A 57,671-nucleotide genomic window follows, 5' to 3' on the forward strand; every position below is an offset into this window, starting at 1 on the left:
TCTCGGTCGTGGGTCGCGTCGGGGCGGGACGCGAACAGGTTGAGGCCGAGCTCGGCCGACAGGAACCGCGTCGCGCGGACCCCGCGCACGCTGTTGCCGGCGTCGTCCAGGGGCGCCGAGTACGTGGCCAGCGCGCCCTTGCCTGGTGCGACGGTGACGATGCCGCCGGAGACGCCGCTCTTGCCCGGCATCCCGACGTCGTCGAGCCACTCGCCCGACCGCTCGTAGAGCCCGGACGCCGCGAGCGCGGCGAGCACGTGCCGGCAGACGGAGGCGTCGACGACCCGCTCGTGCGTGACGGGGTTGATGCCGCCGTCGGCGAGGGTCGCGCCCATCACCGCGAGGTCTCGCGCGGACACCCGTAGGGCGCACTGCTGCGTGTAGAGGTCGGTCGTCTCCAGGGGGTCGCGCGCCAGGCGGCCGTAGCTCTCGAGCAGGCGAGCGATCGCGCGGTTGCGCTGGTTGCTGGCCGCCTCCGACTCGTAGACCTCGACGTCGAGCGCCAGTGGGCGCCCCGCGAACGCCGACAGGCCGTCGTGCAGGTACTGCCACCGCGCGGCCGGGCTCGCCCCCGGGACCAGCGCCGTGACGGCGATGGCACCGGCGTTGACCATCGGGTTCATCGGGCTGCCGTCGTTGAGCTCGACCGCCATGACGGAGTTGAACGGCAGGCCCGTCGCGTTGACGCCGACCGCCTCCCGCACGGCGTCGTGCCCGTGCTCCTCGAGGGCGAGCGCGTAGACGAAGGCTTTGGAGATGGACTGCACCGAGAACTCGTGGTCCGCGTCGCCGACGACGTGCACGGACCCGTCCACGTCGACGACGCTGAGCCCGAACAGTGCGCGGTCCGCAGAGGCGAGCGCGGGGATGTAGTCCGCGACGACGCCGCTGTCGTCGTCGCGGTACCGGGCGTGGGCGTCGGCCAGCAGCTCCTCGACCCGCCCGAAACGCGGCAGGCGACCCGTGGAGACGGCCGCCAGGACGTGCTGATCGTCGACGTCCCTGGTCATCGGCGCACCACGCAGATCACCCTTTCACCTGTACCGATGTGGCGACCGACAAGGGCACCATCGAAGGCGACACGCGCAGGGGCGCTCGCCAGCGCCGGGCGAGCGCGGAGCCGCCGCGTCCGACGGGACGGCGAGGGGCAGGCCGGGCAACGGCCGGTCCACCCCTCGTCGCCCGTCGGGCGGAAGCGTCAGGGCGTGACGATCGCGAAGTTCTTGTCACCCGGGTCGAGGACCGCGCCGAGCCGTGCGAGCACCGAGGCGTCCCCGGATACCTCGATCTTCGCGTTGGCGAGCGCGTCCGGCGTGAGGCCGGCCGCGAGCGCCGGGAGGGCGCGACGAGTGCCCGTGAGCGTCACGTCCGCGTCCCCCTGCTGGGGGGCAGAGCTGTAGGTCAGCACCCCGTTCGCCAGCCGCAGCCGGTAGCGCTCGTCCACGTCCGACAAGACCACGTCGATCGACAGGTTCTCGTCCCACGCCTTCGGGCCGTCGATCTGGATGGCGATCGCGTCGAACAGCATCGAGGGGCTGAGCTGCCCGATCACGTCGGGGGCGGTGGTCTCCGTCGGCGTGCCGAACTGGCCGTCGCGCAGCTCCGTGGCGCCGGACAGGTAGAAGTCGCGCCAGGTGCCGTTCTCCGACCCGTACCCGAGCTGCTCGTACGTGTCCGCCAGCAGCTCCCGGGCGGCGGCGTGATTCTCGTCGGCGAACACGACGTGGTTGAGGACCTCCGCCACCCACCGGTAGTCGCCCTCGTCGAACGATGCCCGTGCCTTCTCGACGACGGCGTCGGCGCCGCCCATGAACTCGACGTACCGCGTCGCCTTCTCGACCGGCGTGTGCTCCCAGAGGTGCGCGGGGTTGCCGTCGAACCAGCCGAGGTAGCGCTGGTAGATGGCCTTGACGTTGTGGCTCACCGAACCGTAGTAGCCGTGCGTGTTCCACGCGTTGTGGAGCGCGGGCGGCAGCTGGATCTCCTCCGCGATCTCCGGCCCGGTCAGACCCTTGTTCAGCAGGCGCAGGGTCTGGTCGTGCAGGTACGCGTAGATGTCGCGCTGCTGGGAGATGAGCTCGATGACACGCTCCTTGCCCCACGTCGGCCAGTGGTGAGAGGCGAAGACGACCTCGACATCGCTCCCGAACAGATCGATCGCCTCGGTCAGGTAGTGGGCCCACGCGTGAGGGTCACGGACCACGGCACCGCGCAGGGTGAGGAGGTTGTGCAACGTATGGGTGACGTCCTCGGCGGCGCACAGGGCCTTGTGGTCCGGGAGCCAGATGAGCATCTCGGCCGGCGCCTCGGTGCCAGGTGCCATCTGGAACACCATGCGCACACCGTCGACGACCTCCTCGTGCCCGGTGGTGCTGATCAGGTCCGTCGGAGCGATCAGGGAGACCGTGCCGATGGAGAGCGTCTGGCCCAGGCCGGCACCCACGCCACCCTGCGGGCCGCGCGCGAGGGCAGCCCCGTACATGTATCCCGCGCGCCGGTTCATGGCCGTGCCTGCGTAGACGTTCTCCGACACGGCGTGCTCGATGAACCCCTCGGGCGCGAAGATCCGCACGGCACCCGCGTCGACCTCGTCCTGCGACACGAATCCCTTGACCCCGCCGAAGTGGTCGGCGTGCGAGTGGGTGTAGACCACGGCCTTCACGGGCCGGTCGCCGCGGTGCTCGCGGTACAGCGCCAGGGCGGCGGCGCCGGTCTCGGCAGACAACAGCGTGTCGATGACGACGATGCCCTCGTCCCCTTCGATGAACGACGTGTTCGAGAGGTCGACACCACGAACCTGATAGATGCCGGGAACCACCTCGAAGAGACCTTGCACGGCGTTCAGCCGGGACTGCCGCCACAGGCTCGGGTTGACGGTGTCGGGTGCGTCGCCATCGACGAAGTCGTACGTGTCGTTGTCCCACAGGACGGTGCCGTCGTCGGCGGTGACGGCGTTCGGCTCGCGGCGGGCGACGAGGCCGCGGGTGGCGTCCTCGAAGTCTCGCTCGTCCGAGAAGGGCAGGCTGTCCAGCAGCGCCCGCTGCTGCGCCTTGATGATGTCTGTCGCGGGCTTCGGTGTAGTTGCCATGGGGCCAGCATGACACCACCCAAGTAAGGGCAAAACCCCAGACACACGTCCAGGTCGTGAACGGACGCAGCTACCTGAAACGCGAGGTCAGAGGGCTGGGCCCGTCGCTCCGCGAGCACGCCACTGCTCCGCGCGGGCGTACGCCGTCTCGACCGACTCCATGAGGACCGCGGTCTCCGTGACGACCGAGTCCTCGCCGAGGACCGCGAGGGTTCCCACGCGACGCATCACCGCGAGGAGCTCGTCGGGCACCCCGCACAGGATCAGGCGCACGTTGTGCTCCCGCAGCTTTACGGCAGCCCGCTCGAAGGCCTTGAGGAAGGTGGCGCTCGGGATGCCCGCCGAGCCGCGCAGGGAGAGCACGAGGGCGGCATCGTGGGCGTCGCGCGGGTCCGGCCACTCGTCCTCGAGCCGATTGACCTCCGCGAAGAACGAGCCGCCGGCGTAGTGCAGGACGGTGGTGCGGCCGCTGGGGATGGCCTTCGGGGCGTCCTCGATGCGCCAGCCGCCGGCACCGTCGGGGATGAGCTCGAAGAGCTTGCCCTTGCGCGACGCGGCGACCGCGTACAGCAGGATCGACAAGCCGGCCCCGATGAAGATCGCGTCCTGGAGCGGCAGCTGCGTCGTCGCGAGGAACGTGATGACCATCGCGACCGACGACAGGACCGACGTGCGCAGCACGAGCTTGATGTCGCGCAGACGCCCCGCGATGAGCTCGCCGCCGATGACGAGCAGAAGCCCTCCGATGACCGCCATCGGGATCTCGCCCGCGATCGGACCGACCGCCAGCACCAGCAGCGCGAGCCACACGCCTGCGAAGATCCCGGACCAGCGGGTCTTCGCGCCGGCGCTCGTGCCGACGCCGGTGCGGGACAGCGAGCCGCCCGTCGGCAGGGCGGAGAAGAACCCGCCGGCGATGTTGGCCAGGCCCTGGGCGGTGAAGTCCTTGGACGCGTCGGGCCGCGAGCCGTCCGGGTTGGCGACGGCTGCCCCGATGCCGGCGGCCTGTGCGAGGCCGACGAGCGCGATGGCGATGGCGCCCGACGCGAGCGCCGGGACCGCACCCAGGTCCGGCAGGGAGAACGGCGGCAGCGATCGCGGGATCGCGGCGATGTCCTTGACCAGCTCGACGTCGGGCTTGACGATCGCGCACACGACGCTGACCACGAGCAGCGCGATGAGGGTCGCGTACGACTCGAGCGGCTTGATGAGCTTGAAGACGAACCAGACGCCGACGGTGGCGAGCGCGACGACGACCGTCGGGCCGCGCCAGTCGCCGAGGTGCGCGAAGGCGTCGACGAACTTCGCGATCGTGTTGTGGCGGGTCGGCGTGTACCCGGTCGCGTCCTTGATGACGCCCGCGATGATCTGCAGCGCGATGCCGGCGGTGAAGCCGGTCATGACCGCCGTCGAGACGAAGGACATCACCGAGCCCAGCTTCAGCAGGCCCATGACCAGCATGACGACGCCCACCAGGAGGGTGAGGGTCGCGAGGCCGCCGAGGTCCGTGGGCTTCAGCCCGGCCGCCGCGAGGATGCTCTGCGACGACAGCGCGATGGCGCTGGTCAGCGTCGTGACCATGAGGACGGTACGCGCGAAGACGGACCCGACGATCGTCGGGACGACTCCCGACCACAGCCCCAACGGAGCCGCGAAACCACCGATGCTCGCGTAGGCCATGCCCTCCGGGATGGAGAAGAGGCCCGTCACGAAGCCTGAGGTGACGTCCTGCGTGGTCGGCTTGCCGAACGCGGGCTTGGCGTCCGCTCCCGGCAGCGCCCCGGTCTGGCCGGGCACCGGTTCGGGGGTCGGTTCGGAAGTCGGCTCGGGGGTCGACGACTCGGGCGTGGCGCTCGCAGGCCCGGGCGTCGTCGGAGCGGGCTCGTCGGACGACGGCGCAGGTGGTTCGTGCGAATCGCTCACCCGGTCGAGCATGCCAGGGATCCCCCCGCCACGGGCACCGTTCCGGTTCGAGCACTGGTCGAGCGACCTCCTCCCTGGTCCCCCTCCTCCGTCCCGGTGCACCGCGCTCGTCTCACGGTTCGAACATGTGTACGAGGTTGTGTCAGTGGTCGGTGGGAGGATTTGTCCATGTTCACCGACGGGAGCGACACCGGTTCGCCGGACCAGGGCGCGGGATCTACCGCGTCCCGTCCGGCCGACGGCGACGCTCGCGGGAGTGATGTCGATCTGCTGGGCGGTGATCTGGTCGGGGTCGCCGGGTGGAGCGATGAGGACGTGCTCGCCGCGCTCGGTCAGGCCGAGGCTGCCGCCCGACGAGAGGACGCGTGGCGGGCCCGGTTGGCCGCGGAGGTCGACGACCGATCCGGGCGCGGCCTGGGAACGTCGTCGTTGGCCGCCCGACGCGGGTGCCGCAATGCCCGCGAGCTGATCCGACGCCTCACCGGCGCCGCGGACATCTCCGTGTCCCGATGGTTGCGACTCGGACACGCCACCACCGCACCCACCACCTTGGACGGGCGCCCGCTGCCGGCCCGGTTCGCGCACGTCGCCGCCGCCCTGCACGAAGGCCGCATCAACACCGACGCTGCGACCCGGATCATCGACGAGCTGAACCCCGTCCGCGACGTCGCCGGCGACCAGGCCGTGGCCGCCGCCGAGGACGAGCTCGTCACCGCATGCGCCGCACCCCGTCCTGGTGGGCGGGCCCGCCTGGACGCCGAGTCCGTGCGCATCCAGGCCCGCACCTGGGCCCAGTTCCTCGACCAGGACGGCACCGAACCCGACGAACAGACCACCCTGGCCCGCCGAGCCCTGCGCCTGGGCGCCACCCACCACGGACTGATCAAGATCACCGGCCTGCTCCTGCCCGAGGTCGCCGCCATGCTCGCCGCCTACGCCGACGCCGCCACCAACCCCCGCACCCCCGACGTGGGCCACCCCACCACCAGCAACGAGGACACCAACACCGCAGGGCAGGTCGGGCGCGACCCACGCACCCGGCCCCAGCTCATGCACGACATCCTCGCCTCAGCCCTGTCCGCAGCCGCCCGCGTCGCCGACCAGAGCTCCCTGGCCGGCAACTCCCCCACCGTCCTGGTCGCCGTCCGCCACCCAGACACCCACAGCACCGGCACCGGCAACCACGGCACACCAACCGACGCGGGCACGGGCGGCACCGGCAACCACAACCCGGACAAGGACACCAGCACGCACCAGCGCCGCTACGGCGCCGGGGCCGTGTTCAGCGGCAACCAGTTCGGTGCCCCCCTGCCCCTGTCACCAGGCGCCGTCGACCAGCTCACCTGCCACGGCACCACCCAGCACATCACCTACGACCACCACGGCGCCATCACCGCGATCTGGTCCCCCACCCGCACCTTCACACCCCACCAACGCCGCGCCATCACCCTGCGCGACGGCGGCTGCATCATCCCCGACTGCCACGTCCCCGCCGCCTGGTGCGAAGTCCACCACGTCACCCCCCACGCCCAGAACCCGTCCGGCACCCACACCCACAACGGCGTCCTGCTGTGCTGGCACCACCACCGCACCATCGACACCAACGGATGGCAGATCCGCATGCAAGACGGCACCCCATGGGTCCAACCACCACCCTGGCTCCACCACCCCCACGACCCTCACGACAACTGGCAACCCGCCACCGGATCACCCACCCACTTCCTCGACACCCTCCACCACCGCGGACTCCTCCACACCCGAACGCGCCAATAGAGGAGTGCGGGCGCGCTTGGCGCAGCTGGACGCGAGCCCGTTCGCGCGGACACGCGCGAGCGCCGTTCTGGTCCGCCGCGGACCGCGCGGGCATGGATCAGACGACGGGACCTCGGGTGACCTCGACAGCCGACCGCGGCCTCGTCGTCACCCGTCACTGTGACCAGCACGTGGTAGTTGTCGATCCGACCGCCGAAGATGTCGCCGTAGACCGCCAACGAACCCGAGCGCACTCCGGGGAGGTGCCGTCGGATGTCGGAGTCGCTGGGCCTGCTGGACTGGCTCGACGAGCGGTACGTCACCGCGAACCGCGCGGTGCTGGACCCGCTGTGGCAGTGGCGGCGACGCGTGTACGGCGCGCCGTTCCTCACCTACCTGGTCGTCGCGCTGATCGGGTCGGTGGTCGCGCTGCTGCTCGTCGCGCACGTCCCGGCCACCACCAGCGTGGCCGCCGTCGCGGTGGCGGGAAGGCTCCCACTGCGCCCACCACGCCCGCACCGGCATTTCCGGCTCGGCGCTGTCAGCTGTCGGCGATTGATTCCAGGATGTCCCGAAGCCTCTCGAGGTCAGCCGTGACGAGTGCCTGGTCGTGTGCGAAGTCATCGTCGGTCATCTCGTCACCGCGACGTAGCGTGAACACCACCTCGCTGCACCGGCTCCCCGCAGCCCCGACGATCACCCGCATCGGCACGTGCACGGTCTCGCCGGACGGGGTGAGCACGTCGTGGTCCAGGACGCCCAGATCGTTGATCGGGGCGAAGACGATCTGCGCCCTCCCGCCGGGGGTGTCGAAGAACCACGCATCACCCTCGTGCACCATCGGGCCACCGAGACCGGCCGCCCACTGCGGCAGGTTCGCTGGGTCGGCCACGAAGGCGTAGACGTCCGCCACCGGCCGAGCGATCTGGACGGCGAGGTGGACTGACGGCTGGCTCGGCGGGTGTTGCGACTCGGTCCCCATCCCGCCGATGCTGCCACTCGCCACCGACGCGGCAACCCGGGCAGAGCTCCCATCAGGTCGCGGGTTCGTCGTCGATGCGCGGGTTGCAACGCGCGGTCCGACGAGGAACCCGCGACTCCACGGCGTCTACGCCGGCGTCAGGATCACCAGCTCCCGGGTCGTGCGGGTCATCGCGACGTAGCGGTCGACGGCACCCTCGATCCCCTCGCCCCACGCGTCGGGATCGACGAGCACCACCAGGTCGAACTCCAGCCCCTTGGCGAGGTCGGCGCTGAGCGACAGCACGCGGTCCCGCGCGACGAAGGTCGGGTCGCCGATGACGCAGGCCGTCCCCTCGTCGTGCGTCGACAGCCACGCGTCGACGATCGCGTCCCGCTCGTCGGCCGACGCGGACCGCACGGGGACGCCGCCGGTCCGGATGGACGTGGGCACGTTCGCGTCGGGCAGTGCGGCACGGATCACGGGCTCGGCGACCGCCATGACCTCGCTCGGGGTGCGGTAGTTCACCGTCAGCGACGCGACGTTGATGCGGTCCAGCCCGACGCGCTGCAGCCGCTCGGTCCACGTCTCGGTGAACCCGCGCCGCGCCTGCGCCCGGTCGCCGACGATCGTGAACGACCGCGACGGGCAGCGCGCCAGCAGCATCTGCCACTCCGCGTCCGTCAGCTCCTGGGCCTCGTCGACCACGACGTGCGCGAACGGACCGGCCAGCGGGTCGGCGTCGGCGGTCGGCAGCAGGCCCGGGTCGACGAGGGCCTCCTGCAGGTCCTCGTGGCGCAGCATCTTCATGATCCCGAGCTCGGAGTCGTCCGTCGCGATCAGGTCGTCGACCACGTCCTTGATCCGTGAACGGTCCGCCGCCACCGCCGCGTCGTGCCGCTGCCGGCGCGCGGCTGCATCGGCGTCGCCCAGTCGTCGCCGGGCGGCGTCGAGCAACGGCAGGTCGCCCAGGGTCCAGGCCCGTGGGTCGTCGCGCTGGAGCAGCACGACCTCCTCCGGTGACAACCAGGGCGCGGACAACCGCAGGTAAGCCGGCACCGACCACAGGTCCGCCACCAGCTCGGTCGCCTCGAGCATGGGCCACGCGCGGTTCAGCGCCGCCCGGAGCCCGCGGTGCGCACGCAGCGCCGGCGCGAGCTGGTCGCCGACCACCCCCTCGTCGGACGCCTTGTCCACCAGGATCTCGACGAGCGCGTCGCGCACCTGCTCTCGGGCCTCGTTGTGCGGCGTGCCGGGATCGGGCGCCTCGAAGGCCTCGGCCCAGTCGTCGGCGCTCAGCCACAGGTCGGCCCACTCGGTCTCGACGAGCAGCTCCTCGGCCGGCGGGCGCTCCGAGAAGCGCACCGCGGGCTCGACGGCCGCGACCATCGCGGCCGACGACTTCAGCCGCGCCACCTCGGGATCGGCCTCGGGACCGGCCGATGCCCCCTCGGTGACGAGATCGCGCACCGTGCAGGTCCGCACCCCCTCCTCCCCCAGGCTCGGCAGCACGTCCTCGACGTACGCGAGGTACGGCTCGTGCGGACCGACGAGCAGCACCCCGCCCCGCCGGTGGCCCAGGCGCGGGTCGGAGTACAGCAGGTAGGCGGTGCGGTGCAGCGCGACGACCGTCTTGCCCGTGCCGGGGCCGCCGTCGACGACGAGCGCGCCCACCGAGTCCGCGCGCACGATCGCGTCCTGGTCGGCGGCGATCGTCGACAGCACGTCGCGCATCCGCGGCGAGCGGCTGGCACCCAGGCTCGCGATGAAGGCCGACTGGTCGTCGAGCGCGGCGGTCTGCTCGAGGCCCGCCTCGGTGAACGCCTCGTCCCAGTAGTCGGTGACGCGCCCACCGGTCCAGCGGTAGCGCCGCCGGCTCGCGAGCCCGCAGGGGTCCGCATGGGTCGCGGCGAAGAACGGCTCGGCGGCCGGGGAGCGCCAGTCGACGAGCAGCCGCCGGTCGGCGCCGTCGGTCAGCCCGAGCCGCCCGATGTAGACGGCCTCGCCGCCGTCCGCGGGGACGATCCGCCCCAGACACAGGTCGAGCCCGAACCGCCGCAGCGCCCGCAGCCGGCCGGTCAGGCGGTGGATCTCGGCGTCACGCTCCACGGCCGCCGTCCCGCCCCGGCCCGGGTTCCTGCGCACCTCGTCGAGCCGGGCGGCCAGGTCGGCCGTGGTGGCCTCGAGAGCCGACGCGATGGCAGCGAAGTGCGCCTCGTCGGCGGCGATCAGGGCCGACTCGGCCTTCGCGGCGAGCCGGTCGGGCAGCTGGAACGGGCGGAAAGGGGGGTCGTCAGCGCCGGTCGTCGGCAGGGTCACACGGGGCTCCACGGGAGGCAGGGTTCGATGCGAGCAGCGATTCTGCGCTCCGAGGGGGGCCTTGCGGCAAGACCCCCTGTGCTCTATATCTTGATAGTGGCGGGAGCGTTCCTCCCGCCTTCGTCGTGCCGGGTCCGCCGACCTCATGTCGGGCCGGGCAGGTCAGTGCGCCAGGTCAGTGCGGCAGGTCAGTGGGGTGGGTCCGGCGGGTGGAGAGCCGTCGAGGCCGTGCAGCCCACCTCGCCGGGCTGCAGCTGCACGGGTGCGACGACGACGTCGCGGACCACACCGTCCACCCGGGCCACCAGGACGCAGTCGTCGGGGCCGCCGGTCGCGACGCCGACGTCGGCACCGTCGACCGCCGCCGTGACGGCCGCCAGCGGTGCCGGCCCGTCCGCCGGTGCGAGCTCGGCCGTGACCTGTGCGGCGATCTGCTCCACGGACGGGACTCCGCCAGCGGGCAGATCACGGAGCACGGCGGTCGCCGCCTCGCGGGCGTTCGCGGCGACGACAGGGTCGGTCGACGGCGGCGGTGTCACGGGTGACGGCGTGGGCGGGCAGTCGACCGGCGCCGTGCCGTCCGCCGTGCCCCACTCGCCCACCTTGCCGTGGTGGTCGAACTCGACGTCGAAGCAGTAGGGACCCGGATCGGGTGGGTCGGGGACACCGAGGTCGATCTCACCGTCGTCCACCGGCGCGGGCAGCCGCACCGCGAACGTGAGCGTGCCGAGGTGGTCCTCCGCGGCGTCCGCGGTGATGCCGATCAGCTCGACGTCGGTAGGGCTCCCCGACCGGGTGGCGCCGACCCCGGCGTGGGCCGAGGCCGCGCGGGCGAACCCGTCGAGGTCGCGGGTGTAGGAGCTCATCGCCGGCGTGCGCAGCAGCTCCAGCAGCACCTCCCGCGCCTGGTCGGTGCCGTCCGCATCGTCGTCGCCGGAGCCCGTCGCGCAGGCACCTAGCAGGGCCAGCAGGCACATCGCACCCATCGCCCGGAACGTGCGGTCTGTCGCCTTCATCCCGACCACGCTATCGAACCGGCTGTGGACGCCCACCGTCCCGACCAGCTCGGCAACGACTTACACCGTGCCGTCAGGCGGCGACCGCGTCGCCGATCGGCCGGCTAGCGGCCGGCCCAGCGCATCGCGATGAGGTCGGCCTCCTCCGAGTCGAGGCCCTCCCGGAGCGGCCCGCGGCCCGGCGCGGCCCGCATGCCGTCGAGCAGCATCTGCAGGTAGCGGCGGTGGAGGCCCGGCCGCACGTCGGCGGCGTGCTCGGCCAGGCTCGTCACGAGCCACAACAGCATCAGGACGTCGGGCACGACCACCCCGTCGCGCAGGTCGCCCTCGGCCCGCGCCCGCTCGAAGAGACGTTCCATGACGTCGGCGATGCCCTGCGCGACGTCGGCACCGAACGCCACGCCGGCGCCCCCGAGCGCCACGTCCCGCAGGCCGAGGTTGTCGACGAGCCGGTCGGTGATCTGCTCGAGGAGCAGCTCCACCCCGTCCCAGGCGCGCAGCTCCTCATCGGCCCGCGCCGCGACCTCGAGGACCGCCTGCAACGGGTCGTCGAGCGCCGCCCGCATGAGCTCGGTCTTGTCGGTGAAGCGCCGGTAGACGGTCCCGACTCCCACCCCGGCGTGGTGCGCGACCTCGTTGAGGCCGACGTTGAGGCCTCGCTCGGCGAACAGCTCCCGCGCCGCCACGACGATGCGCGCGCGGTTCGCCTCGGCGTCACGCCGGAGCGCCGTGGGCTGCTGTGCGGGCGTGGCCGTGGTCATGGCACCAGCCTACGCCGAAGCGGATAGGTGCGATCTACTTCACAGCGGGTCACGGTGCACAGTCACCACCCGGCGACGTAGGCTGCCGGAAGCGGATGACCCCGCTCCACTTCTCCCACCGCCGGGCCTCCCGTCCGGCACGCCTGAAAGCGACTCCCCGTGGCTGAACTGCTGTACCGGCTGGGCCGGTTCTCCGCCCGACGCGCCTGGCTCGTCGTCTCCGCCTGGATCGCGATCCTCGTGATCGCGATCGGCGGCTTCGTCGCGTTCGGCGGCTCGCTGTCGTCCACGTTGTCGATCCCCGGCACCCCGACGCAGGAGGTCCAGGACCGCCTCGCCAAGGAGCTGCCCGCCGCGAGCGGAGGGACGGGGACCGTCGTCTTCCACTCGGCCGACGGCTCGCAGCTCACCGACGACCAGCAGCAGGGCCTCTCGTCGGCCCTCAAGGACGTCACGACGATCGACGGCGTCGCCCAGGTCGTCGACCCGTTCGAGACGACCGCGCAGCGCGACGCGCAGGCGGCCAAGGTCGAGGAGGGCAAGAAGCAGGCCGACGACGGCGCCGCGCAGCTCGACGCCGCGCAGAAGAAGATCGACGACGGCCGCGCCCAGCTCGAAGGGGCCGTTGCCCAGAACGGCAAGAGCGCGCAGACCACGGCGGCACTGGCCGAGCTCGACACCCAGCAGAAGGCGCTCGACGACAAGCGCGCCGAGCTCGAGGCATCCCAGCAGCAGCTGAAGACCGCGAGCGCGCTGCTCGCGATGTCGCAGGAGATCCGCACGGTCTCGTCGAACGGCGCCACCGCGATCGGGACGGTCGCCTTCACGCAGGACCTCATGTCCGTCACGCCGGAGACGAAGAAGGACGTCGTCGACACCATCGACGCCGGGCTGCCGGACGGCGTCGAGGCCGTGTACTCGAGCGACCTCACGCAGGAGACGCCGAGCGTCGGCGGTCCCAGCGAGATCATCGGCCTCGCGGTCGCGGCGATCGTGCTGGTCGTCATGCTCGGCACCCTCGTCGGCGCCGGCCTGCCGCTGCTCAACGCGCTGCTCGGCGTCGGCGTCGCGGTCGCGGGGGCTATGGCGCTGTCCGGGACCGTCGAGATGACGTCCGTGACACCGATCCTCGGCGCGATGCTCGGCCTCGCCGTGGGCATCGACTACTCGCTGTTCATCCTCAACCGGCACCGCCGCCAGCTCAAGGCGGGCATGCCCGTGCACGAGTCCATCGGGCTGGCCAACGGGACCTCCGGCAACGCGGTCGTCTTCGCCGGCAGCACCGTGCTGATCGCGCTGGTCGCGCTCAACGTCACCGGCATCCCGTTCCTGGGCCTGATGGGGACGGTCGCGGCCGGTGCGATCCTCGTCGCCGTCCTGGTCGCCACCACCATGACGCCCGCCCTGCTCGGCCTCCTGGGCACGCGCATCCTGCGCAAGAAGGAGCGCGACGCGCACCAGAGCGCGCCCGTCGCGCACGCACCCGCGACCCCGATGAAGACCGGCCGTGCCGTCGTGCGCATCGTCGTCGGCGTCGCCGCGCTCGTCGTGGTCGCGATCCCCGCGTTCTCGATGCGCCTCGGCCTGCCGACCGGCGCCTCCGAGGCGACCGACTCCTCGCAGTACCAGGCGTACACCATCACCGCCCGCGACTTCGGCGAGGGCGCCAACGGCCCGCTCGTCGTCGTCGCCGACCTGCCCGGCGGCGCCACCGGCGACGACCTCACGGCCGCCCAGGCGACCATCGGCGGCGCCATCAAGGACGCCGACGACGTCGTCGCCGTGGCGCCCGTCGGCGCCAACAAGGCCGGCACGGTGCTGGTCTTCCAGGTGGTCCCCCGCGAGGGCCCCGACTCGGAGTCCACCGAGCAGCTCGTCCACACGCTGCGCGACACCACGGTCAAGGTCGGCGACGAGACCGTGCCGCTGGCGGTCGCCGGCAGCGCGAGCGCCAACATCGACATCTCGGAGAAGCTGTCCGACGCGCTGCCGATCTACCTCGCGGTCGTCATCGGGCTGTCGTTCCTCATCCTGGTCCTCGTGTTCCGCTCCCTGCTCGTGCCGCTCGTCGCGACCGGCGGGTTCGTGCTCTCGCTGTTCGCGGCCCTGGGTGGCGTCACGGCGGTCTACCAGTGGGGCTGGCTGCCCTCGGTGTTCGGGGTGCAGAACCCGGGCCCGGTGCTGAGCTTCCTGCCGACCCTGCTCGTCGGCATCCTGTTCGGGCTGGCGATGGACTACCAGCTGTTCCTCACGTCGGGCATGCGCGAGGCGTACGCACACGGAGCGCCCGCGCGCCAGGCCGTCGCCGAGGGTGTGCGGGCCGGCCGCACGGTCGTCACGGCCGCCGCGATCATCATGATCTCCGTGTTCGGCGGGTTCATGTTCTCGGGCGAGTCGACCATCCGGCCGCTCGGGTTCGCGCTGGCCTTCGGTGTGCTGGTCGACGCGTTCCTCATGCGGATGCTCATCATCCCGGCGGTCATCCACCTGGCCGGCGACAAGGCGTGGTGGCTGCCGCGCTGGCTCGACCGGCTGCTGCCCGACGTGGACGTGGAGGGCGCCAAGCTCGAGCGGCACCACCAGGTGGCCGCGGCGGACGGTCCCGAGCCTGAGCCGGCGCGAGCCTGACCAGACACGGTCGATGCCCGCGAGCGCCTGGTGCGCTCGCGGGCATCGTCGTCTCCGGGGGCGTGTCGGTGGCCGGTGCCAGAGTGTTCCGATGAAAACCATCACACGCATGCAGCCGGCCGGGCTCGTCGTGAGCCCGGCGTTCAGCCACGTCGCCGTCGTCCCCCCGGGCGCCGCGACCATCTACGTCGGCGGCCAGAACGGCGTCGACGACACCGGGGCCGTGGTGTCCGACGACGTCGCCGAGCAGTCCCGCCGCGCGGTCGAGAACGTGGGCACGGCGCTCGCGGCCGTCGGGGCTACGTTCGACGACGTGGTCCAGTGGACCGTGCTCATCGACGCGGACGCCGACATCCGCGCGGCGTACGGCGCGATCGCGCCGCTCATCGCGACGTCGGGCCCGCCGCCCCTCGTGACGGCGGCGCGGGTGGTCGGCCTGGCTGTGCCGGGGGCGATCCTCGAGGTCGCGGCCGTGGCAGCGGTCGTGCCGCGCTGAGCTGTCGGGGCGTGGCCGGGATGTCGTGGCCCGGTTCAGGCGGCGTGCGCGTGCGGGCGGTGGCCACCCACCCAGGACCGGACGACCGGGCGGCGCACCCTGCGCCCGACGTGCCGCCCGGCGGAATCGGACCGCGCCTGCGCGACGCGGTGCAGCTCGGCCGCGCGGATCGCCTCGGCCGTACGCTGCTCGTAGAGCACCTCGGCGGCGAATGCCTTGTCGTAACCCATGATCGGCTCCTCGGTCCCGGCCGGACCCCTGCGGTTCGGCCACGACATCGAGCCTCGCGTCCCAGGTGGGGGCGCCACATCGGGCAGGTGCCCAGTCCTGGCGTGCCGCGGCATACCTAGGAGCCCTTCGCTGTCCCTAGGCATGCTCAGGCCTCGCGTCATGGTCAGGCCCCTGGGCGTGCTCAGACCCCGAGGCGCGCCCAGGCCGCAGCGCTCAGGCCGCGAGCCCGTGGGCGCCCGCGCACCGCACCGCGTCCGGCACGCCTCAGCGGATGCGCAGCGCCTGGCCGAGCGACTCGCGACGCCGGGCCGACGACTCGCCCGCGACGACGGCCACGACCGTCGCGACCAGCAGCACGGCGGGCACTGCCAGCCACCACGGCGCCACCACGTGCGGATCCACGGACTGCCCCGTGACCAGCCTCAACGCCAGCGGCGCCACGACCGCACCCGCCACCAGCGCACCGATCAGCGTGCCGCCCAGCGCCGCGACCAGGGTGGCCGGCAGCAGCTCGGCGGCCGCCACCCGCGGCGAGTCCCGTCGGCGCAGGCCCAGCACCCGAGCCGTCGCCAGCGACCGCGCGCGCCCCGGCGCCGTCGCGGCCGCACCCAGGACCACCAGCAGAACGGCCCACCCGGCGGACACGCTCGCGACGAAGATGGCGAGCGACGTCAGGGCACCGGTCAGCGGGTCCGCCCGCCGCTCCGCGAGCCACTGCTCACGGGTGAGCGTCGTCGTCCCCGTGCCGGTCGTGCGCGCCGCGGTCGCAGCGCGGGGACCCACGACCCACACGGTGTTCGGGTCCGCGACGTCCGCACGGTCCGACGACGAACCAGCGGTCCCCGCAGTGGCGTCCGCGTCCCGCGCGGCCGCCGCAGTCACGACCGCGGCGAGCGCCGCCCGGTCCACCACGACGGTGGGTCCCGCAGGCGTGCCGTCGGGCTGCTGCGCCGGTAGCGCCGGGACGCGGCCGACCGGGTCGAGATCGACCGTCACGTTCCCCCACCGCAGGGAGACCCGATGGCCGAGCAGCGCACCGTCGACGAGCGCGGGGAGGGCGGCGGAGCTCGGACGGCCCGCCTCGGTCGACGCGTCGGCCAGCCGGCCGAGGCCCGGTGCCGCCCCGAACGGAGTGCCGGCGAGCAGCCTCGCGTACGCGGTCGGGTCCACGGCCAGCACCCGCACCTCGGGCGATCCGCGCACCCCGAAGACCTGGACCCCTTCCTGGACGCGACCCACGGCCACCGCCGCCACACCGTCCGCGCGAGCCAGCCGCTCCGCGACGTCCAGCAGCGTCGGATCGGGCGACGGCGTCCGCACCAGCGCGTCCGCGCCGACGACGTCCCACGCGCCCTGCGCCTGCCCGGCCCGCGCGGTCGCGACGAGCGTGCCGGCGAGCGCGGCGAGGGCGACCACGACGACGAGCGCGACGAACGGCAGGACCGATCGCCCGGAGCGGGCTCGCGCCGCAGCCAGGAGCGGGCCGGCGCGGCGGGACCGGCGGGCGATCCGCAGCGCGCCACGCAGCAGCGGTGGGACGGCGTGCCAGAGCAGCACCGCGCCCGCGCCGGCGACGAGCACCGGCGCGGCCGCGAGCAGCAGGTCCCCCGCGTCGGAGGCCGACAGGACGCCGCGTCGGCGCAGGACCGCCAGCGCGGCCGCGGCGAGCACGACCAGGGCGACCTCCGCCGACACCCGCCGCACGGCCCGCACACGTCCCGCGAGGCGCCGCTGGTGCAGGTCGGTCGACACGCGGCGGGCCTCGCTGCGCGCGGCCGTGGCCATCGCGAACCCGGGCGGCACGAGAACACCGACGACCACGACGACGGCGACCCACGGCCACGTCACGGGCCCGGGCGCCACGAGCAGGCCGACTGCGACCCCCACCGCCGCACCGAGCCCGACGACGACCGCAGCCTCGACGCCGGACCGCCGGGCGACGTCCCCCAGGCTCGCGCCGCGGGCTCGGACCGTGCGCAGGACCTCGGCCCGGCGCCGCGCGAGGAGCTCGGCCGCGACCAGCAGCACCAGCGCTGCGCCGCTCGCCAGCCCGGTCAGCAGCACGCCGGCCTGCGACCTCGTCGCCGCCACGCGCTCGCGTGCCTGGGTGAGCACGGCGTCGAGCTGGGTCGTGACCCGCGGCGAGGGGGGCGGTGCCTGCAGGGTCGCCGGGTCCGCCTCGAGGGCGGCGAGCCGGCGCACGAGCGCGCCCGAGCCGGCGTAGTCGACCGCGCCGGCGTCGACCGGGAACCGGAACGTCCGCGTGACCCCATCGGGTTCGAGCGCGGCACGGGCGGCGGGCAGCGAGGCCGCCGACAGCAGCCCGGCCACGACTGTGGTCGGCGCGTTCGCCGCGCCGCCCACCTGGGGATGCAGAACCTGAGGGAGCGCCGACCACACGGGGGCACCAGGGTCCGTGGGTTCGAACACCCCGGTGATCAGCACCGGCAGCGCCGAGTGGTCGGGCTTGATCGCCGTGATCGTGTCGCCCGCGCCGACACCGAGCGTCCGGGCCACCGCGTCGGACAGCGCGAGCTGCACGGCGCCGTCCGCCCCGGGTGCCCCCGGGGCGGATCCGGCCGACCAGCGCACGGCGGGCTCGGACCCGGCCCACAGGTAGGTCATCCACAGGACGCCGCCGGCCGGGACCCGGGCGGTGCTGACACCGAGGTCGGTGCTGGTGGCGGCGGCCGTGGGAGGTCCGAACACGGGCTCGAGCGACCTCGGCATCGCCGCGACCGTCGCGCGCGCCGCGTCGTCGACGCTCGAGACGGTGTCCGACGCGTCCGCGGTGGCGTCGGAGTTGCCGGGACCGTAGGTGGAGGTCACGACGAGGTCGGCGGGCGGGTCGGCGTCCGCGACGGCTGACCGCACCGCGCTGTCGGCACCGTCGGCCAGCCGCGTCGGCACGGCGACCGTGATGGCGACCGTGAGCGCGACGACGACCATCGTGACGAGCAGCGGCCACAGGTCGGCGCGGGCGACGCGCCACGCCGCCCTCACGTCGTGCCGTCCATCCGTAGCCGCGAGATCGTCGCCCGACGTACCGCCCGCGCCGCCAGCGGGACGATCACGAGCGAGCAGGCGAGGAGCAGCCCGACGACCGTCGCCAGCTGGGCCGCCCACGGCCACCGGACCACGGCACCGGGGACCGGCGGCAGCCCGTGGGCCGAGACGGCGAGCAGCGGTCCGACGGCCCAGCACGCGAGCGCGCCGACGACGGCGCCGGCCAGGACCGGCAGCCCGGTGAGCACCGCCTGCTCGACCAGGACGGAGGTGCGGACGGACCGCCGCGACGCGCCCAGACCGCGCAGGCGCGCGACGTCGACCTCGCGGGCGTCGAGCGCCGTCGTGGCGTGCAGCGCGGTCCCGGCCGTCGCGAGCACCAGCGCGGCGACGACCAGGAGCCCGATCGCCGCTCGCTGGGCGGCGCGCAGAGGCCCGTCGACGGCCTCGTGCGCCGCCGCGGCGAGTGTCGTCACAGGCCCGACCCCCTGGGCCTCGAGCGTCGCGGCGGCGCGGGCGGGGATCACACCGCCCACCCACCACGCGTCGGTGAGCCCGTCGAGGCTTCCGCGGCTCAGGGCGGCGCGGGACAGCGCGTCCTCGTCGGCCAGGAGCGCCATGGCGCGCGGCTGGGACGGGACGTAGGGCGTGATCGCACGCACCGTCGCGGGCACGAGCGTGACGCCGAGCGAGAGCTGCACCCGGTCCCCCACCCTCAGCCCGAGCGCGTCCGCGAGGCGCGTCGAGACCGCCACCGGCACGCCGTCGACGGGCTGGAAGGCGAGCGCGGTCAGCACCCCCTCGGTCCAGTACAGGCCGGGCAAGGAGGCGGTGCCGGCGAGGGTCAGCCGCGCACCGTCGGGCACGGCCGCGGCGGTGATGCGGTCCAGCGACGCGACGACGTAGTCGGTCGTGGTCGCAAGGGCGGACGACCAGGTCCCGGGCGTGAGGGTCGCGCCGCGCACCGTCACGTCGAGCGAGTACGGCACCTGACGGTCCTGCTCGTAGTCCGCCTCGCCCGTGGCCGTGAGTCGCGCGTCCACGGCCACCACGCGCACCTCGGGCGGCACGGCGACGGCGAGGGCGTGCGGGGCGTCGTCGAGGGGTGCCGTCCCGACGGGGAGCGTGGCGCGCGCGCCGTCGCGGTCCTGCACGACGAGGCTGAGGGCGACGTCGATCGAGACGTGCTCCCCGGCGGACCCGGTCACCACCAGGTCAGCGCCGGGGCCGGCCAGCTGCAGACCCCCGACCGGTCCGGCGGGGGCCAGGCCCGCCGTGGTCCGCGTCCACCCGCCCGCCGGCGGCCGACCCCGCAGGAGCCCGTCGGCGTGCCGCGTGTCGAGCGCGACCAGCCGCACGGCCTGGTCCCCGCGCTGCGCCCGCGAGCCGAGCGTCACGTTCCGGCTGGTGACGGGGCTGACGCGCCCACCGGTCGCCGCGCGCAAGGCGTCTCCCCCGCCGAGCGACTCGACGTGGCTCGGCACGGACAGGTCGGTACCCACCGCTGCCGCCGCCTGGTCACGCTGGGACTGCGTCCACGTCGCGGCGAACCCGACGCCGAACGTCGCGCACGCGGTGGCCAGCACCACCAGGAACGCGGCCGCGGTCCCCTGCGGTCGTCGGGCGACGCCCCACGCGGCGAGCGGCAGCGCCAGCGACCGGGCGGACGCGGCGCGCGCGTCGGCCCTCCGCGCGAGCAGGGGGAGCGGGCGGAGCGCGAGCGCCGCACCGGCGAGCAGGCACAGCACGGGCCCGACGACCAGGACAGGGTCGGCGACCGCGCCCGTCGCGACACCGTGGTCGCGCAGCTGCAGGTAGGCGAGCACCGCGAGCGCGACGAGCACCAGGTCGGCGCCGGAGCGGACCACCACGCCGACGCGGTCGTCGCGAAGACCGCGCAGGGGCCGCGACCGCAACCACGGCACGACGAGCAGGGCGCCCAGGGCCAGCGCCACGGCGGCGACGACGAGGACGAGCGGAACGATCCCGCCGTCGGGGATGCCCACGGGCCCCAGACCGACGGCGTCGCCGAGCGACCGGAACAGCACGAGCGCGAGCACCGTGGCCGGCGGCACGCACAGCACGACGAGCACGACGGCCTCGCCGGCCGCCTGGGCGACCAGGCGCCCGCGGCTCGCCCCGCGTGCCATGAGCAGCGCGGCCTCGGGCGCGCGCCGGGCTGCGACCATCCGCGCCGCCAGCAGCACGGCGGTCGCGGCGAGCGCACCGCCGAGCAGCGCCACCGCGAGGACGCCCGAGCTCGTCACACCCCGCTGCTCCCGCGCGCCGTCGAGCGTCCGGACGAACGGCAGGTCGGGCACGACGTTCTGCGCCCGGGCACCGAGCGCGCTGCCCAGCTCGCCCTCCAGCGCGTCGGCGGCGGTCCCTGCCCGGGCGACGTCGGCCGCGCTCGCGCCCGACAGGTCAGGGTGCACGCCGATCGTCACCCGACGGAACGAGACGTCGCTGCCGGCCAGCGTGCCGCGCGCGACGACGAACGGCCCGTAGGCCGGGATGAAGCCGCGGTAGTTCGGGCTCGTGCCTGCGCCCTGCAGCGGGTCCTCGTCCCACCCGGCACCGGGGCGCGGCACGAAGGTGCCCACCACCGTCCGCTCCCGACCACCGCCGCCGGGCTCGGCCGCGAGCGACGTCGCGCTGCCCACGTCGAGCCGCAGCGCCTTCGCAGCCGTCGCCGGCACCGCGACCTCCCCCGCCGCGTCGGGCCAGCGACCGGAGACGAGCGTCGCCCGGGTGGCCGGGTCGTCGAGGTCGGCGAGGTACCCCAGACGCAGGCCGCCACCGCCGGACGGCAGGTACTCCATGACGGTCGACGACCAGGTCGTGGTCGTCGTCGGGAGAAGGCCGAAGACGCCCGTGAGCAGGGACGTCGCCTGCGCGACCGCCTCGTGCGGGTCCCGGGCGGTCGTCGCGACCAGCTCGTCGACGGTGTCGGCGGGGTCGTCGGGGAAGCCGATCGCCACGCCGACCTGGACGTCGGCGGCGGGCGCGCGGACCACCGCGAGCTGCAGCGCGCGCTGCGGGGAGGCCGTCGTCAGCATCACGCACACCCCGACCAGCGCCGAGCCCGCGACCATCACCGCCAGCACGGCCGCGAGCACCCCGATCTGGGCGAGCCCGCGCCGTCGGACGAGCTCACCCATGCCCGGCGTCCTCCACCAGCCGGCCGTCCACCAGGTGCACAGCGCGGTCCGCGAGCGCGATCATCACCGGGTCGTGCGTCGCCACGAGCGCGGTCATCCCCTCCGCCTCGACCACGCCGCGGATCAGCGCCATGACGGACAGGCCCGTCTCGCTGTCGAGCTGGCCGGTGGGCTCGTCGGCCACCAGCAGGCGTGGCGACGCGGCGAGCGCCCGGGCGATCGCGACCCGCTGCTGCTGGCCGCCCGAGAGCTCGTCGGGGCGCTGCAGCGCGTGCGCGGACAGCCCGACGAGGTCGAGCAGCAGCTCGACGCGGCGCTCCCGGTCGGCCGCGGGGGCCTCGTGCAGGCGCAGCGGCAGCCCCACGTTCTCCGCGGCGGTCAGCACCGGTATCAGGCCGAACGTCTGGAAGACGAACGCGACCCGCTCGCGGCGCAGCTCGTCCTGACCGTCCTCCGTGAGGGTGGCCACCTCGGTGCCGTCCACCAGCACGCTGCCCTCGTCGGGCCGGTCGAGGCCGCCGACGAGGTTGAGCAGCGTGGTCTTCCCCGACCCGGAGCGCCCGACGAGGGCGACGAGCTCCCCGGGCGACACGTCGAGGTCGACGCCGCGCAGCGCGTGCACGGCGGAGCGGCCCTGACCGAACGTGCGGTGCACGCCCCGGACGTGCACCTCCGCACCGGCCGTCAACGCGGGCTCCCGTCGGGCCGGACGCTCACGTGGTCGCCCTCGAGCGCGATCCGCACGCGTCGGGTCAGCTCGAGCGCCTCGCGGTACTCCCGTGGCACCTGCACGCGCCCGGCACGGTCCATCACCGCGTACTCCTCGTGCGTGACGTCGCCGTCGGCGTCCCGGCGCAGCACCTCGCTGCTGGTTCGCCCGTCGCGGATCGCGACCGTGCGCTCCACCTGCGCGCTCACCGACGGGTCGTGCGTGACGACGACGACGGTGGTGCCGGCCTCCCGGTTCGCGGTCCGCAGCGCGTCGAACACCTCCTGGGACGTCGTGGTGTCCAGCTCCCCGGTCGGCTCGTCGGCCAGGAGGAGCTGCGGCTCGTTGGCGAGCGCGGTGGCGATCGCGACGCGCTGCTGCTCGCCGCCCGACATCTCCCGCGGCATCCGGTCGGCCACGTGAGCCACCCCGAGCAGGTCCAGCAGCTCGCCCGCCCGCGCCGACCGGCGCCGCCGGCGCGTGAACGTCATGGGGGTCGTGACGTTCTGCCGGGCGGTCAGGTACGGCAGCAGGTTGCGCGACGTCTGCTGCCAGACGACCCCGACCATCTGCTGGCGGTACGCCACGCGGTCGCGCGAGCTCATCGCCATGAGGTCCCACCGCCCGACGCGCGCCCGCCCGGCCGTGGGTGCGTCCATGGCGGACAGCAGCGCGAGCAGCGTGGACTTGCCGGACCCGCTGGCGCCGACGAGCGCGATCATCTCGCCCGCGTCGACGAGCAGGTCGAGACCCTGCAGAGCCTGCACCTCGACGCTGCCGGTCTGGTAGATCCGCACCAGGTTGTCGCAGACGACGAGCGCGTCGTGGCCGAACGCAGGTGTGGGCGCGCCGCGGCCGCCCAACGCCTCGAGCGTGCTGTCGGACACCACCGGCTCCCTCGTCGGACGGATCTGCACCGGAAGAGTAGGCCCCCACGGCGCCCACGAGCCGCAGGCCGCCGGGTGGGAAGTTGCCGTGCCCGCCGCCGCGGCGCAGGCTGAGGTGGTGATCGACCGCGCCGCCCACCGTCCAGCTCGGTCGTGAGGGCGGCGGACCGGCGCCCGGGTGCCGCGTCGGGCGGGACGCTGCGGGCCGCGGCGGGCGGTCTCGTCGCCCTGACGCTGGCGACGTTCGTCGCGGTCACCACCGAGATGGTGCCGGTCGGCCTGCTGCCGCAGATCAGCTCGGACCTCGACGTCACCGAGTCGGTGGCCGGCCTGCTGGTGACCGTCTACGCGTTCATGGTCGCCGCGCTCGCGGTGCCGCTGACGATCGGCACCCGGCGTCTGCCTCGCAAGGGCCTGCTCATGGGGACGCTGGTCGCCTACACCGTGAGCAACGCCCTCGTCGCCCTCGCGCCGTCCTTCGCCCTGGTCGCCGCGGGCCGCGCGCTGGGCGGCCTCGCGCACGCGCTGTTCTTCTCGCTGAGCATCGCGTACGGGTCCCGCCTGGTCGCGCCGCAGTTCACCGGCAGGGCGCTCGCGCTGGTCACCGCGGGTGCGTCAGCGGGCTTCGTGCTGGGGGTCCCCCTGTCGACGACGCTCGGCAACGCGGTCGGCTGGCGCAACGCCTTCGCGGTGCTGGCCGGCGGCTGCGCGCTCGCGACGGTCCTCGTCGCAACCCTCCTGCCCGGTGTGAGCAGCGACGACGCCCCGCCCGCCGACCACTCGCGGCGCGACCGACGGGCCGCCCTCACGGTCGTGACCGGCACCAACGCGCTGACCTACCTCGCGCAGTACACGATCTACACCTACGTCTCGCTGCTCCTGCTCGGCACCGGGCTGCACGAGGCGGCCGTCGGGCCCGTCCTGCTGGGGCTCGGTGCTCTCGGGATGGTCGGGACGGCCGTCGCCGCGTCCTTCCTGGACCGGGCACCCCGGCGCGGGACACTCGCGGTGCACGCCCTGATGGCGGCCGCGCTTCTGGCGCTCGGGCTCGTCTTCCCGGCGCGGGCCGAGGTGCTGGTCGCCGTCGCCGCGTGGTCCGGGGCGTTCGGCGCCATGGCCTCGGTGTTCCAGACGGCCGCGATCCGCACGCGGGGGGCGTCGCCCGACGTGATCGGCGCGCTGGTCAACGCGACCGCGAACATCGGCATCGGCGGTGGCGCCGCGCTGGGTGCCGCCGTGCTGTCCGGTCCCGGGCTCGGCACGCTGCCGTTCGTCGCCGCCGCGCTGGCGGCCGTGAGCCTCGTCGTCGTGCTCGTGGCGCGGCGCGCGTTCCCGGCACGCCCCGAGCCGGCACAGGTGTCCGACGTGCAGACGTCCGACGTGCAGGAGACCCCGGCCTCCCCGCACGCCGAGCTCTGACGACGGGCGTCGTCAGCGCCGTCAGCGCCGGCAGCGCCGTCAGTGCCGTGAGTGCCCGACGACCTCCGCGAGGAACGCGTCGACCGCCCGCAGGTAGTCCTCGGGCCGGTCGCGGCGCACGCAGTGGCCCGCTCCCGCGACCACGACCGTCTGCACCAGGTCGTTGTGCAGCTCGTCGGCCCGCGGTGCCATGGGAGCGACCTCTGGCAGCACGAGCAGGGTCGGGACCGTGAGCGCGTTGAACAGCTCCTCCCAGGCGGGGTCGCCCAGGTAGAGCCCGCGGCGCAGGTACGCGCGGTCAACGAGCGGCTTGACGGCGGCCCACGCCTCGATCTCGGTGCGCGTCCACGGCGTCTCGCGCAGCGCCTTCTCGATCTCGCCCGCCGGGTCGGCCGTGACGGCCTCGACGAACGCCAGGTTCTGCTCGATGAACACGGGGTCCAGTCGCGTCCCGTCCGGCTTGGCAGGGTCCTCGAGCACGAGCGCGCGCACGAGGTCCGGGCGCGCGAGGGCGGCGCGCAGGCCGAGGATGCCGCCCAGCGAGTGCCCGACGAGCACGACGGGGCGGTCAGGTGCCGCTACCTCGTCGAGCAGTGCCAGCAGATCGGCGAGCAGCACGTCCGGGGCGTCGTCGAGCTGGTCCGGCTCGAACCGCGGCGACTCACCGTGACCGCGCAGGTCCGGTGCGACGACGTCCCACGCGTCGGCCCAGTGCGCCACGAGGTCGGGCCAGTTGGTGCCCGCGTCGGTCAGACCGTGCACCAGCACGACCGTCGGGGCGTCGGGGTTGCCGTACCGGTGGATCGTCAGCGGCTGCACGGCTCCGGAGCCTAGCGGGCGTCGGCGCGTCATTCCTGGTGAGGTCCGCACGATCGATCCGCGGGGGTCATGATGGCGGGATGACCGCCCTGACCAGCGCGCAGCTCCTCGACGTCTACACCGACCTGCACCGTCACCCCGAGCTCGCGTACGCCGAGCACCGCACCGCGGGCATCGCCGCGGCGGCCCTGCGCGAGCGCAGGTTCGAGGTGCACGAAGGGATCGGCGGCACCGGCGTCGTCGGTGTCCTGACCAACGGCGACGGACCGCGCGTGCTGCTCCGCGCCGACATGGACGGGCTGCCGGTCGCCGAGCGCACGGGCCTGGACTACGCGTCGACGGACACCACGACGACCGTCGACGGCGTCGCGAGCGGGCTCATGCACGCCTGCGGGCACGACGTCCACGTGACCTGCCTGATCGGTGCCGCGTCGGAGCTCGCGGACCGGCGCGACGAGTGGAGCGGGACGCTGCTCGCCCTGTTCCAGCCCGCCGAAGAGGTGGGCAGCGGCGCGCGCACGATGCTGGCCGACGACCTCTACGACCGGATCGGCGGCGCGCCGGACATCGTGCTCGGGCAGCACGTCATGCCGTTCCCCGTCGGGACCGTGAACCTGACGCCCGGGGTCGCCATGGCGGCCGCGGACTCCCTGCGCATCGTGCTGCACGGCAAGGGCGGCCACGGGTCGAGCCCGGAGGCGACCGTCGACCCCGTGCTGATGGCGGCCGCCGTCGTGATGCGGCTGCAGGGGATCGTGGCCCGTGAGGTGGGCGCCACCGAGTCGGCCGTCGTCACCGTCGGCTCCCTGCGCGCGGGCACCCAGGCCAACATCATCCCGGACCGCGCGGAGCTGCTGGTCAACGTGCGCTCCTTCACCGAGGACGTCCGCACGCGCGTGATCGCCGCGATCCACCGCATCGTCGAGGCGGAGTGCGCCGCGTCGAACGCCCCGGCAGCACCGGAGTTCGAGTCCATCGCGTCGTTCGGCACCACGGCCAACGACATCGACGCGTCCGCCCGCACGCGCGCGGTCCTGGCGGAGGTGCTCGACGAGCACCGGGAGGCGATCGAGACCGCCGGCAGCGCGCCCGCCGTCTTCTCGCTGCCCCCGCTGGCCGGGAGCGAGGACGTCGGCGAGCTCGCGACGGCCTCGGACGTGCCGCTCGTCTACTGGAACCTGGGCGGCTGGGACCCGTCGGCGTTCGCCGGCGTGAACCTCGCGGCGGCCACCGGCATGGGTTCGCTCCCCCCGGGCGTGGCCCCCAACCACTCCCCGTTCTTCGCGCCCGTCCCGCAGCCCACCCTGGACCTGGGCGTCGCCCTGCTCGTCGGCGCGGCCCTGGACCGCTTGGGGTAGCTACGTCCGCGACCCCCTGCGCGGTGTCGCTACGTCACCATCTTCCCGCGCAGCTCGATCGCGATCTCGGACGCATCGAGGTTGGCCAGCGCGCTCTCCAGCACGTCGGCGTCGAACGTGCCGTTGTCCCGCGCGTCCAGCAGGGCCGTGCGCTGGGCACCGAGCACGGCGAGGCGGTGGCTGCGCGAGGCCGCGAACCCCGCGCGGCTCTGGTCGTGCACCCCGGGCGGCTCGGGAATCTGCTCGGAGGCCTCGCGCAGGAGGTCGAAGATGCGCGCCTGCTCAGACTGCGCCTGATCGGACGCGGCCTGCTCGGCGTCCGTGCCCTCGTCGCCCCGGCTGATCCAGCGAACCAGCGGTCCGATCGTGCCGCCCTGCACCACCAACGACAGGAGCGCCACGGCGAACGCGACCAGCACCAGGACGGGTCGCTGCGGGGTGTCGGCGGGCAGCGTCTGCGCCGCCGCCACGGTCACCGCGCCGCGCATGCCCGCCCACACCACCACCGTCCCGTCCCGCCACCCCAGAGGCTGGCGGCGGAAGTACTCGATGTCAGCCAGACCGCGGGTCACCCGCACCGAGAACCGGTCCAGGTCGCTCTCCTTGAGCGTGCGGCCCGGCCGTGTGTTGAGCTCGTCGAGGGTCGCCTGACGACCGTCGTCGGACTGCATCTTGACCTGCATGTCCTCGAGGCGGTCCTGCATCCCGACGTACCGGCGCGACTTGGCCCCGAGCGCGGCGAGCAACGGCGCGATGTAGGCCGCGCGGACCACGACCGTCAGCACCAGAGCACCAACCGCCACCAGGACGGCGGTGCCCACGCCCGCGTGGTGGTCCTCGACGTCGGTGACGATCGACTTGATCTGCACCCCCATGGTCAGGAACACCGCGCCCTCGAGCACCAGCTCCACGGTGCGCCAGTTCTGCGAGTCGGACAGGCGGTTGCGCGGCGAGAGGTCCCGGGGTGCCCGGATGCCGGTGACGAGACCCGCGATGACGGCGGCGACGAGCCCGGACGCGCCGATCGCCTCGGCGGGGATCGACGCCACGAACGGCACCGTGAAGGAGATGACCGTGTTGACCGTGGGGTCGGTGACACGTCGTCGGACCAGCAGGTTGCCGCGCCCTACGGCCCAGCCGACGATCACCGCCACGACCACCGAGTACACGAACGTGCCCAGCGTCCGCCACACCGAGAAGGAGACGGCCGCCGCGGCGATCGACGTGCGCAGCAGCACCAGGGCCGTCGGGTCGTTGAGCAGGCTCTCGCCGTCGAGCATCGCCACGACCCGCTTGGACACGGGCGTCTGCTTGATGATCGACGTCGCCACCGCGTCCGTCGGGCTGACGACGGCACCCAGCGCGACGCCCCATGCGAAGCCCAGGTCGGGGATGGCGACGACGAAGAACAGCCCGAGCAGCAGCGAGCTGGCCAGCACCAGCAGCACCGACAACCCGCTGATGGCCCCGAACTCGCGGCGGAAGTTCATGGTCGGCATCGACACCGCCGACGAGTACAGCAGCGGCGGAAGCACGCCCGCCAGGATGAGCTCGGGGTTGATGGCGACCGAGTCGAACACCGGCAGGAAGCTCGCGCCGACGCCGATCAGCACGAGCATCAGCGGCGCCGCGACCCGCAGCCGGGGGCCCAGGACAGCCGCGGCCGCGATCACCAGCAGCGCCCCGACCACGACCAACAGCTCGCCCATCGGCCCAGACTGGCAGGTGAGGTGCCGTGTCGCAGCCCGCTCGTAGGCTTGCCGTGAGCTGACGGGACTCCGACGACCCGTCAGGCCCGACCGGGGGGACCACGATGGCGCACCGCATCTTCGGCACGAGCTTCGCGAGCATCTACGCGCTCTACGTCGCCAAGGTCGAACGCAAGGGGCACACGCAGGACGAGGTTGACGAGGTCGTGCGGTGGCTCACGGGCTACGACGACGAGGGGCTGCGCCGGACCATCGCGGACGAGGACGACCTGGAGACGTTCTTCGCCCGGGCGCCGCGCCTCAACCCGAACGCGTCCCTGATCACCGGCGTGATCTGCGGCCTGCGGGTCGAGGAGATCGACGACCCGCTGATGCAGCAGATCCGCTACATGGACAAGCTGGTCGACGAGGTCGCGCGCGGCAAGAAGATGACCTCGATCCTGCGCTCTCCGGCCTGACCTCAGCCCCTCGACCTGCCGCGTCCTCGCGCTCGCGAGCGCGTGCGCGCCACTGCGCCGATCAGGCGAAACGCTGGCCGCCGGACCCAGACTGCGCCGCGGTGCTGCATCATCAGCCCAACGACTCGAGGGGGCACGATGGCGAAGGCGACGGCTCGACTCCTGATCGGGGGTGTGCGGTCGCTCAGCGCGGTGAGCCGCCTCACCCCGGCCACGTTCCTGACGGCGGCGCGGCACAGCGGCCCGCTGCTGACGGCGGCGGGACCACGGGCGGCGGCGCAGACGATCCTCGAGGCGTACGAGCGCGTTCCTGCGTACCGCCAGTTCCTCGATGCGCGCGGCGGCCTGCCCCCGCGGCGGCACGGCGAGAGCGCGGCGCAGTGGGTGGCGACGGTGCCGACGACCAGCAAGTCCAGCTACATCGACGCGTACCCCATGATCGAGCGGTGCTGGGACGGTCGGCTGCCGGCGCGCGGCGTCGAGATCGACGAGTCCGCCGGGTCGTCGGGCGAGCCGTACCAGTGGGTGCGCTCCACCGACGAGCTGCACGAGGTGCACCGCACGCTCGAGCTGCTGGCCGGCTACCTCCTGGACCACGGTCCGCGCGCGGACCCCGCGCGCCGGCTCGTCACGATCAACGCGTTCTCGATGGGCGCGTGGGCGACGGGCACCAACGTGTCGGCCGCCCTCAAGCGCAAGGGGGTGCTCAAGAGCTGCGGGCCCGACGTGCCGAAGATCCTGTCGGTCCTGACGCTGTTCGGTCCCGGCCCGCGCTACGTGCTGTGCGGGTACCCGCCGTTCCTCGAGACCGTCGCCGAGGCGGCGCGCGTGGCGGGCATCGACCTGGCCGGGTACGACATCACGGGGTTCGTGGGCGGTGAGGGCATGAGCGAGGGCCTGCGCGACCGTCTGCTGCACCACTACACGCACGTCTGGAGCGCGTACGGCGCGAGCGACCTGGACATCGGCGTCGCGGCAGAGACACCGCTGTCGGTCTGGCTGCGCCGCGCGGCGCACGGCGACGACGAGCTCGCGCAGGCGCTGTTCGGCTCGACCGCCCGCGTCCCCATGTGCTTCCAGTACGACCCGGCGACCTACCACCTGGAGACGGTCGACGGGCCGCACGGGACGGAGATCGCGGCGACGGTCCTGCGTCCCACGCTGTCCCCGCGGCTGCGGTACACGGTCGGCGACGCCGGCGGGATCGTGCCGCTCGGGCGGGCGCTCGCTCTCGCGTCGCACCACGGCCACACCCCGGCCGACGAGGACGGCGTCGACCCGGCCTGGGGCCGACCCCTCGACCTGCCGGTCCTCTACGTGCACGGCCGCGCCGACTCCACGGTGTCGTACATGGGCGCCAACCTGTACCCCGAGGACGTGGGCGCGGGCATCGACGACGCGCGCGGGGCGACGGCCGACGTCGGCGTCGTGCCGGGCGCGTACTGCCTGGAGCTGGTCGACGAGGACGACCCGCGGCCGTGCGTCCACGTCGAGCTGGAGCAGGCGTCCGACGACGCCGACCTGGGCGCCGCGACCGACGTGCTGGTCGGCGCGATCCGCGACCGGCTGGCCCGGAACAGCTCCGACTACCGCGCCGCGCTCGCCGAGGACCCGCGGGCCGCCCGCCTGGAGGTCCGCCTGCACGAGGTCGGCACGGGTCCCTTCGCGGGCAGCTCGACGCGCATCAAGCGCCGCTACGTCGTCGCCGACCCGGCCCTGCGCGTCCGGGAGGAGCCGACACTCGAGGAGCTCCTCCCTCCAACGCACCGGGCCACCCTGACGGCCGCGCTGCGCGCACCCAGCGCGCACAACGCGCAGCCCTGGCGCCTGACGTGGCTGCGGTCCGACGACGAGGGCCCCGCCGACCTGGACGCGCCGCAGACGTACGCGCTGCGCTACGACCACCGCGACTACCTGCCCTACGACCCCGACGACCGCGACGCGTACCTGTGCATGGGTGCGCTCGCCGAGACGCTGGCCCTCGCGGCGGTCCGCAACGGGCTGGAGGCGCAGGTCACGGAGGTGTTCGAGCGCGACGACGCCGTGCTGGACGTCGCCCGCATCACCCTGAGCCCCCGGCGCGGGGATGTCGACCCCGCGACGCGCCGGCTCGCCACCCAGGCCGCCGACCGCCACACCAACCGCTCCGACTACACGCGCGAGCCGCTGCCCGCGACGCTCGTCGCCCAGCTCGAGGCGCTCGGCTGCGCGCTCGTCGACCCCGCGCGGATCGCCGACCTGTGCACACGGGCCAGCGAGCTGTCGTGGCGCGACCGTCGCTTCGTCTCAGACCTGCGGCGGTGGATCTCGTTCGACCGGAACGCCCCGTCGGGGATGACGCCGCACGGGCTCATGCTGTCGGCGTACGAGACCCCGGCGCTGCGTGCGGCGTTCGCGATCGGGCGCCTGCCGAAGCCGCTCGGCCGCCTGTACGCGGCGCGGGACACGCACCTGGTCCGCAGCGCGCCGGCGGTCGCGGTCCTGGGCGCGGCCTCGCTGGACCCCGCCGACCTGTTCGAGGCCGGGCGGCGCCTGCTGCGCGCGTGGGCCGTGGTGTGCGGGTCCGGGCACGCGACGCACCCGGTCTCGATCGCCGTGGACCGCCCGGAGACCGCGCCGGGGGTGACCGCGCTGTCCGGCATCCCCGTCCCGGCCGCCGTCTTCCGCGTGGGGCGGCCCACGAAGCCCGCGCCCCGGTCCAACCGGGTCCGCCTGGCCGACGTGCTGTCCGTGTCCCCTCGGTAGGGGCGGCTCGGTAGTGTCGGCGCGTGAGCTTCGGATGGGGATTCGTCGGTCCGGGCGGCATCGCCCACAAGGTCGCGGCCGCGCTGGCGGTGAGCAGCGGTGGTCACCTGGCGGCCGTCGCGTCGCGTGACGCGGGACGGGCGCGGGCGTTCGCCGACGAGCACGGCGGGGACGGCACGCACAGCGGAGACGGCGAGCACGGCCCGGCGAATGCCTACGGCGGTCCCGACGCGGTCGACAGGCTGCTGGCTGACCCGACCGTGGACGTCGTCTACGTCGCAACCGTGCACCCGCACCACCACGCCCCCGCCAAGCAGGCCCTCGAGGCCGGCACGCCCGTCCTCGTCGAGAAGCCCCTGACGGTCTCGCTGGCCGCGACCCAGGACCTGGTCGACACCGCGCGCGCCCGCTCCACCTTCCTGATGGAGGCGTACTGGACGCGGATGCTTCCCGGCACGCAGGCGCTGCTCGACGTCGTCGCCTCCGGCGAGATCGGGGACGTCCGGGCGGTCCGCGCCGACCTGGGCTTCCGGGCGCCGAGCGACGCCCCGCGCTTCCACGACGTGGCGTTGGGCGGCGGCTCGGTCTTCGACCTCGGCGCCTACCCCGTCGGGCTCGCGCTGACCCTGCTGGGGCGCCCGGCACAGATCCGCTCCCTCTCGACCCTGACGCCCACCGGCGTCGACGGCCAGACGACGCTCGTGACGACGCACGCCGGAGGCCGGACCGCGACGCTCGCGACAAGCATCGAGTCATGGACCCGCTCGGGCGCCTGGATCGAGGGCACCGCCGGCTCGATCGAGATCGACGCCCAGCTCTTCGACGTGCCCCGCCTCACCGTCCGCACGGAGCGGGGCGAGACCGTCCACGACCACCGCGTCGAGCACGGCCACCACTACATGCTCGATCACGTGCACGAGTGCCTGGCCGACGGGCTCACCGAGTCGCCGCTCGTCGGGTTCGACTTCTCGCTCGCCCTGGCCGCCGTCCTGGAGCAGGCGGTCGAGCAGGGCGGGATCGCGCGCCTCGCGGAGCGGGTGGGCGGGTGACGGCTCGGTCCTGCGGGCTCCGTCAGCCGTAGTCGCGGCGGTAGCGGGCGTCGACGTGGCGGACGAGCGAGGCTCGCTCCTCGTCGGACGTGACACCGTGCTTGTGCGCGAGCGCGGCGAGCAGCAGGTCGCAGACCGCGGCATAGCCGCCGGCCTGCCCCGGACGCGTGGAGGCGACCCACCGCTGCTCGGCGGCGAAGCGGATGTACTCGCCGATCGCCTGCTCCTCCGTGCGGACGAGCGTGCCGTCGCTGACCAGCGGTGAGCCGTCCGGGTTGGTGATGCCGGGACCGGGGATGGGCTGCCGCGGCGTGGGCACCTGGGCCTGGGCGGCAACCTGAGCGGGCGCGGGCGCGGGCGCCGGCGCGGACGCGGCCGGCTGTGCGTGGCGCGGCTGCGGGAGCTGCGCGGGGTCCTGCTGCGCGCCGGTCGGGGCTGCGGTGCCCGCACCCTGCGTCGGCACGTACGGCCCGGACGCCGGCGGCTCGGGGGCACGCTCCGGGGCGCCTCCCGGGGACGGCTGCGTCGGGACCGCCGAGGGTGCGCCGCTCTCGTGCTGCTGGAGCTGGGCCGTCAGGTCCTCGAGGCGGGCCGTGTACGCCGAGATGGTCTTGAGCTGCTCGTCGAGAGGCACCTCGGCGTCACCGCTGAACAGGTCCTGGTCGTAGGACTCCCGGGCACGCAGCAGACGCTGCTGGAGCCGGTGGATCTCGTCGCGCAGCTTCGCCGGGTCGGCGTTCGCCTGCGTGGGCACCGCCTGCGTCGGCACAGCCGCCGGGGTCGCGTCGAACGTGAATGCCATGGCCACCCTCCTTGGTCGCTGGCCGCGTCCTTCTTCATCGACGCGTGAGGGCCGCGACCTGAGGGCAACGAGGTCACGATCACACGTCGGTCACGGCACGAGCACGACGCGTTCCGCGCTGTCCTGGACCCACGCGGTCGCGACGTCCGCCAGCGGCACCTCCCGGAACGGCAGGGCGACGGCACCGTCCCGCACCGCGGCCGCGAGCGCGGGCAGCTCGGGCAGGATCTCGTCGGGCCCCAGCGACCCGATGCCGCTCCCGACGATCTGCAGCTTCGCGGAGCGCAGCGCCACGGACGGCACGGGGGCGGTCGCGCCGGCGATGGACCCGATCTGCACCCAGGTCAGCGGCGCGCGTCGGTCGGTGCGCGCGGTGAGGATCGCGACCATGCCGGCAGCGGCGGGCTCGCCCCACAGGTAGTCGAGCACGACGTCGACGTCGGCGGCGCGTGCGAGGTCGTCGAGGCCGCACGTCTCGTCGGCGCCCAGCGCCGGCAGCTGGCCGAGGCGCTCGGCGTTGCGCCCGGCCGCGATCACCCGCGACGCACCCAGGTGCTTGGCCACCTGCACGGCCATGCTCCCGGCCGCGCCCGTCGCGCCGACGACGAGCACGCGCTGCCCGGCGACGAAGTCGATGCGGCGGCGCAGCGCGATCCACGACGACATGCCGGGGTTCATGGCGGCGGCGATCTCCACGGGGTCGACGTCGTCGGGCAGCACGACGCTGCGACGCTCGTCGATCACGGTGCGCTCGGCGAAGGTCCCCCGGTCGGTGTCGTCGAGGACCACGTAGCGCAGTCGTCCGGACGGGTCGCGGACCACGGCGTCGACGCCCGGCACCCGGGGAAACGTGCCCGCACTGCTGTAGTGCGCGCCGGTGGCGCGCGAGCGGGTCAGGTGGTGGAGCGCTGCGGCGAGCACGTCGACGACGACCTCGTGGCGGCCGGTCGCGACCGGCTCGGGGTGCTCGACGTAGGCGGGGACGGCGTCGGCAGCGGACAGAAGAGCGGCGCGCATGGCGACCTCCCGAAGAAATGGTGTGGATTACCAACTACTCCAGAGTGGTTGGGAATCCCACCTATGTCAACTAGGCTGGCTCCGTGACGTCCGACGACCCCCTGGAACCGCTCGTCGACGTGCTGGTGCGCACCACGTTCGAGGTGACGGGCGTCCTGACCCGCCTGGCCGCCACGCACGACCTCTCGCTCACGCAGGTCCGCGTGCTGGGCATCCTGCGCGACCGCCGCGGGCGCGTCACCGACCTGGCCGCCTACCTGGGCCTCGACAAGTCGACGATGTCCGGCCTCGTCGACCGCGCCGAACGCCGCGGCCTCGTCGCGCGGGACAAGAACCCGCACGACCGTCGCGCCGTCGACGTCTACCTCACGCCCGCGGGCGCCGAGCTCACGCGCCGCGCCTACCTCGAGGTCCGCCGCGAGCTCGCCCCGTTGCTCGAGCGGTTGCCCGCCGACGACCGCAGCCGGCTCGTCGGCCTGCTCGAGACGTTCCTGGGCCCCGAGCCCGACACCGACCGGGCCCCCTGACCCTGCGCCGCGATCAGCCGCCGGCCAGCAGCGACACCAGGGCTGCGGCGTTGGCGGCAGCCGTCGCGGCCGGCCCGTACGTCGTGACCCGGTCGCCGAAACGAGCGCCGACGACGGCGTCGGCCGCCTGCACGATCACCATGGCCACCGCGACGGCGACGAGGTAGTCCGACGACCCGACGAAGAACGCGACCGTCGCGGCGACGGCGAGCGCGACGCTGCGCGCCAACGCGTACGCGAACCCCACCCTCGTCTCGGCGGTCGCTCCGCGCAGGCCGGCGATCGAGTAACCCAGGCTGACGTACGAGCTGATGGCGGTGACGCTCGCGCACACCCAGAACGCTGCGGACATGGCGTGAGCGTAGACGGCCCGCCCCGCGCCGGTCAGGACCCGTACAGCGAGGGACTGCATCGTCCTCGCCATGGGCAGGCTGATGGTCCCTGGGTTCGCCGCACCGCCGTCGATACCCTGGAGACCGACGCACACCCCGGAGGACGCAGGCGACCTGATGCCAGCAACCGACCCTCGAAGCGACCACCCCGGCAGCAGCGGGCAGCCCGACCTCGACCTGCAGCTGCTCGAGGCGCTGCGCGCAGGCCGGGGCGGCGACCCCGCCGACCTGGCCAGGGCAGACAGCAGCTGGTTCGCCCGGGCCCGCGTCCTGCGCGACGAGTTCGGCCGCCTGCAGATGTACTACGGGTTCGGCATCGAGGAGGTCTCGACCAAGATCCGCATCCTGCGCCAGGAGTTCGAGCAGGTCTACGACTACACGCCCATCGAGCACGTCCGCACCCGGCTGAAGTCGCCGGAGAGCCTGCTCGCCAAGGCGCTGCGCCAGGGCACCGAGCTGACGGTGCCGGCCATCCGCGCCGAGATCCGCGACATCGCCGGCATCCGCGTCACGTGCTCGTTCGTCTCCGACGTCTACTGGATCGCGGAGATGCTCAGCGCGCAGCCGGACCTGACCGTGCTCACCACGAAGGACTACATCGCGCACCCGAAGCCCAACGGGTACCGCTCGCTGCACCTCATCGTCCAGGTCCCCGTGTTCTTGTCCCGGCACACCGAGCACATCCCGGTCGAGCTCCAGATCCGGACCATCGCCATGGACTTCTGGGCGAGCATGGAGCACAAGCTGCGCTACAAGTACCGCGCGGACATGCCCGACGACCTGCGCGCGGAGCTCGACGACGCCGCGGCCGTGGCCGCCCAGCTCGACGCCCGCATGGGGCGCCTGCGCGACGAGGTGCGCCCCGCGCCCGACGCCTGAGCGGCGCGATCGGCAGCGCCTGCGCCGCCGCTCCCTCAGCACTCCGTCGGCACCGCACGGAGCACTCGGTCATGATGGCTCGATGGCGACGCAGGCAGGTCCGACGCGGATGGGACGCCCTCGCACGTGGCGGCTCGTGGCGTTGCTGCTGCTCGTCGCCCCCGTGAGTGCCGAGTACCTGGCGGCCTACGACCCGGAGGTCACCGGCCAGGTCTGGCAGCTCGTCGGGGGCCTGGCCGTGCTCGCGCCGCTCTACGGCGCGCCGGCCGTCCTGATCCACGAGGTCGCGGCGCGCACCGCGATGCACTGGACCGGGATCCTCACGCTCGGCGGAGCGTTCGGCGTCCTGCAGGCGGGCGTTGTCGACCAGTCGCTGTTTGCCCTGTCGTACCTCGGGTACGCCGACTGGGGCACCTGGGTCGCGGCCACGATGATCACGCCCCTGGGCGTGAGTGGCGCCTTCGCGCTGAACTTCCTGGTCGGGCACGCGGTGTGGAGCATCGGCGCGCCCGTCGCGCTCGTCGAGGCCTTCGACCGGAGCCCCGCTCGACGCCCGTGGCTGGGTGTCCCGGGCATCGCGGTGCTGTCCGTGCTGTGGGTGCTCGCGTCCGTGGTGGTCTGGCGGGACATTCGCGACGCCGGCAGCGACCAGGCCTCGGTGGGTCAGCTCGTCGGCGCGGTCGCGCTCGCCGCGGCGCTCGTCGTCGTCGCCTGCACCTGGGGCCGACGTCCGCTGCCGACGCCGACGAGCGCGCGCGTGCCACCGCCCGGCGTCGTCCTGGTCGTGGCGCTGGCACTGGCGCTCGGCTACGGGTTCGTGCCGGGCACGTGGGCCGGCGTCGCCGGCGGGATAACGATCCTCGCGGTGGCTGCCGTCGTCGTCGTGCGATGGTCCCGGTCGGCCACGTGGGGGCGTCGTCACGTCGCGGCGGTGGCCGGTGGCGCGGTCGTCGCGCGCGCGATCGGGGGTTTCGTCACGGTCGCGACGACGACACCACGACCGCCGGGAGGCTTCGCGCAGAACGTGGTCCTGCTGGTCGCCGCGCTCGCGCTCGTCGCTGCGGCCCTCGCACGTCGTCCTCGTCCGCACCAGGAGGCGCTCAGCCCGCTGGTGTGAGCGGCTGCGGGTCGCGGTCCTGGGCCGGAAAGCGACCCAGGACCGCGTCGGTCAGCAGACCCCGTCGTCCTTCCAGACACCCCACTCACCCGTGGTCCCGGGCACCTCGCCCTGGGTCCACCACTTCGCGCTGTACCGGTGGCCGGCGTAGGAGACGACGTTCCCGTTGGTGTAGACCGCGGTCCGGCTCCACGCCGGTGCGGCGCAGCCGGCGGGGGGCGTCGGGGTGGTGGTCGGCGACGACGTGGGCGTGGTCATCGGCGTCGTCGTCGGGCTGCTGGTCGGGGGCGTCGCGCCCGCGAACTGGACGCTGAACTTCGTGAAGTCCCAGTCCTTCTGCGCGACGTTGCTGCACACGCTGTTGTCCGTGGTGCCCACGCACGCGCGGTCGCGGTTGACGGCCCAGAAGGTGAAGCGCCCGAGCTTGTGGCTCAGGGCGTAGTCGAGCACCGTCTGGAAGTCGGCTTGGTAGAACATCTCGCTGACGTCGGACTTGCCGTTCATCCCCGAGAAGCCCTCGTGGGCGTACGCGGTGGGGCTGTCCCAGCCCAGGTGCGACATGAGCAGCCCGTGGAACGCCTCGAGCGCGGCAACCTGCGACGAGCCGCCGTTGAAGCCGCCGTCGAACGGCATGATCGAGAAGTTGTTCGGCGTGAAGCCGATCGACTTCGCCTGGTCCAGCAGCTGCGTGCCGAACCAGCCGGTCCCGGCCGACGTCCCCGGCATGGTCACCGAGACGAAGAGCCCCGGGTTGTTCGCCTGGAGGATCTTCGCGGCGCCGAGCTCGTTGGCGACCGCCGTCGTGTTCTCGTACTCCGGCTCCTCGAGGTCGAAGTCGATCGCCTTGAGCGAGTACTTGGTGATCACCTGCTGGTAGGCGGCCGCCGTCGCTGCCGGCGTCCCGCACGTCTGCCCGAGCTTGGTGCCGCCGTACCCGCCGACGGAGACGGACACGTCGCCGCCGTTGGCCCGGATGCGGGAGATCGCGTTCGAGACGACCGTCTCGGAGGTGATGGCCGTCGTGCCGTCCCAGGTGGGCGTACAGCCGCCGCCGTTGGGCGCGAGGATGAACGCGAGCTGGAACGCCTTGATCCCGGTCGCGTTCATCACCGTGACCGGGTCCGGCGGGTTGTTGCTCTGCGGCATGAGGTATGGCGCTGCCGCGTACCAGTTGTTCCCGAGGGCGGCGTCTGCCGACGTCACGCCGAGGGTGCCGACGGCTCCTCCGACGAGGGTGGCGGCCGCGAGGCCGAGAGCGGCCAGTCTGCTTCGTCGCGCGATCTGTCCTTCCCAGTGAGGGTATGGGCGAATCGTCAATATTGGACTAGACCAATTTCGTCGTCAATGACCCTAATTCGAGGGCCTGCCGCATGCGAAGGCGGGACGCTTGTCCAGACCACCGCATCATTCACGCGCCTCGGGCCTCGACCGCCGCACGCCGGTAGCTGCTCGGCGAGGTGCCGCGCTCGCGCTTGAACGCGGCGCTCAGCGCGAACGCGCTGCCGTAACCGACCTGCCGGGCGACGGCGGAGAGCGTGGCGCGCGGGTCGGACAGGAGATCGGCGGCGACCGCCAGCCGCCAGCCGGTGAGGAACGACATGGGAGGCTCCCCGACCACCTCGGTGAACCGCCGTGCCATCGTCGCCCGGGACACGTCGCACGCCGCGGCCAACGTGGCCACGCTCCAGGGGTGCTCGGGATGGTGGTGGATGAGGCGCACCGCCCGGTCGACGACGGGGTCGCGACGCGCCGAGGACCAGGCTGGGGCGTCGTCGGGCCGCGACACGAACACCTCGCGCAGGCTCCGGACCAGCAGCAGGTCGAGCAGTCGGTCGAGCACGGCCGACTGGCCCGGCGAGTCGTCGGCGGTCTCAGCGACCAGCAGCGGCACCAACGGGGTGTCGAGGCCACGCAGCACGACGTGGTCGGGCAGCCGCGACAGGACCCGCTCCCCCACCTCGGAGGACCGCTCGTACGTCCCGATCAGCATCTGCGTCCCGCCGTGCGCGGAATTGCCCCAGGTACGCACGCCGAGTGCCATCGACTGGTCCACCAGGTGGCCGTGGGGATCGATGCAGACCTGGCCCGGCAGGATCCTGATGTCGTCGGGCGTGTCCGTGCAGTCCGCGAACGTGTACGGCGCCGGTCCACGGACCAGCACGACGTCGCCGGCCGCGAGCGCAACCGGCCCGGAAGACCCCGTGAACACCGCCGCCCCCTGGACCAGCACGACGATGCTCAGCGGAGCCTCGTCCTCGATCCGGATCGACCACGGCGGGTCGAAGACCGCACGCAGGACGAAGGCGCCGCGTACCCGAGGTCCGTCGAGCAGACCAGCCAGCTCGTCCATGGTGAGACGTTCGCACATGGTCGTGGGCTGATCAACCATGGAACGTCTCGTGCCCCTGCGGGACGCTCGAGCCATGACCATCACACTGCTCGGAGCTCGCATCTGCGCGGGCCTGCTCGCCGGCGTCTACCTGGCCTTCGCGGTCGGCGTCATGCCCGCGCTCCGCAGGCTCGACGACGCCGCCTTCACGACGATCATGAACCGCGTCAACGTGGTGATCGTGAACCCAGTCTTCCTGCTGGTCTTCTTGGGCGCCCCGGCCCTGGCCGTAGCCGTGGGAGGGTGGTTCCGGACCCCGACGGCCATCGTCGCCGGCGCGCTCGGGCTCGTGACCCTGCTGGTCACGGTCGTGGCCAACGTCCCGCTCAACGACAGGCTCGCCGCGGGCGGCGCGCGCGTCGACTTCGAGACGCCGTGGGTGGTCTGGAACGTCGTGCGGACGGCGACCGGGATCGGCAGCTTCGTCTGCCTGCTGCTCGTCCGTGCTCCCGCCGCCTGAGCAACCGCTCGGGCGTCAGCGCACCCGGCGCCCGTGCGCGAGGTCGATGAGCCGCTTCAGCACGTCGCCGGAGCGCAGCCCGCTGTGCTCGTGCTCGCTGGTCACCCACGGCGTCACGCCGGGAAGCAGGCGGGCCGTCTCGAGCGAGTACTCGAGCGGGACGAACAGGTCGTTGACGTAGACGGCCGCGGCGCCGCGCGCCTCCGAGGCCGCGAGCGCATCGGCGTCGTAGATCGTCGGCCACTCGTGCTTCGCCAGCGCCAGCGCCACGTCCTTCCACGGCCGCAGACCGGGGACGGTGTCCAGCCACTCGCGACGCACGTGCTCCCCGGTGAGCAGGGTCGGGTCGGCGCGGAAGTCGTCGGGCTCGGTGCGCTCGGCCGACCAGTCGGTGACGTTGCCGTCCGCGTAGCTCGACTCGTGCAGCACGTAGTACATGGGGTTGCGGACGTTGAACGGGAGCGCGGCGGCCAGATCGTGCCGGAAGGCGTTGGTGCGCGGCCCGAGCTCGAGGAGCTGCCACAGCGTCTGCCAGCCGTCGTTCGAGCCCAGCAGCATGCCGAGCGAGCGCAGCCGGGAGACCGAGACGACCTCCCCGTCCGGCAGGACGACGCCGCCGTCCGCGGCCAGGTCGGTCAGCCGGCGCATCGCATCGCGGTGACCGGGAAAGCGGCGGTAGTACTTCTCCGACGCCTCGCGCTGCTTGACGTACGTCAGGGCGTACACCTCGTCGGGGTGCCGCCCCACCGCGCTGAGCCCGCCCGTGAAGTAGACGTGCTCGAGCGACGACGCGTCCGTCGACAGGTACGCCAAGGTGGTGAACCCGCCGAACGACTGCCCGAGCACGTTCCACGTCGCCGCGCCGAGGTGCTCGCGCACCGCCTCGCAGTCGCGCACGATCGAGTCGGCCCGCAGGTGAGTCAGGTGCTCGACGAGCTCGTCGGTCCCCCGCGCGAGGTCGTCGTCGCCCACCGGGGTCGACGAGCCCGTGCCACGCTGGTCGATCAGCACCACGCGGTGGTGCTCGAGCGCGGCGTCGAGCCACGTCGGCGAGGTCGGCGAGTGGAACGCGCGCGGCGCCTCGCTGCCCGGTCCACCCTGCAGGAACACGAGATAGGGCAAATCCTCGCCTCCGTCGCGGGTCACGACCGCCGCGTGCACGTCGATACGACGCTCGTCCGCCGGGTCGGACCACACCAGGGGGACGCTCAGGGTGAGGTCATCGATGCGGAGGTTCAGCAGCTGGCGCGACGTCACAGGCATGAGACCAGGCTAGGCGCACGACATCAGGCGCGCCGAGCTACGCCAGCTGGGCCGCGAGACCTGCGCGGTCGATCTGCATCCAGTACTCGACGATCAACCCGTCTACCCGATAGACGCAGCTTGCGACCTGGACGACCGGCCGGCCGGAGACGTGACCGTGCTGCGTCCAGCGGACGTAGACGCGGTCGCCCGCCGCGATGACCTCGTCAACCGTCAGGGTGAAGCGCCCGTACTCGGCCAGCATCTCGTGCACGTGCTCCGCGTATTGCGCGGGAGTCCGCGTCGTCCGGATACCAGGCGAGCTCCGCGCGGAGCCGAGTGAGATCGCCCGCGGGGTCGGAGAACACCGCACCGGCGGCCGCGTCGGGGATGGCCGTGGCGGCCTGCTCGAGCACGAGCAGGCGCGCGCTCGGTATCGGGCTCCGCGTCGGCGTCGCCGCGCTCGACGGCCGTCTGCAGCGGTCGAGGCCTGCTCCTGCGCCTCCATCAGGCGCCACTCGAAGACCCGCACGAGGGCGGGAGCAGTCCCGGGGCGGAGGAAGACGTGCCACGCGGCGGAGATGACCACGCACCCTCGGTCGAGGTACGGCTACGGCTGCGGGAGGTACCACTCCGGCCCGGGCTCCTCGTCCGGTGAGACTTCCGCGTACCCCCGCAGCACCGGCGCAAGCACGGCCCGGAGCCGGGCGAGCGCGGCGAGGTCGACCGCCGCGGGATCCCCACCGACGGTGAGCCAGACGTGACCACCGCCGACGAGCCGCACGGCGCCGACCGACTCCAGCCGCGCGATCCCGCCGACCGCCGCCACGTGGTGCGCCGACAGCAGCGTGCCCCACCCGTACCCCCACAGGTGGCGCGCGAGGTCCCGGTCCGCGACGTGCGTCTGCGTCCAGATCTCGTAGGGCGACGTGAGGTTCCCGCTCGCGGGCAGCCGTCCGCAGACGACGAACCCGCAGTCCGCGCCGAGCTCTTCAGCGGACCTCACGACCCATTCGGACAGCGCTCCGACCGCGTCGGACCACGACGTCGAGCTGTCGCCCAGCGCCCACGTCGACATCAACACCCCGGCTGTCACCCCGCCGACCGCCTCGTCCCGATACGGCACGTCGGCCGGGAACCGCGCCTCGACGACGGCCACGTCGACGTGCGGGTCGTAGAGGTCGAAGTCGGGGTTCGCGTCGAACGCCTGCTTCATGGTCGTCGACTGCGCACCGAGCGCGACCGACTCGAGCCGCCGCTCGCGGCCCTTCGCCTCGATGAACCGCCAGTCCAGGCGGTTGCGACCGGTCGTCGACCGCCGGGACCCGAGGTCGTCCGCGGCCGTCGCCGCGAACGTCCCCCACGTGAGGTCCATGTGCATCGTGGCCCGCACGACGTCCTCGACACCCGAACGCAGGACCCCGACGACGGCGGCGTCCGCCGGCCGGTGCGACTGCACCGCCACCCCGCCGAACAACCGGAGCTCGCGATCGTCGGCGACGTTCACGCAGTCGCCGCCTGGAGCGGGAACGTCACCACGAGCCACGCACCCACGAGGATCACGCCACCGACCACAACTACCGCTTCCCCTGTCGACGTCACCCACCCGGGCACCTGCCAGCCCTGCCCGCCAGGGTAGCCGCCTGGCGGCGGCGGGACGGGGGCCGGCCCGGGCTGCGGGTGGGGGATCGGCTCCGCGTGCGGCACGACGGGCAGCGGTTCCGGCGCGGTCTGCGGGGCCCGGACGGGCACCGGTACCGGCACCGGGATCGGCCTCACGGACGCTCGGTAGTAGTACCAGAGCATCCCGGGGTCGCCGTACGACTTCACGACGAGCTCGCCCGGACCATGGGGAATCGTGTACTCGCTGTAGGTGTGGCCGTACCAGGACCCCGTCCGGTTCGCGATGTACCTGTCGAGCTGTGCCGCCGTCTCGGCCCTGCCCGTCGCCGACCCGCGCTTGCTCGCCGTCTTGACCTCCCAGATCAATCGCCCCGCCACCAGGTCGGCATAGCCGAGCCCGCCGTTCGGACCCGATCCGGGGATCGCGACCTCCATCGCGGTGCCCGGCAGGACGTCGAAGATGAAGTGCAGCTGGACGGTGAAGTGCTGGAGCGAGTACTCCAGGACGTCCGGGTTCGACGGGGTGCCGAGTGCCGCGGAGGTGCTCAGGTCGAGACCGTTGACCCCACCGTCGGAGATCGGGCTGAGCCCGAGCGGGTCGACGCGGTCGACCGGGTCGTTCGCGGCGTACGCGTACTCGTTGGTGGACGCGGCGGCACCGCCCGGTTGGTCGATCGGGTCTGTGCTGAGGAACTGCCCCGTCCTCGGGTCGAACGTGCGCACGGTCAGCGCGACGTCGTCACCGAGAGTGAGCGACCCGCGGTAGCCGAGCGTGGGCGTCAAGGTCAGATCGGCGACGGACACGTCGAGGTCCGCCTGGCCGAAGGCGTCGTATGCCGACGCGGAGACGAGGTCCGCCGTCGCGAGCGTCGTCGTGATCGAACCGAGCCCGTCCTTGGCGAAGACGGCGGACGTGCCGTTCTGCCGCGTCATCCCGAGCGGACCACCGGGCGACGTGACGACGTCATAGGTGCGCGAGCCCGTGCGGGTGGCCAGCACCTGGGGTGCGCCCGTCCCGAGGTCCCAGCTCACAGCGGTCGAGGTGGTCTGGCGTCCGCGGGTCACGCGGTAACCGACCACCTGGCCGTCGCCGTCGTAGGTGCGATCCTGCGTCGACGTCACGAGGGAGCCCACGGACGCCGTCGTCGCCGACAGGCGACCGGCGGCGTCGTAGCCGTAGACGACGGAACCGACCGAGGAGCGTTCGCTCGTGCGGCGGCCATCCGCGTCGTAGCCGAACGTCGTCGTCAGTCCGAGGGTCGTGGTGCGGGACAGGCGGTGCGCCTCGTCGTATCTGTACGACGAGGTGACGCCGTCGGCCGTGGCGGAGGTGCGGCTCCCGGTCGAGTCGTACGTCCAGGCCTGCTTCGTCGGCGTCAACGGGTCCAGGTCCGTCGTCCGGGCGGCGACGAGCTGGCCGGCGGCGTCGTAGGTGTAGGCCGCCGAACCGGCGGACAGACCACCGATCGTCCTGGTCGAGACGACCCGACCGTCCTTGTCCCGCCCGATCGTCACCGAGGACGAGCCACCCGAGACCGTCTGGGCGACCGACGCGGCCCGTCCGTCGACGTCATAGGTGTACGACCGGCTCTGCTTGGAAGGCAGAGACTCACGCAACACCAGTCCGTCCGGGTCGAGCGTCCACGACACGGCACCCCAGACCGGGTGGGACTGCGCGACCAGCCGGCCCGCGGCATCGTACGACTTCGTCAGCGTCGACCCGTCCGGGTACCGGACTGCGGTCTGTCGTCCGGCGGCGTCGAACGTCGCACCTTGCGAGCCGTCCGGTCCGTCGCTCTGCACCACCCGGCCAGCGGCGTCGAGCCGGTACGTCGTCGTGCCTCGTCCGTCGACCATCGAGGTACGGGTCCCGCGGACGTCGTACGTGTACCGGACACCTGACCCGTCGCCGTAGTTCCGCGCCGTCGGGTTGCCCGCCGCGTCGTACGAGCGGGCCTCGGTGCGGCCCGACGGCTGCGTGACCGACGTCAGCTGTCCCGCCGCGTCGTAGCCGAACGTCGTGACGGCGCCCCCGCGGTCGGTGATCGCGGCGACCCGACCGTCGGCGTCGTACGTTCGCCGCTCCGCCTTGCCCACGGCGTCGGTGGTCGCCGCGAGGAGACCATGCTCCCACGAGTAGGACGTCGTCGCCCCGAGGGGGTCGGTGCTCGAGGTCAGGTGGCCTGCCCGGTCGTACGTGTGGGTCGTCCGAGCGCCACCGGCCGTCGTGGCGGCGACGACTCGTCCGGTCGCGTCGAGCACCTGGGTCTCGGATCGGCCGGCGTGAGTCGTGCGCTCGAGCCGTCCCGCAGCGTCGTAGCCGTACGCGGTCGTCCGGCCAGCTGCCGACGTCTGGGAGACCATCAGCCCGTCCGCGTCGTAGACGGTGCGCGAGACGCCGCCGAGGGCATCGGTCACGCTGACCTGCCTACCCGCCGCGTCGTAGCCGTACCTGGTGGCGACTCCCGTCGCGTCGACGCTGACGGCGAGCCGACCGGCGGCGGTCCACTCGGAGTGGGTCGTGCCGCGACCCGGGGCCGTCACGCTGAGCGCCCGGTCCTCGCCGTCGTAGGTGACCGTCGTGCGGGCTCCCGCCGGGTCGGTCATGGCGGTCGTGTTGCCGACCGCGTCGTACTCGTAGGTCGTCGTCCGTCCGGCGCCGTCCGTCGTCGACGTGACCCGGCCGAGGGCGTCCACGGCCTGCCGCGTCGTCCGGCCGAGCGGGTCGGTGACCGAGGCGACGTGACCCAGAGCGTCGTAGGTGTAGGCGGTCCTGCCTCCGGTGGGGCTCGTGACCGACATGATGCGGCCGAGCGCACCGTACGAATAGGAGGTGCTGCCGCCGGCCGGGCTCGTGCTCGTCACGAGGCGACCCGCTTCGTCATAGCCCGAGACGGTCGTCTCGCCCACCGGATCGGTGACCCTCACGAGGTTGCCAGCCGCGTCGTACCTGTAGGTCGTCACGCCGCCGGCCGCGTCGGTCGTGCTGAGGACCCGCCCTACCGAGTCAAAAGACGACCTCTTGGTGCCGGCTCCGTCCGACTCGGCGATGACACGGCCGAGCGCGTCGTACTCGAACGCGGTGACCCTGCCGGCAGGGGTCGTCACCCGCGAGATCCGCCCCTCGTCGTCGCGGTCATAGGTCGTGCGGGCACCGACACCGTCAGTCGTGGCGATGAGGTTGCCCTGAGCGTCGTAGCTGAAACGCGTGACGACTCCGTCGGCGTCCGTGGTCGAGCGGACGAGCCCGTCGACCACGACCGAGCGGGTGACCGCTCCCGTCGGCGAGGTGATCGTGCTCGGCGTCCGCTCGTCGCCCTCGTACTCGTACGTCGTTCGCCGGCCCGCCTCATCGGTGATCGCGATGACCCGCTCCGCGTCGTCGTACCCCCAGGTCACGACGCCGCCGAGCGCGTCCGTCGCGCTGAGCACGTTGCCCGAGTCGTCGTACGTCGCGCTCGTCGTCGCCTGACCTCGGTCGGTCGAGGAGACGAGGTTCCCGGCGGCGTCGAAAGTGCGCGCGATGGAGTGACCCGTGGAGTCCACGACCGCGACGGGGTGCCCGGCGGTGTCGTGGCGGACGACGGTCGTCTCGCCCGTTCTCGCGTCGTGGATCGTCGTCATCCCGGCGATGTCGTCGTACTCGAACGAGACGTCCGCACCCACTGTGGACTGCGTGATCACACGACCAGCGCCGTCGAAGGTGTTCGTCATCGTGACGCGGCCGTCGGGGCCCTGCTCGGCGGCGAGTCGGTCCGCGTCGTCGTAGCGGTACGCCCTGATGCCACCTGCTGGGTCGGTGAACGAAACCAGGTTGGCACCGACGTACGCGTAACTCACGACTCGGCCGTCGGACGCCGTCGCGCGCGTGACCCGACCGGCCTGGTCCCGCTCGAGCAGGATGCTCGGCCCGGTGCCGCGCACCAGGGACGTGACCGCGCCCGCCGCGTCGCGCCGCAGCTCGGTCACGGTGCCGTCGGAGTCGCTCGTCGTCGCGAGCCGGCCCTCGACGTCGAAGGTCCACGCGGATCCGTCGTCGAAGGCGACCGAGTACCCCTGGGGCGATCTGCCGAGCGTCCCGGGGAACTCCTCGGGCCTCGACCACCCGGTGCCGGTGGCCCTGAACGGCACAGCCCGCCCGTCGGCGTCGCGCAGCTCGACCTGCCCACCCTCGACCTCGGTGACCGCAACGTCGAGTGACGTCGACCAGCCCGCGCCGAAGGACCCCACCCGGGTGTCGACCGAGTTGTACGTCCGCCCCAGCCCGAGCCCGGTGGCCCCGCCGACGCTTGCCAGGTCGGTCTCCGGCAGGACGAGGTTGCCGGTCGCGGTGTTGATCGGGTCGCTCACGTAGAACGAGCCCGCGCGGACCCCGTACAGCTCGTCCGGCTCGCGCAGGATGTAGTTGGGCGACCCGTTCTTGATCGCGTAGACGTACCGGCCGTCCACGGTGGATCCCTGGCTGTGGCCGGCGAGGGATTCGGGGCCGCCATCGAGGAGCGCGCTGTTGACGCCCGATCCCGGCAGCTCGTAGGACTTGCCCGGACCGTCGAGCCCGGACGAGAAACCCGCGCGGGCCGAGGAACCGCCGAATCCACCCGATCCGCCGCTCGCGCTGCCTGTCTCCCACTGGATCGAGTCGTAGTTGAAGACGATGTCGAAGTCGGCGTTCCCGCGATCGCTACGCTGGACGAGCAGGAGCTGGAAGGTGTTGAGCTTGTCGATCTGGTTGGGAAAGTACCCCACGCCGGGCCACAGGACGCAGAACGCGGAGCGCCCTTCGTAGGTCGTCGCTCCGTATGAGACGGCCCCGGCGCCACCGTTCGTGTCCACGTCGGCGAAGAACGGCGCGATCATCGGCAGGTGGTTGCCGACCAGGCCGAATGGCGTGTACGTGCCCAAGGCGCTGCTGAAGGTCACGTTGCCGTTGTTGTTGACGTAGAGGCTGTCGTACGCGATCCCGTAGAAGTTGATGCGGAACGGGAGCGGGACGATCCCGGTCGAACCGTCGTCGTTCGGCGCGAGCGTGTGCTGGCGGCAGCCGGCCGACTCCACGACCGCGCCGGCCGCCGCCGATGCTGCCGTGCTCGTGGCCGTCGTCATGCCCGCGACGAGCGCGAGTCCTGCCATCATCGCCAGGAGCGTCCTCGCGGACGACGACGCGGACCGCATGCGCAGGACGGACATCTGCACCCCCTGAGTCGTGGGGCGCCCGAGCGACCCTCGGGCGAACCTATGGGTTCGCTGTGAGTCAGATCGGGCAGTTTGCAGCAAGTTCACTCGCATGGGCGAATCGTGGTAGCCCGAGATCGAGCGCCCCCTCAAGCCATGTCGACCGACTCGCGTACGTCACTTTTTTCGTTCCCCCTCGCTAACGCACCGTCGACACGCGGTCCGGCCCTCATTCCGCCAGGCGATGTGCGAGTTTGCAGCCGGGGCCGTGGTGATCCCTTCCGACGCCGACAGGAACGATGACCAACCAGGTCGGGATCCGCGCCCACACCGAGCACGGTGACGCGGTCCTGTTCGAGCAGTCCGCCCACGTGTACTTGCTCGAAGGTGGCGCACCCGCGTCGATCTCAGGCGTGCTCCCTCGACTGGTACCCGGCGAGCGCGGCATCTTCTCCGCGGACCAGGCGCTCGCGACTGTCGGGACACCCCATTCGTTCTTCCCCTCCACGGTGACCGGTCCTATCACGTAGTTGTGCGTCGAGAACACTCACAACAACGGCGGCGGCTCGGTGTGGCCCCTCGATCAGCTCACCGCAGTCGGCTAGGCCGCACACGGCAAAGGCCTCGCCAAGTTCCAGAGGCGGACTACGCGGCCGGTTCGACGGGGTCAGCGTCTGTTTCTCCAAGGCCCTCGGCGCACCCGTGGGCTCCTGCCTCGCAGGCTCGACCGAGATGATGGATCGCGCGCGCCGCTTCAAGCAGGGATTCGGCGGCGGCTCCGGCCGGCCGGGTCATAGCGGCCGGCGCCCTCCACGCCCTGCGCACCCACCGCGAGCAGCTCGCGCGCACGCATGAGCTAGACCGCCGCTTTGCCTCAGGGCTGGTCGGCATCGACGGTATCATGATCGACCCGACCACGGTCGAGACCAACATCGTCCGTTTCCGTCTCGACGGCCTGCACGCGGGACACTTCGTCGACGACCTGTGCGAGCGCGGCGTGTGGATGCTTCCCAGCGGGCCCGACGGAGTGCATGCCGTCTTCTACCTCGACCTCACCGACACCCAGGTCGACGAAGCACTGACCGCCATCCGTGCCGCGGCCGCCAACGCCAAACGTCACGAAAGCACGCCCTCAATCACCGCCCTACTGAGCCGAGGGGGTCGGTCTGCGCGTGACGTTCAGAAGGTGCAGCACACGCGGCGCGCCTGGTGGCTAGTTATGACACCACCGAAGCAGTAGGGACGTGGGTGCCTCCTGTCACGCGCTCCACCTGGGCAGCATCTCGGCTAACACGTCCGAGCCACCTACGGCGTCGATCCGGAGCGCTTATTTACTACGCTTGCATATCCACAAAACGCGAATAGTGCCCCTGGAATGCGACAGTTATTGTGTCGGTTGGTCCATTTCGATGCTTAGCCACGATAAGGTCAGCCTCGCCGGCCCGGGGTGATTCTTTTTCATACGCGTCTTCACGGTGCAAGAGGATTACCATATCCGCATCCTGTTCGATGGAACCCGATTCGCGAAGGTCGCTCATCTGCGGCTTCTTGTCGGTTCGCTGCTCCGGACCACGGTTCAGCTGCGAGATAGCAATAACGGGAACTTCGAGCTCCTTGGCGAGCAGCTTGAGTGCACGGGAGAACTCGGAGACCTCCTGCTGGCGGGACTCGACGCGCTTGCCCGACGTCATGAGCTGCAGGTAGTCGATGATCACGAGCTTGAGGTCGTGTCGCTGCTTGAGGCGCCGCGCCTTGGCGCGGATCTCCATGAGCGACATGTTGGGCGAGTCGTCGATGAAGAACGGCGCCTCGGAGATCTTGCCCATCGTGGCGGCGACCTTGGCCCAGTCGTCCTCACCCATCTGGCCCGTGCGCATCTTCTGCAGATGCACGCGCGCCTCGGCCGAAAGAAGGCGCATCGTGATCTCATTGCGGCTCATCTCGAGCGAAAAAACAACGGACGTCATGTTGTGCTTGATGGCCGCCGAACGTGCAATGTCAATTCCCAGGGTCGACTTGCCAATTGCAGGCCTTGCGGCCACAACAATCATTTGCCCCGGGTGCAGTCCGTTGGTCAGACGGTCCAGATCCGAGAAGCCCGTCGGCACGCCGATCATGCCCTCGCCGCGGTGCCCGGCGGCCTCGATCTCGTCGACCGTGCCACCGATGACGTCTGCCAGCGGCAGGTAGTCCTCGGACGAGCGGCGCTCGGTGACGGCGTAGACCTCGGCCTGCGCGTTGTTGACCAGCTCGTCGACGTCGCCGCCGTCGGTGCCGTAACCGAGCTGGACGATGCGGGTGCCGGCCTCGACGAGCTTGCGCAGGATCGACCGCTCGCGAACGATCTTCGCGTAGTAGCCGGCGTTGGCGGCCGTCGGCACGGCGGAGATGAGGGTGTGCAGGTAGGGCGCGCCGCCGATGCGGCCGATCTCGCCGCGCTTGGTCAGCTCGTCGGCGACGGTGATGGCGTCGGCCGGCTCGCCGCGGCCGTACAGGTCGAGGATGGCGTCGTAGACGACCTCGTGGGCGGGCCGGTAGAAGTCGGTCCCGCGCAGCTGCTCGATGACGTCGGCGATGGCGTCCTTCGAGATCATCATGCCGCCGAGCACGGACCGCTCGGCGTCGAGGTCCTGCGGCGGGGTGCGGTCGAACCCGCCGCCGCCCCGCCCGGCGTCCGGCGGCGCCCCGTACTCAAGTTCCTCGATCGACACCTGTCGCCCCTATCGTCCTTCGCTCGAACACATGTTCCCAACAGGGTCTGACACGGTCCCCACGGGCGGCGCCGACCGACCTCGCCCACGCGACGGTAGACCGGATCTCGGTGACCTCCAACCACCCGTCGCGGCCCTGTGGACAAGTGGCATGGAGGCTGGGGATTGCGCCACGAGACCTGGGGACGGCGGGCAGCCGTGTGTGGGCGCCGATGTGGACGGTGTCCGACTTTCTCCACAGACCGTGGACAGTCGTGTGGATACTGGGACGCGCCCCATCGGCGAACACCGCCCGTCACCCGCACGTTCGTCTGTGCACCGGGTGTGGATCAAGAGGAAGTTCGGACCCATTTCATCTGGTGGACACCCGCGCGGCACCGTGGACCGGCAGATCCTCGCGCTCGCCGTCCCGGCCCTGGGTGCGCTCGTCGCCGAGCCGCTGTTCGTCCTGGTCGACTCGGCCGTCGTCGGGCACCTGGGCACGGCTCCCCTGGCGGGGCTCGCGCTCGCGTCGACCGTCCTGGTGACGGCCGTCGGGCTGTGCGTGTTCCTCGCGTACGCGACCACGGCCGCGGTCTCCCGGCGGCTGGGCGCGGGCGACCGCGCGGGCGCGATGCAGATGGGCGTCGACGGGATGTGGCTCGCGCTCGGCCTCGGCGTCGTCCTCGCCGCAGCCCTGTGGCTGGGCGCGAACTCGCTGGTCACAGCGCTGGGCGCCGGCGGTGACGTCGCGCGGCAGGCCGTCACCTACCTGCACTGGTCCGCGCCCGGGCTGCCGGGGATGCTCCTGGTGCTGGCGGCCACCGGCGCCCTGCGCGGCATGCAGGACACGCGCACGCCGCTGGGCGTCGCGGCCACCGGCGCCGTGGTCAACGCCGTCCTCAACATCACCCTCGTCTACGGCTTCGACACCGGCATCGCGGGCTCGGGCGCCGGCACGGCGCTCACGCAGCTCGGCATGGGCGCGCTCCTCGCCACCGTCGTCGTCCGGGGCGCCCGACGAGCCGGCGCGCGCCTCGCGCCCCACGTCGCCGGCATCGTCGCGAACGCCCGCGCGGGCGCGCCGCTGCTGGTCCGCACCCTCAGCCTGCGTGCCGCGATCCTCGTGACGGTCTGGGTCGCGACCGGCCTGGGCGCCGTCCCGCTCGCCGGCCACCAGATCGTCAACGCCGTCTGGGGTCTGGCAGCGTTCGCGCTCGACGCCCTCGCCATCGCCGCGCAGGCGCTCGTCGGGCACAGCCTCGGCGCGCGCGACGTCGCGGGCACCCGCGCCGTCCTGCGGCGCACCCTGCAGTGGGGCGTCGGGGCCGGGGCGGTGCTCGGGCTGGTCGTCGGGGGTGCGTCGTGGCTGTACGTCCGGTTCTTCACGGCCGACGACGACGTCCGCGCAGCCGCCGTCGCAGCTCTGGTCGTCGCCGCGGTGACCATGCCGATGGCCGGGTGGGTCTTCGTGCTCGACGGCGTCCTGATCGGCGCCGGTGACGGGGTGTTCCTGGCCTGGGCGGGCGTGGCGACCTTTGTCGTCTACGTGCCGGCCGCGCTGGCGGTGCGCGCGTGGGCGCCGGACGGCACCGCCGGACTCGTGTGGCTGTGGGTCGCGTTCGCCGGGCTGTTCATGGCCGCGCGTGCCGTCACGACGGGTGTCCGCGCACGGGGCAAGGCCTGGATGGTGACCGGAGCGTGAGACGAATTCGGCGTGTCGCACCCCGACGCGCCGGGTTGTCGGCACGTCGGTGGAGAGTACGGGCATGGCAGCGTCGCCGGATTTCGTCGCGATCTCGGGCCTTTCCGACCCCCGTGACAGATCCGTGACCTGCTTGAATCCGGATCGTCACCATGCTTGCGCAAAACGAAACTCACCGGTAACTCTTGCGGCCTACGGTGCGTCCAGCCCTGGCACGCACGCGGCCGGGACATCGACGTCGGCAACGCCGTCGGTGCACACCCCACGGAGGTAGCTCATGCGTAGATCCACCCCCCAGCTGGCGGGCACCGCGCTCGTCCTGGCGGTCGGCCTCGTGCTGACCGGTTGTTCGTCCAAGGACGACTCTGGCGACACCACGTCGCCCACCGGCGGTTCCTCGTCGGCGGCCGCGTCGGGCGACCTGAGCATCCAGCCCCTCGTCCAGATCGACAACAAGGGCGCCGAGGTCCCCGCGGCGGACTCGTCGAACGCCGCCGACCCGGCCGGCGACGGCAGCGCCAAGTGCGACCCGACCACGATCGCCATGGCCGGCGCCCTGACCGGCGCCAACGCGGCCCTCGGCATCAACATCCTCAACGGCGCCAAGCTGGCCGTCGACGCGCACAACGCGGCGAACAAGGACTGCCAGGTCACCATCAAGCAGTTCGACACCGAGGGCGACCCGCAGAAGGCGACCCAGGTCGCGCCGCAGATCGCCGGCGACAAGAGCATCATCGGCCTGCTCGGCCCGGCGTTCTCCGGTGAGACCAAGGCCGTCGGCCCGGTGTTCCAGCAGGCGGGCCTCCTGTCGCTGACGGCGTCGGCGACGAACCCGGACCTGACCAAGAACGGCTGGACCAACTTCTTCCGCGGTCTGGCCAACGACGCGGTCCAGGGCCCGTCGGTCGCCGCATACATGGTCAACACGCTGAACTTCAAGAAGGTCTGCGTCGTCCAGGACGACTCCGACTACGGCGTGGGCCTGGCCGAGCAGATCACGGCCGGCCTCGGCTCGGCCGCGGACAGCGCGTGCGCCGCGAAGGTCAAGACCGGTGACAAGGACTTCTCCGCGACGGTCCAGATCGTCAAGGGCGAGTCGCCCGACGCCGTGTTCTACGCCGGCTACTACGCCGAGGGTGCGCCGTTCGCGTCGCAGCTCAAGGAGGGTGGCGTGACCGCCGCCTTCGTCTCGGCCGACGGCACGAACGACCCGGAGTTCGTCAAGCAGGCGGGCTCCGCCGCCAAGGGCGCCTACCTGTCCTGCCCGTGCGGCCCGGCCCCGGAGAAGTTCGCGGCCGACTACCAGGCCAAGTTCAGCGTCGCGTCGGGCGTCTACTCGGTCGAGGCGTACGACCTGGCGACGATCATGCTCAAGGGCATCGACTCCGGCGTGAAGGACCGCGCCGGGATGGTCGACTTCGTCAAGAACTACGACGGTGACGGCCTGGCCCGCCACTACAAGTGGGACGCCAACGGCGAGCTCGCCTCGGCGCTGATCTGGATCTACCAGGTCAAGTGACGATCACACGGCGGCCGGGTCCCCGCGGGGCCCGGCCGCCGTGCTGCACCACCCGTCCCCCCACCTAGGAGCACCATGAGCGCCGTCATGACTGTCGGCCCCGCCGTGTCGAGCGTGGTGAGCGCCTTCAACGTCGACTCGCTGACCCACAACTTCTGGGCGCTGACCATCGACGGCCTCACGTACGGATCGATCTACGCCCTCGTCGCCGTCGGCTACACCCTCGTGTACGGCGTCCTGCGACTCATCAACTTCGCCCACTCCGAGATCTTCATGCTCGGCATGTTCGGGCAGTACGCGACCCTGATGCTGCTGGGCTTCACCCCGCGCGGGGACGTGTACACCGAGGGCACGCTCCTCACGATCGTCTACCTGGGCATCGCGATGCTCGGCGGCATGGCCGTCTCGGGCGGTGCGGCGGTCGGCCTCGAACGCGTCGCCTACCGGCCCCTGCGCAAGCGCGGCGCCCCGTCGCTGGTGTTCCTCATCACCGCGATCGGCGCCTCGTTCATCCTCCAGGAGTTCGTCCACTTCGTGCTCCCCAAGCTCACCAACCAGAAGCTGGGCGGCGTCAACGCGCAGCAGCCCATCCGGCTGGTGGAGCCCACGGTGCAGTTCACGTTCCTGGGCGCCGACGTCACGAACGTCGAGATCGTCATCGTCGTCGCGGCGATCCTCCTCGCCGTGGCCACCGAGCGGTTCATCACGCTGACCAAGTTCGGCCGCGGCATCCGTGCCGTCGCCCAGGACCCCGTGACCGCGACCCTCATGGGCGTCAGCCGCGAACGCGTCATCATGCTGACGTTCCTCATCGGCGGCCTGCTCGCCGGCGCCGCGGCCCTGCTCTACACGCTGCGAGTGCCCAGCGGCATCATCTACTCGGGTGGCTTCATCCTCGGCATCAAGGCGTTCAGCGCCGCGGTCCTGGGCGGCATCGGCAACCTGCGCGGCGCTCTGCTCGGTGGTCTGCTGCTGGGCGTCATGGAGCTCTACGGGCAGGCGCTGTTCGGCACCGAGTGGCGCGACGTCGTGGCCTTCGTGCTGCTGATCCTGGTGCTCATGTTCCGACCGACCGGCATCCTGGGTGAGTCCCTCGGGAGGGCACGCGCATGAGCATCGAGAAGACCCAGCCCACGCTGCACCTGGGCGTCGGCGACAAGCTCCGGCTGTGGTGGGACGCGCTCGCACGGCCCGCGCAGTGGGGCATCGGCGTTCCCTTCATCGTCCTCATCGCGCTGCTGCCCGTCCTGCGGCCGCCGGTGATCACCACCGTCGGCACGGACTTCGGCTCCGTGCTCGCCCAGTTCGGCATGTACGCACTGCTCGCCATCGGCCTCAACGTCGTCGTCGGGCAGACCGGTCTGCTGGACCTCGGCTACGTCGGCTTCTACGCGATCGGTGCGTACACGGTCGGCCTCCTGACCAGCCCCGACAGTCCCTGGAACCTGACCGACGACTGGCTCTCGCGCGACTGGGCCTGGCTGTTCGCCGTCCCGATCGCGATCGGGATCACCGCGATCTCCGGCCTGATCCTCGGCACGCCGACGCTGCGCCTGCGCGGCGACTACCTCGCCATCGTGACGCTCGGCTTCGGTGAGATCGTCCGCCTGCTCGCCGACAACCTCAGCGACATCACCGGCGGCGGGCGCGGCCTCTCCCAGATCGCCTATCCCGTCGTCGGCGAGTCCGCCGACAAGCCGAACGGTGTCTTCTCCGCGGGCAACACCTCAGCGCCGCTCAACTCCGGGACCTGGTGGTTCTGGCTCAGCATCGTGCTGATCATCATCGTGCTGCTGATCGTCGGGAACCTCGAGCGCTCCCGTGTGGGCCGCGCGTGGGTGGCGATCCGTGAGGACGAGGACGCGGCCGAGATCATGGGTGTGCCGACGTTCAAGTTCAAGCTCTGGGCGTTCCTCATCGGTGCGTCGATCGGTGGCCTGTCCGGTGCGCTCTATGCGGGCCAGGTGCAGTTCGTCGTGCCGACGACGTTCAACGTCATCAACTCGATGCTGTTCCTGTGCGCCGTCGTCCTGGGCGGCCAGGGCAACAAGCTCGGCGTGATCCTGGGCGCGTTCATCATCGTGTACCTGCCCAACTTCTTCCTGGGCCGCACCGAGCTGTTCGGCATCCCGATCAACGGCGACGACATCGCCAACTACAAGTACCTGTTCTTCGGCCTCGCGCTCGTGGTGCTCATGATCTTCCGGCCGCAGGGCCTGTTCCCCGCGCGCCAGAAGCTGCTCACCTACGGACGCGGGATCTACGTGGCAACGCGCCAGGCCGCCCTCGCGGCGGCGAACGCGGTGACCCCGGCGGCCGTCGCACCCGCGACGTCCGGCACGACGACGTCGGACGCGGACGCGCCGCTGACGAAGGACGCGCCGCTGAAGAAGAAGGCCGACGACACGGAGGGAGACGCCTGATGAGCACCCCTGGAGGCATCGGCGCCGGCTCCGAGCACGACGAGGAGTTCCGCAGCACCGAGGACGTCGTCGCCGGGTCGACGCCGGAGGAGTACCTGCCCGACGGCGACGTCGAGGAGGCCATCGAGATCGACCTCTCGGCGGTCAACCCCGAGCTGGCCGACGCGGAGCACGTGGCGGAGGTCGTCGCGACCGACCGGACCATCCACACCGAGGTCGGCGCGCCGCTGCTGCAGATGCAGGACGTGACCGTGAAGTTCGGTGGCCTGACCGCCCTGGACGGTGTCACGTTCGACATCCGTCGCGGCGAGATCCTCGGCCTCATCGGTCCCAACGGCGCGGGCAAGACGACGTGCTTCAACACGATGTCCGGCATCTACCGGCCCACGTCGGGCTCGGTGATGTTCGACGGCCGCCCCATCGGAGCCGTCAAGCGCAACCAGATCACGCGCCTCGGCATCGCCCGCACGTTCCAGAACATCCGCCTGTTCTCCGACATGACCGCGCTGGAGAACGTCGTCGTCGGCACGGACGCGCGCCACAAGACGTCGGTGCCGGGGGCCATCTTCCGGACGCCGCGGCACCGGCGCGAGGAGCGCGACGCGATCGACCGCGCCATGGCGCTGCTCGAGTTCGTCGGGATCGGGAAGCACGCCACCGAGCAGTCCCGCAACCTCTCGTACGGCGACCAGCGCCGCCTCGAGATCGCGCGCGCCCTCGCCACGCAGCCCAAGCTGCTGTGCCTGGACGAGCCCGCGGCCGGGTTCAACCCGTCCGAAAAGCAGGCCCTCATGGACCTGATCCGCAAGATCCGCGACGACGGCTTCACGGTGCTGCTCATCGAGCACGACATGCGCCTGGTCATGGGTGTGACCGACCGCGTGGTGGTGCTGGAGTTCGGCCGCAAGATCGCCGACGGCCTGCCGGCGGAGGTCAGCTCCGACCCCGCCGTCATCGCCGCCTACCTGGGGGTGCCCGACGATGCCACTGCTTGAGCTGAAGGACCTGACGGTCGCCTACGACCGGATCGAGGCCGTCCGCGGCATCTCGCTGACGGTCGACGACGGTGAGCTCGTCACGCTCATCGGCGCCAACGGCGCGGGCAAGACGACGACGATGCGCGCGATCTCCGGCATCCGCCCGGTGGCTCGCGGGTCCGTCTGGTTCGACGGCCGCGACATCACGCGCATGAAGGCGCACGAGCGCGTGTCGGCCGGCA

General features: G+C 72.5%; 45 protein-coding genes and 1 pseudogene (2 of these 46 running past the window's edge). 22 read left to right on the forward strand and 24 right to left on the reverse strand.

Features of this window, described 5'->3' with window-relative positions; translation table 11 throughout:
* From glsA to IC607_RS04360, 3 genes are all read right to left on the reverse strand, one after another.
* Positions 1-1,010 carry the 5' portion of a glutaminase A gene (gene glsA, locus IC607_RS04350; RefSeq protein ID WP_191785734.1) on the reverse strand. Its footprint begins 13 nt before the window's first position, so only the first 1,010 of its 1,023 coding nucleotides appear in the window; its start codon is at positions 1,008-1,010; its stop codon lies off the left edge, out of view.
* A gap of 188 nt (positions 1,011-1,198) precedes the next feature.
* Positions 1,199-3,088, reverse strand: a complete 1,890-nt coding sequence (locus IC607_RS04355; RefSeq protein ID WP_191785735.1) for an alkyl/aryl-sulfatase — start codon at positions 3,086-3,088, stop codon at positions 1,199-1,201.
* An 87-nt stretch (positions 3,089-3,175) separates the two neighbouring features.
* Positions 3,176-5,011, reverse strand: a complete 1,836-nt coding sequence (locus IC607_RS04360) for a SulP family inorganic anion transporter (RefSeq protein ID WP_370525996.1) — start codon at positions 5,009-5,011, stop codon at positions 3,176-3,178.
* A gap of 168 nt (positions 5,012-5,179) precedes the next feature.
* Here IC607_RS04360 and IC607_RS04365 point away from each other — a divergent pair, with 168 nt between their 5' ends.
* Together IC607_RS04365 and IC607_RS04370 are read left to right on the forward strand one after the other, a co-directional pair.
* Complete coding sequence (locus tag IC607_RS04365) at positions 5,180-6,784, forward strand: HNH endonuclease signature motif containing protein (protein ID WP_191785737.1); 1,605 nt, start codon at positions 5,180-5,182, stop codon at positions 6,782-6,784.
* 252 nt (positions 6,785-7,036) lie between these two features.
* Positions 7,037-7,360 carry a hypothetical protein gene (locus IC607_RS04370; RefSeq protein ID WP_191785738.1) on the forward strand — a complete coding sequence of 108 codons (324 nt, stop codon included), beginning with the start codon at positions 7,037-7,039 and terminating at the stop codon, positions 7,358-7,360.
* Here IC607_RS04370 and IC607_RS04375 read toward each other — a convergent pair.
* The 4 genes from IC607_RS04375 to IC607_RS04390 all read right to left on the reverse strand — a co-directional run bounded on the left by IC607_RS04375 (position 7,305) and on the right by IC607_RS04390 (position 11,820).
* The gene (locus IC607_RS04375) at positions 7,305-7,745 is read right to left on the reverse strand and encodes an SRPBCC domain-containing protein (RefSeq protein ID WP_191785739.1); all 441 of its coding nucleotides are present in this window, start codon (positions 7,743-7,745) and stop codon (positions 7,305-7,307) included. The genes IC607_RS04370 and IC607_RS04375 overlap by 56 nt on opposite strands.
* Positions 7,746-7,871: 126 nt before the next feature.
* Positions 7,872-10,055 (reverse strand): RNA polymerase recycling motor ATPase HelR, encoded by a 2,184-nt coding sequence (gene helR, locus IC607_RS04380; RefSeq protein ID WP_370525997.1) that lies wholly within the window; start codon positions 10,053-10,055, stop codon positions 7,872-7,874.
* 176 nt (positions 10,056-10,231) lie between these two features.
* On the reverse strand, positions 10,232-11,059 hold the full coding sequence (locus tag IC607_RS04385; RefSeq protein ID WP_191785741.1) for a hypothetical protein: 828 nt from the start codon (positions 11,057-11,059) through the stop codon (positions 10,232-10,234).
* 104 nt (positions 11,060-11,163) lie between these two features.
* Entirely contained in the window at positions 11,164-11,820 is a 657-nt protein-coding gene (locus IC607_RS04390; RefSeq protein WP_191785742.1) for a TetR/AcrR family transcriptional regulator, read from the reverse strand.
* A gap of 159 nt (positions 11,821-11,979) precedes the next feature.
* Between IC607_RS04390 and IC607_RS04395 the strand changes: the two genes are divergently transcribed.
* Positions 11,980-14,448: an MMPL family transporter gene (locus tag IC607_RS04395; protein ID WP_191785743.1), complete on the forward strand. Its 2,469-nt coding sequence runs from the start codon at positions 11,980-11,982 to the stop codon at positions 14,446-14,448.
* A 91-nt stretch (positions 14,449-14,539) separates the two neighbouring features.
* Positions 14,540-14,944 carry a RidA family protein gene (locus IC607_RS04400; RefSeq protein WP_191785744.1) on the forward strand — a complete coding sequence of 135 codons (405 nt, stop codon included), beginning with the start codon at positions 14,540-14,542 and terminating at the stop codon, positions 14,942-14,944.
* Between the two features lie 35 nt (positions 14,945-14,979).
* On the opposite strand, the gene IC607_RS04405 is transcribed toward IC607_RS04400, so the two are convergent.
* The 5 genes from IC607_RS04405 to IC607_RS04425 all read right to left on the reverse strand — a co-directional run bounded on the left by IC607_RS04405 (position 14,980) and on the right by IC607_RS04425 (position 22,938).
* Positions 14,980-15,174 (reverse strand): hypothetical protein, encoded by a 195-nt coding sequence (locus IC607_RS04405; protein WP_191785745.1) that lies wholly within the window; start codon positions 15,172-15,174, stop codon positions 14,980-14,982.
* 265 nt (positions 15,175-15,439) lie between these two features.
* On the reverse strand, positions 15,440-18,178 hold the full coding sequence (locus tag IC607_RS04410; RefSeq protein ID WP_191785746.1) for a hypothetical protein: 2,739 nt from the start codon (positions 18,176-18,178) through the stop codon (positions 15,440-15,442).
* Positions 18,175-21,342, reverse strand: coding sequence for an FtsX-like permease family protein (locus IC607_RS04415; protein WP_191785747.1), 3,168 nt, complete (start codon positions 21,340-21,342; stop codon positions 18,175-18,177). Before IC607_RS04415 ends, IC607_RS04410 begins: the two co-directional genes overlap by 4 nt.
* Positions 21,335-22,030: an ABC transporter ATP-binding protein gene (locus tag IC607_RS04420; protein ID WP_191785748.1), complete on the reverse strand. Its 696-nt coding sequence runs from the start codon at positions 22,028-22,030 to the stop codon at positions 21,335-21,337. The genes IC607_RS04415 and IC607_RS04420 overlap by 8 nt, the downstream gene beginning before the upstream one ends.
* Complete coding sequence (locus tag IC607_RS04425; RefSeq protein ID WP_191785749.1) at positions 22,027-22,938, reverse strand: ABC transporter ATP-binding protein; 912 nt, start codon at positions 22,936-22,938, stop codon at positions 22,027-22,029. The genes IC607_RS04420 and IC607_RS04425 overlap by 4 nt, the downstream gene beginning before the upstream one ends.
* Before the next feature lie 153 nt (positions 22,939-23,091).
* On the opposite strand from IC607_RS04425, the gene IC607_RS04430 reads away from it, so the two are divergent.
* Positions 23,092-24,357, forward strand: a complete 1,266-nt coding sequence (locus tag IC607_RS04430; RefSeq protein WP_370525998.1) for an MFS transporter — start codon at positions 23,092-23,094, stop codon at positions 24,355-24,357.
* A gap of 39 nt (positions 24,358-24,396) precedes the next feature.
* Here IC607_RS04430 and IC607_RS04435 read toward each other — a convergent pair whose 3' ends face one another.
* The gene (locus IC607_RS04435; RefSeq protein WP_191785750.1) at positions 24,397-25,176 is read right to left on the reverse strand and encodes an alpha/beta fold hydrolase; all 780 of its coding nucleotides are present in this window, start codon (positions 25,174-25,176) and stop codon (positions 24,397-24,399) included.
* A gap of 80 nt (positions 25,177-25,256) precedes the next feature.
* On the opposite strand from IC607_RS04435, the gene IC607_RS04440 reads away from it, so the two are divergent.
* Positions 25,257-26,534, forward strand: coding sequence for an amidohydrolase (locus IC607_RS04440; protein ID WP_191785751.1), 1,278 nt, complete (start codon positions 25,257-25,259; stop codon positions 26,532-26,534).
* Between the two features lie 29 nt (positions 26,535-26,563).
* On the opposite strand, the gene IC607_RS04445 is transcribed toward IC607_RS04440, so the two are convergent.
* Positions 26,564-28,243 (reverse strand): sodium:proton antiporter, encoded by a 1,680-nt coding sequence (locus tag IC607_RS04445; protein ID WP_191785752.1) that lies wholly within the window; start codon positions 28,241-28,243, stop codon positions 26,564-26,566.
* Positions 28,244-28,347: 104 nt separating this feature from the next.
* Between IC607_RS04445 and IC607_RS04450 the strand changes: the two genes are divergently transcribed.
* The 3 genes from IC607_RS04450 to IC607_RS04460 all read left to right on the forward strand — a co-directional run bounded on the left by IC607_RS04450 (position 28,348) and on the right by IC607_RS04460 (position 32,495).
* Positions 28,348-28,701, forward strand: coding sequence for a DUF2200 domain-containing protein (locus IC607_RS04450; protein WP_191785753.1), 354 nt, complete (start codon positions 28,348-28,350; stop codon positions 28,699-28,701).
* A 138-nt stretch (positions 28,702-28,839) separates the two neighbouring features.
* Positions 28,840-31,446: a hypothetical protein gene (locus IC607_RS04455; protein WP_191785754.1), complete on the forward strand. Its 2,607-nt coding sequence runs from the start codon at positions 28,840-28,842 to the stop codon at positions 31,444-31,446.
* Between the two features lie 23 nt (positions 31,447-31,469).
* Entirely contained in the window at positions 31,470-32,495 is a 1,026-nt protein-coding gene (locus tag IC607_RS04460; RefSeq protein ID WP_191785755.1) for a Gfo/Idh/MocA family protein, read from the forward strand.
* A 22-nt stretch (positions 32,496-32,517) separates the two neighbouring features.
* Here IC607_RS04460 and IC607_RS04465 read toward each other — a convergent pair whose 3' ends face one another.
* Positions 32,518-33,297 carry a hypothetical protein gene (locus tag IC607_RS04465; protein WP_191785756.1) on the reverse strand — a complete coding sequence of 260 codons (780 nt, stop codon included), beginning with the start codon at positions 33,295-33,297 and terminating at the stop codon, positions 32,518-32,520.
* A gap of 90 nt (positions 33,298-33,387) precedes the next feature.
* Complete coding sequence (locus IC607_RS04470; protein WP_191785757.1) at positions 33,388-34,314, reverse strand: zinc-binding alcohol dehydrogenase family protein; 927 nt, start codon at positions 34,312-34,314, stop codon at positions 33,388-33,390.
* 83 nt (positions 34,315-34,397) lie between these two features.
* Here IC607_RS04470 and IC607_RS04475 point away from each other — a divergent pair, with 83 nt between their 5' ends.
* Positions 34,398-34,841 (forward strand): MarR family transcriptional regulator, encoded by a 444-nt coding sequence (locus IC607_RS04475; RefSeq protein ID WP_191785758.1) that lies wholly within the window; start codon positions 34,398-34,400, stop codon positions 34,839-34,841.
* Between the two features lie 13 nt (positions 34,842-34,854).
* Here the strand turns inward: IC607_RS04475 and IC607_RS04480 are convergent, their stop codons facing one another.
* Complete coding sequence (locus tag IC607_RS04480) at positions 34,855-35,193, reverse strand: hypothetical protein (protein ID WP_225224320.1); 339 nt, start codon at positions 35,191-35,193, stop codon at positions 34,855-34,857.
* Positions 35,194-35,350: 157 nt separating this feature from the next.
* Between IC607_RS04480 and IC607_RS04485 the strand changes: the two genes are divergently transcribed.
* Positions 35,351-36,112 carry a GTP pyrophosphokinase family protein gene (locus tag IC607_RS04485; RefSeq protein WP_191785759.1) on the forward strand — a complete coding sequence of 254 codons (762 nt, stop codon included), beginning with the start codon at positions 35,351-35,353 and terminating at the stop codon, positions 36,110-36,112.
* Between the two features lie 82 nt (positions 36,113-36,194).
* Positions 36,195-37,229: a hypothetical protein gene (locus IC607_RS04490; protein WP_191785760.1), complete on the forward strand. Its 1,035-nt coding sequence runs from the start codon at positions 36,195-36,197 to the stop codon at positions 37,227-37,229.
* A gap of 51 nt (positions 37,230-37,280) precedes the next feature.
* On the opposite strand, the gene IC607_RS04495 is transcribed toward IC607_RS04490, so the two are convergent.
* Together IC607_RS04495 and IC607_RS04500 are read right to left on the reverse strand one after the other, a co-directional pair.
* Entirely contained in the window at positions 37,281-38,432 is a 1,152-nt protein-coding gene (locus tag IC607_RS04495) for a chitinase (RefSeq protein ID WP_225224321.1), read from the reverse strand.
* Between the two features lie 205 nt (positions 38,433-38,637).
* A complete protein-coding gene (locus IC607_RS04500) occupies positions 38,638-39,618 on the reverse strand; it encodes an AraC family transcriptional regulator (protein WP_225224322.1) in 981 nt (326 codons plus the stop codon).
* A gap of 34 nt (positions 39,619-39,652) precedes the next feature.
* Between IC607_RS04500 and IC607_RS04505 the strand changes: the two genes are divergently transcribed.
* Complete coding sequence (locus IC607_RS04505; protein ID WP_225224323.1) at positions 39,653-40,078, forward strand: DUF1772 domain-containing protein; 426 nt, start codon at positions 39,653-39,655, stop codon at positions 40,076-40,078.
* A gap of 15 nt (positions 40,079-40,093) precedes the next feature.
* On the opposite strand, the gene IC607_RS04510 is transcribed toward IC607_RS04505, so the two are convergent.
* The 4 genes from IC607_RS04510 to IC607_RS04525 all read right to left on the reverse strand — a co-directional run bounded on the left by IC607_RS04510 (position 40,094) and on the right by IC607_RS04525 (position 48,130).
* Positions 40,094-41,341 (reverse strand): alpha/beta fold hydrolase, encoded by a 1,248-nt coding sequence (locus IC607_RS04510; protein ID WP_191785762.1) that lies wholly within the window; start codon positions 41,339-41,341, stop codon positions 40,094-40,096.
* Between the two features lie 37 nt (positions 41,342-41,378).
* Positions 41,379-41,828, reverse strand: a complete 450-nt coding sequence (locus tag IC607_RS04515; RefSeq protein WP_191785763.1) for an ester cyclase — start codon at positions 41,826-41,828, stop codon at positions 41,379-41,381.
* A 102-nt stretch (positions 41,829-41,930) separates the two neighbouring features.
* On the reverse strand, positions 41,931-42,827 hold the full coding sequence (locus IC607_RS04520) for a hypothetical protein (protein WP_191785764.1): 897 nt from the start codon (positions 42,825-42,827) through the stop codon (positions 41,931-41,933).
* Positions 42,824-48,130, reverse strand: a complete 5,307-nt coding sequence (locus IC607_RS04525; protein ID WP_191785765.1) for a nidogen-like domain-containing protein — start codon at positions 48,128-48,130, stop codon at positions 42,824-42,826. The genes IC607_RS04520 and IC607_RS04525 overlap by 4 nt, the downstream gene beginning before the upstream one ends.
* A 275-nt stretch (positions 48,131-48,405) precedes the next feature.
* Here IC607_RS04525 and IC607_RS04530 point away from each other — a divergent pair.
* From IC607_RS04530 to IC607_RS04540, 3 genes and pseudogenes are all read left to right on the forward strand, one after another.
* Positions 48,406-48,645: pseudogene (locus IC607_RS04530) on the forward strand (beta-eliminating lyase-related protein); the annotation flags it as partial.
* Between the two features lie 52 nt (positions 48,646-48,697).
* Positions 48,698-48,970 (forward strand): beta-eliminating lyase-related protein, encoded by a 273-nt coding sequence (locus tag IC607_RS17780; protein ID WP_191785911.1) that lies wholly within the window; start codon positions 48,698-48,700, stop codon positions 48,968-48,970.
* A gap of 46 nt (positions 48,971-49,016) precedes the next feature.
* Positions 49,017-49,355 (forward strand): hypothetical protein, encoded by a 339-nt coding sequence (locus tag IC607_RS04540; RefSeq protein ID WP_191785767.1) that lies wholly within the window; start codon positions 49,017-49,019, stop codon positions 49,353-49,355.
* A 94-nt stretch (positions 49,356-49,449) separates the two neighbouring features.
* Here the strand turns inward: IC607_RS04540 and dnaB are convergent, their stop codons facing one another.
* The gene (dnaB, locus tag IC607_RS04545) at positions 49,450-50,826 is read right to left on the reverse strand and encodes a replicative DNA helicase (RefSeq protein WP_191785768.1); all 1,377 of its coding nucleotides are present in this window, start codon (positions 50,824-50,826) and stop codon (positions 49,450-49,452) included.
* A 379-nt stretch (positions 50,827-51,205) separates the two neighbouring features.
* Here dnaB and IC607_RS04550 point away from each other — a divergent pair, with 379 nt between their 5' ends.
* From IC607_RS04550 to IC607_RS04575, 6 genes are all read left to right on the forward strand, one after another.
* Complete coding sequence (locus tag IC607_RS04550; protein WP_370526002.1) at positions 51,206-52,510, forward strand: MATE family efflux transporter; 1,305 nt, start codon at positions 51,206-51,208, stop codon at positions 52,508-52,510.
* Positions 52,511-52,787: 277 nt separating this feature from the next.
* Positions 52,788-54,029, forward strand: a complete 1,242-nt coding sequence (locus tag IC607_RS04555) for a branched-chain amino acid ABC transporter substrate-binding protein (RefSeq protein ID WP_191785769.1) — start codon at positions 52,788-52,790, stop codon at positions 54,027-54,029.
* 75 nt (positions 54,030-54,104) lie between these two features.
* A complete protein-coding gene (locus IC607_RS04560; protein ID WP_225224324.1) occupies positions 54,105-55,142 on the forward strand; it encodes a branched-chain amino acid ABC transporter permease in 1,038 nt (345 codons plus the stop codon).
* Positions 55,139-56,452 carry a branched-chain amino acid ABC transporter permease gene (locus IC607_RS04565; protein ID WP_191785770.1) on the forward strand — a complete coding sequence of 438 codons (1,314 nt, stop codon included), beginning with the start codon at positions 55,139-55,141 and terminating at the stop codon, positions 56,450-56,452. Before IC607_RS04560 ends, IC607_RS04565 begins: the two co-directional genes overlap by 4 nt.
* Positions 56,452-57,447 (forward strand): ABC transporter ATP-binding protein, encoded by a 996-nt coding sequence (locus tag IC607_RS04570; RefSeq protein WP_191785771.1) that lies wholly within the window; start codon positions 56,452-56,454, stop codon positions 57,445-57,447. Before IC607_RS04565 ends, IC607_RS04570 begins: the two co-directional genes overlap by 1 nt.
* Positions 57,434-57,671 carry the beginning of an ABC transporter ATP-binding protein gene (locus IC607_RS04575; protein ID WP_191785772.1) on the forward strand. 482 nt of this gene lie beyond the right edge of the window, so the window shows 238 of its 720 coding nt (coding positions 1-238); it begins with the start codon at positions 57,434-57,436; the stop codon falls past the right edge of the window. The genes IC607_RS04570 and IC607_RS04575 overlap by 14 nt, the downstream gene beginning before the upstream one ends.

It is taken from the genome of Cellulomonas sp. JH27-2 (assembly GCF_014837175.1).
Lineage (GTDB): Bacteria > Actinomycetota > Actinomycetes > Actinomycetales > Cellulomonadaceae > Cellulomonas.

What these genes read in the sequence shown, in the direction of transcription:
- IC607_RS04355 (WP_191785735.1), bottom strand. Translation starts at nt 3,088, where the DNA reads ATGGCAACTACACCGAAGCCCGCGACAGACATCATCAAGGCGCAGCAG.
- IC607_RS04365 (WP_191785737.1), top strand. Translation starts at nt 5,180, where the DNA reads ATGTTCACCGACGGGAGCGACACCGGTTCGCCGGACCAGGGCGCGGGA.
- IC607_RS04370 (WP_191785738.1), top strand. Translation starts at nt 7,037, where the DNA reads ATGTCGGAGTCGCTGGGCCTGCTGGACTGGCTCGACGAGCGGTACGTC.
- IC607_RS04375 (WP_191785739.1), bottom strand. Translation starts at nt 7,745, where the DNA reads ATGGGGACCGAGTCGCAACACCCGCCGAGCCAGCCGTCAGTCCACCTC.
- IC607_RS04385 (WP_191785741.1), bottom strand. Translation starts at nt 11,059, where the DNA reads ATGAAGGCGACAGACCGCACGTTCCGGGCGATGGGTGCGATGTGCCTG.
- IC607_RS04390 (WP_191785742.1), bottom strand. Translation starts at nt 11,820, where the DNA reads ATGACCACGGCCACGCCCGCACAGCAGCCCACGGCGCTCCGGCGTGAC.
- IC607_RS04400 (WP_191785744.1), top strand. Translation starts at nt 14,540, where the DNA reads ATGAAAACCATCACACGCATGCAGCCGGCCGGGCTCGTCGTGAGCCCG.
- IC607_RS04405 (WP_191785745.1), bottom strand. Translation starts at nt 15,174, where the DNA reads ATGGGTTACGACAAGGCATTCGCCGCCGAGGTGCTCTACGAGCAGCGT.
- IC607_RS04415 (WP_191785747.1), bottom strand. Translation starts at nt 21,342, where the DNA reads ATGGGTGAGCTCGTCCGACGGCGCGGGCTCGCCCAGATCGGGGTGCTC.
- IC607_RS04440 (WP_191785751.1), top strand. Translation starts at nt 25,257, where the DNA reads ATGACCGCCCTGACCAGCGCGCAGCTCCTCGACGTCTACACCGACCTG.
- IC607_RS04445 (WP_191785752.1), bottom strand. Translation starts at nt 28,243, where the DNA reads ATGGGCGAGCTGTTGGTCGTGGTCGGGGCGCTGCTGGTGATCGCGGCC.
- IC607_RS04450 (WP_191785753.1), top strand. Translation starts at nt 28,348, where the DNA reads ATGGCGCACCGCATCTTCGGCACGAGCTTCGCGAGCATCTACGCGCTC.
- IC607_RS04455 (WP_191785754.1), top strand. Translation starts at nt 28,840, where the DNA reads ATGGCGAAGGCGACGGCTCGACTCCTGATCGGGGGTGTGCGGTCGCTC.
- IC607_RS04465 (WP_191785756.1), bottom strand. Translation starts at nt 33,297, where the DNA reads ATGGCATTCACGTTCGACGCGACCCCGGCGGCTGTGCCGACGCAGGCG.
- IC607_RS04470 (WP_191785757.1), bottom strand. Translation starts at nt 34,314, where the DNA reads ATGCGCGCCGCTCTTCTGTCCGCTGCCGACGCCGTCCCCGCCTACGTC.
- IC607_RS04480 (WP_225224320.1), bottom strand. Translation starts at nt 35,193, where the DNA reads ATGTCCGCAGCGTTCTGGGTGTGCGCGAGCGTCACCGCCATCAGCTCG.
- IC607_RS04485 (WP_191785759.1), top strand. Translation starts at nt 35,351, where the DNA reads ATGCCAGCAACCGACCCTCGAAGCGACCACCCCGGCAGCAGCGGGCAG.
- IC607_RS04490 (WP_191785760.1), top strand. Translation starts at nt 36,195, where the DNA reads ATGGCGACGCAGGCAGGTCCGACGCGGATGGGACGCCCTCGCACGTGG.
- IC607_RS04500 (WP_225224322.1), bottom strand. Translation starts at nt 39,618, where the DNA reads ATGGTTGATCAGCCCACGACCATGTGCGAACGTCTCACCATGGACGAG.
- IC607_RS04505 (WP_225224323.1), top strand. Translation starts at nt 39,653, where the DNA reads ATGACCATCACACTGCTCGGAGCTCGCATCTGCGCGGGCCTGCTCGCC.
- IC607_RS04510 (WP_191785762.1), bottom strand. Translation starts at nt 41,341, where the DNA reads ATGCCTGTGACGTCGCGCCAGCTGCTGAACCTCCGCATCGATGACCTC.
- IC607_RS04515 (WP_191785763.1), bottom strand. Translation starts at nt 41,828, where the DNA reads ATGGAGGCGCAGGAGCAGGCCTCGACCGCTGCAGACGGCCGTCGAGCG.
- IC607_RS04525 (WP_191785765.1), bottom strand. Translation starts at nt 48,130, where the DNA reads ATGTCCGTCCTGCGCATGCGGTCCGCGTCGTCGTCCGCGAGGACGCTC.
- IC607_RS04540 (WP_191785767.1), top strand. Translation starts at nt 49,017, where the DNA reads ATGATCGACCCGACCACGGTCGAGACCAACATCGTCCGTTTCCGTCTC.
- IC607_RS04555 (WP_191785769.1), top strand. Translation starts at nt 52,788, where the DNA reads ATGCGTAGATCCACCCCCCAGCTGGCGGGCACCGCGCTCGTCCTGGCG.
- IC607_RS04560 (WP_225224324.1), top strand. Translation starts at nt 54,105, where the DNA reads ATGAGCGCCGTCATGACTGTCGGCCCCGCCGTGTCGAGCGTGGTGAGC.
- IC607_RS04565 (WP_191785770.1), top strand. Translation starts at nt 55,139, where the DNA reads ATGAGCATCGAGAAGACCCAGCCCACGCTGCACCTGGGCGTCGGCGAC.
- IC607_RS04570 (WP_191785771.1), top strand. Translation starts at nt 56,452, where the DNA reads ATGAGCACCCCTGGAGGCATCGGCGCCGGCTCCGAGCACGACGAGGAG.